This is a genomic window from Methylotenera versatilis 79 (assembly GCF_000384375.1).
Classification (GTDB): domain Bacteria; phylum Pseudomonadota; class Gammaproteobacteria; order Burkholderiales; family Methylophilaceae; genus Methylotenera_A; species Methylotenera_A versatilis_B.
In genome coordinates this window covers 1,497,295-1,554,965 of sequence record NZ_ARVX01000001.1, presented here as the reverse complement: position 1 = coordinate 1,554,965, position 57,671 = coordinate 1,497,295, and the positions used below count along the sequence as shown (strand labels likewise).

Below are 57,671 nucleotides of genomic sequence, written 5' to 3'. Positions count from 1 at the left end.
GCGTTATAGTCTTTACATACGGTTCTCGAATTTCTGTCGAAATTCGAGATAAAAGGGAATCCGGTGCGAAGTTTGTAGAGCGAATTATTAGCTTGCAGACTTTAATTCCGGGGCTGCCCCCGCAGCTGTAATCAGCGAGTCATTTTGTATCTCTTTTGCCACTAAGTTTGGATGTAAAAATCCGCTCGGGAAGGCTAGCAAAATGATGAAGACCTGAAAGCCAGAAGACCTGCCGTGTGCATTTTTTGCGTCAAATCTAGGGTTAACTTAACAAATTCAGCGTTAACTTAACCATCAAAAATGATGCAAAACTATTTTTTTATAACGTTTGAGGCGGGGTGTCCTCGGCAGATGGAAAGTCATTCTTTTTGATTTTCTGCCATGCTGTTTTTAGTTACATATTTTTTGATTAAAAAAATGTGTTAAGTAAAGCGAACCTGCCCTTTATTAAAAAGGGAAAACCAAAATGGATGACGTAAGACCATCACAAAACGCTGATTCAGCACAATCCACATTATTACCAACGCTGCAAGTAATCCGCCGAAATGGCGCAGCAGTTGCCTTCACTCTCGATAAAATCTCTATTGCCATCACCAAAGCTTTTTTAGCAGTCGAAGGCAATCAAAGTGCGGCTTCGCAACGTGTGCGCGACCAAGTCGTCACATTGAGCCAATTGGTGAATAACGCGCTAATCCGCCGTTTACCTGCTGGCGGTTCTATTCACATTGAAGATATTCAAGACCAAGTAGAATTGGCGTTGATGCGCAATGGCAACCACGATGTAGCGCGCGCATACGTGCTTTACCGTGAAAAACGCAATGAAGAACGCGCCGCTGAAAAAGCCAGCCAAGTAAACACAGAACCTGAACACGCACTTAACGTGAATATCAATGGCAAATTAACGCCGTTAAATATTAAAGAGCTGACTGCGATGGTGAGTGAGGCTTGTCTAAACTTAGGAAACGCTGTTGACGCAAATGTAGTGGTAGAGCAAGCAGTGCGCGATTTGTACGATGGCATTCCGTTTACTGAAGTGTATAAAGCGCTGATTTTATCGGCACGTAGCTTGATTGAAACGGAACCGGCCTACAATTATGTGACTGCCCGTTTGCAACTGGATTTAGTGCGCGCCGAAGTATTAGGTGGACGTGTCAGCCATGCTGAGATGGATACACATTATGTCGAATATTTCCCACGTTATATCAAAATGGGTATCGATGCAGAATTGCTAGATCAACGTTTAGCGCAGTTTGATTTAACCAAACTTGCTGCTGCACTTAAAAAAGAACGCGATTTTCAATTTGGTTATTTAGGTATTCAAACGCTATATGACCGCTATTTTTTGCATATTGAAGAGCGACGTATCGAGTTGCCACAAATATTCTTTATGCGCGTGGCGATGGGCTTGGCGATTAACGAGATTGACCGCGAAACGCGCGCAATTGAGTTCTACAACGTGTTAAGTACGTTTGATTTTATGAGCTCAACACCGACTTTATTCAATGCCGGTACATTGCATTCACAATTATCCAGCTGCTATTTGACTACCGTAAGCGATGACCTTGAAGGCATCTATCAAGGCATTAAAGAAAATGCATTATTGCAAAAATACGCCGGCGGCTTAGGCAATGACTGGACGCCAGTGCGTTCATTGGGCGCACGAATCAAAGGCACCAATGGCAAAAGCCAAGGCGTGATTCCATTCTTGAAAGTGGTAAATGACACAGCTGTAGCAGTTAACCAAGGCGGCAAACGTAAAGGTGCTGTGTGCGGTTATTTAGAAACATGGCATTTAGATATTGAAGAATTTTTAGACTTACGCAAAAACACTGGCGATGACCGCCGCCGTACACATGACATGAATACTGCACATTGGATTCCCGATCTATTTATGCGTCGCGTGACTGAAGCGGGCGATTGGACATTGTTTTCGCCATCTGACGTACCCGATTTGCACGATAAATATGGCAAAGCGTTTGAAACTGCTTACGTGGAATATGAGCGTCGTGCTGAAAATGGCGAAATCAAGCTATTCAAGAAAATCCCCGCCTTGCAAATGTGGCGCAAGATGCTTTCTATGTTGTTTGAAACGGGCCATCCTTGGATTACCTTTAAAGACCCATGCAATATTCGCTCACCACAGCAACACGTGGGGGTTGTACATAGCTCAAACCTTTGTACTGAAATTACGCTGAATACTTCTGACACGGAAATCGCCGTTTGCAATTTAGGCTCTGTGAACTTATTACAGCATTTAACCGAAGTTAACGGCAATTTAGTGCTAGATAACGACAAGTTACAGGCAACCATTAAAGTTGGTATGCGCATGTTGGATAACGTAGTCGATATTAATTTCTACCCCGTAGGCAAAGCACGCAACGCCAATACACGCCATCGCCCTGTCGGCATGGGCATTATGGGATTCCAAAACTGCCTGCACGCTATGCGTATTCCTTACGCAAGTATGGAAGCGGTGAAGTTTGCTGACCGCGCCATGGAAGCGGTTTGCTATAACGCTTATTACGCATCTACGGTGTTAGCAGAAGAGCGCGGCGCATACTCTAGCTTCAAAGGCAGCTTGTGGGATCAAGGTATTTTGCCATTAGATACATTAGATTTATTGCTAGCTGAACGCGGCGGCAATGTTGAAGTCGACAGAAGCAAAACGTTGGATTGGGATGCGCTGAGAACACGTATTCAAAAAGTCGGTATGCGCAATTCTAATTGCGTAGCGATTGCACCGACGGCGACGATTTCTAATATTGTCGGCGTATCTGCCAGTATTGAGCCTGAATACCAAAACCTGTATGTTAAATCAAATCTATCTGGCGAATTCACGATTGTGAATGAGCAATTAGTTAACGATTTAAAAGCCCGTGGATTGTGGGATACGGTGATGGTATCTGACTTGAAATATTTTGATGGCTCACTGCAAAAAATTGAACGCGTACCTGCGGATTTAAAGCAACTGTATGCCACCGCATTTGATGTTGACCCAACTTGGTTAATTGAAGCGGCAGCGCGGCGCCAAAAATGGATAGATCAAGCGCAATCGCTGAATCTTTACTTTGCGGTACCGTCTGGCAAAAAACTGAACGATACCTATCTATTGGCTTGGCAACGTGGATTAAAAACCACTTATTACTTGCGCTCATTGGGTGCAACGGCAGCAGAGAAATCTACTGGCTCGGGCGGTGAATTGAACGCAGTTTCTTCAGGCAGCAATGCACCAGAAGAAGCACCGAAAATGTGTTCAATAGACAATCCAGAATGCGAATCTTGCCAATAAAAAACTAAAATTTCGTCGCGAAACGGCGTTGTATCAAAAAATTTATCGCTGACATACTTAATGTATGCTGCGCTCAAAATTTTTCTCACGCCTTGTTTCGCTTAGAACTTTTAATTTTCTGAAGTTAAGTAATTAAAGAATAAGGAAAAATATGCTTTCATTTGAAGATGAAGTTTACGTAGAGCCAGTAGCGCAAAAATTAGAAACAGTGCCTACATTAATAGCAAATACTGTGGCACCAGTCGCCGCAAATCAACCATCCATCTCAGGCCGTGTGAATGCCTCAGATAAACGGATGATTAACGGTCAAACTGACGTGAATCAACTGGTACCTTTTAAATACCATTGGGCCTGGGATAAATACTTAGCCGGTTGCGCCAACCATTGGATGCCGCAAGAAGTGTCGATGAGCCGCGATATTGCGCAGTGGAAAGATAGCACTGCGCTAACGGATGATGAACGCTTGATCGTTAAGCGCAATCTAGGATTTTTCACCACCGCTGATTCGCTGGCTGCCAATAATATCGTGCTAGGCACTTATCGCCATATTACCGCGCCAGAATGCCGCCAATATTTGCTGCGCCAAGGTTTTGAAGAGGCTATTCACACGCATGCTTACCAATACATTGTGGAAAGTTTGGGCTTGGATGAATCCGAAGTTTTCAATGCTTACCAAGAAGTGGCGAGCATTAAAGACAAAGATGATTTTTTGATTCCATTTATCAATATCTTGACTGACCCAGAATTTAAAACCGGCACGCCTGAAGCAGATCAACAGTTATTGCGTTCATTAATCGTATTTGCTTGCATTATGGAAGGCTTATTTTTCTACGTTGGATTTGTGCAGATTTTAGCGCTTGGTCGCCAAAACAAGATGCAAGGTGCGGCAGAGCAATATCAATATATTCTGCGTGATGAATCGATGCACTGCAATTTTGGTATCGACGTAATCAATACTATCAAACTAGAGAATCCACATTTATGGACAGCCGAATTCCGTGAAGAAATAAAAGGTTTGATGCAACACGGTGTTGAGCTTGAATATAAGTATGCAGAAGCGACAATGCCACGCGGCGTATTGGGATTGAATGCAACAATGTTTAAAGAGTATCTGCGTTTTATTGCTAACCGCCGTTGTCAGCAAATCGGTCTGGATGTGCTGTATCCAGGTGCAACGAATCCATTTCCGTGGATGAGTGAAATGATGGATTTGAAGAAAGAGAAAAACTTTTTTGAAACCCGCGTAACAGAATATCAAACGGGTGGCGCTTTAAGTTGGGATTAGAAAACCAGCTTAAATAAATAAGCATTGCCGAGATTTTCAGACTTAACACACAATTAAGCAGTAAAATTAAACACTAAAAATCGTCTTAATTTATAGATTGGACAAGTAAATATGGCTTATGTGTTTAAAAATGCTAGCGGCGTTGTGATTGCTGCAAGTGATTCTGAAAATTTTGGCGATGGCTGGGTATTTGTTGAAGATAACAGCAAGGAATATTTAGCATTTCTAGAACAAACATTGGCTAAAAATTCTTCATTTCGTGAAAGCGATATTCAGTTAGCGCGCGTGCTAGAAGACTTAATTAGCCTTTTGATTGAAGGCAATGTGATTCGATTTACCGATTTTCCAATTGCGGCGCAAAAACGGCTGAACGAACGCCAAAGCAGGCGTAAAAAAACGCAATTGTCGACATTGGCTGATGAACTTACTGATAATTATTAACCCAAAAATATGGTTAACTAATTCTGACTATTTACTTAATAAACGCTGATTTATAGCGATATTTCGTAAACTGGATTCAAGCAACTTAACTAAGTAAAACTTAAGCCACTGGCATAGTTTGTTTAAAGCTAGGCCGTTTAATCAACACGCTGTAATGTTTGGCTAAATTAGTGAATTTATCTTGCCAATTCAATTGCTTAAAGCGCAAATCAACATAACCCAACATACAGCCAACGGCAATATCTGCCACACTAAAAGTCTCATTCACACACCATTTTTTCTTGGTGATATCCAAATTAAGCACTTCTAAACCGAGCAATACTTTAGCAACTTGCTTATCGATATTAGCTTGAATTTGCTGTTCTGGCGGACGGCGACTTTCCATTGTTGCCGCTACTGCCGCATCACAAATACCATCTGCAAGTGATTCCCAGCGGCGCACCCAAATTTTACTGCTGTGGTCCGTCGGAATTAAATGCGCAAGCGGTGTGCGATTATCTAAATATTCGACAATCACTTTTGAATCATACAAACTATCGCCATCATCCAACACCAACACGGGCACTTTGCCTAAAGGATTATGATTTTTAACAGGACAATCCGGGTCATTCAGCACGACTTCTTGCAGCTCGACATCGATGTGTTTTTCAAGCGCGACGATCCGCACTTTGCGTGCATAAGGACTATTAACTGTGTATAAAAGCTTCATTATGAGTGTACTTTGTTTGACGATGACTGCATTATAATAGAAATTATGTTCACTCCTCTATTTACACAACATTATCCGCGCGGTTCTGGCGCTTTTAATGCGTTGGTTGATTATGATGTCCAGCAGGCAATCGCCGAAGATATCGGTAGTGGCGATTTGACTGCATCGCTGATTCCGGCTGACAAGCAAGCACTAGCCACGATTATCACGCGTGAAGATGCGGTTATTTGCGGTATCGATTGGGTTAACGCCTGTTTTAAGCAAATTGATACCGATATTAAAATCAAATGGCTGGTGAATGAAGGCGAGAAAATTACCGCCAACCAATTATTATGTGAGATTAACGGCAGCGCACGTGGCTTGCTCACAGCTGAACGTTGCGCGCTGAATTTTTTACAGTTACTTTCTGCAGTCGCCACTGAAACGCGCAAATTCGTGATGGCCGTTTCTGGCACTAAAGCACAAATTTTGGACACGCGAAAAACGATTCCTGGCTTACGTTTGGCACAAAAATATGCGGTCACAGTTGGTGGCGGTGCTAATCAGCGGTTGGCACTTTATGACGGCATTTTAATCAAAGAAAATCATATTGCCGCCGCAGGCAGTGTTAATGCAGCTGTAACGCAAGCGATTACACAACATCCAAACATTAGCATTCAAATAGAAGTTGAAAATACTGAGCAACTTAAACAAGCTTTGGATGCAGGTGCTATCAGTATTTTGTTAGATAACTTTGGCTTAAAAGAAATGAAAGAAGCAGTAGAAATAAATAAAGCGACGAATTCTGGTCGCGCCAAATTAGAAGCTTCTGGCGGCGTGGATTTAAGTTCTGCACGCGCGACTGCGCTGACAGGTGTTGATCGCATCTCAATTGGCGGCTTAACTAAAAATATTCGCGCCGTTGATTTATCATTAAGAATAAAATAATGTATGTTGATACGCTACTTAACGCTTTTAAATTAGCAACTTAATTAAGCAAGCCCAATAAGGTAATAATGACTAAATCCCCCAATACAGGCACCCATACAGATCCAAACACGCAACCTGGCTTAAGCCGACACACAGGCCAAGTGATGAGCAAATCTTCTGGCTTAATTAAAGCTGCCGCTAAGGCCAAACTAAGCTTGGGTGATGTGTTGCGTATGCTGGTTAACGATGGCAGATTAGATAAAACGCAAGCCGAAAAACTGTATAAAGATCGCAAGTTAGATAGTTCAAACTTGCATCCAGTCGTTGTAATTGGCGAACAAAAATGGAAAGATTTTAAGTCGCCACATAAACCGATGACAGTGGATTATTTAAGCCGCTGGCTGGCAGCGCAAACAGGCTTGGATTTCTACCATATTGATCCACTTAAACTGGATTTTAGCTCTGCTGCACAAATTGTCTCGAAAGCTTATGCTGAACGCCTGAGAATCATGCCGATTTCGGTGAAAGGCGATGAAGCGACTGTGGCGACTTCTGAGCCTTATCAAGTAGATTGGATACCAGATTTAGAGCGCATTTTAAATATGCGCATCAAATTGGTATTTGCTAACCCGCTAGAAATTAATCGCTATTTACCCGAAATTTACAATCTAGCAACGTCTATTAACCAAGCTAATTTAGCCAAAGCAGGTCAGATTGTTGGCGTACAAAATTTTGAGCAATTGGTTGAGCTAGGTAAAGATAAAAACCTAGACGCTAACGAACAGCACGTAGTAAATATTGTAGATTGGTTGTTTAAATACGCCTTTGAGCAGCGCGCCAGTGACATTCATCTAGAGCCACGCCGCAACATGGGCACGATGCGCTTTCGCATTGATGGCGTTTTACATCAAGTGTATCAATTGCCGTCCAATATCATGAACGCGATTACCAGCCGCATCAAATTGTTGGGTCGTATGGATATGGTAGAAAAGCGCCGCCCACAAGACGGTCGTATTAAAACCGTCAGCAATACAGGCACTGAAATCGAGCTACGTTTATCCACCATGCCAACTGCATTTGGCGAAAAACTGGTGATGCGGATTTTTACACCAGATGTCATTGTGCAAGATTTTATTCAATTAGGTTTTTCTAAAAAACAAGCAGATTTATGGGCACAATGGACCAAAAGTCCTAACGGCATTATCTTGGTCACTGGTCCAACGGGATCAGGCAAAACGACTACTTTATATTCCACACTCAAACAACTAGCCACGCCAGAAGTGAATGTGAGCACGGTTGAAGACCCGATTGAAATGGTGGAACCTGCGTTTAATCAAATGCAAGTGACGACTAATATCGGACTTAATTTTGCCGATGGGATTCGCACATTAATGCGACAAGACCCTGACATTATTATGGTCGGTGAGATTCGGGATATCGAAACCGCTGATATGGCAATTCAAGCGGCATTGACTGGTCACTTGGTCTTATCAACACTGCATACAAACGACGCGCCTTCGGCTGTCACACGTCTGTTAGATTTGGGTGTGGCATCGTACTTAATTCACTCAACTGTTTTAGGCATTATGGCGCAGCGACTTGTGCGCACGCTTTGCTCTGCTTGCAAAGCGCCGCATGAGATCACCAATGAAGAGTGGAGATCCATCACCTACCCTTTCAAAGCCAACAAACCTACTGGTACGATGAAAGCAGTTGGCTGCGTAGAATGCCGCAACACAGGTTTCCGCGGCCGTAGCGGCATTTATGAAATGCTCACCATCACGCCAAAGTTACGCAAATTGATCACACATGATACCGATTTGCCGATGCTCAGAAACATGGCGTATCAAGAAGGCATGCAACCTTTAATGCTGAATGGCGCAGAAAAAGTCGCCGCTGGATTAACTACTATTGAAGAACTATTAAAAGTCGCACCTCCATTAGATTCCTAAATACACTTGTTTAAGTATTTTTTGCACTAAATAAATGGTTAAGTAATGAATACTAATCATTGCATATTACTGCTGCGTTTTCATTTATTACTGATTTATCCCCTAGTGTTTTCAATTGTTTATCCATCACCAAACTTGACCAAATGCGCTCAAACGGTTAAGGTTTAGGGTTCATCATTTAATCGTAAAAAATCAAGGTTTTATGGATTCACAAAATAATAATTCGACACCTGCTAGTAGTGACCAAATCAATGGGAATCCAACCATTACGGGCGCAGAAATTGTCATTCGCTGCTTAAACGAAGAGAAAGTCAAATTTGTATTTGGCTATCCTGGTGGCGCGGTGCTGCACATTTACGATGAAATTTACAAACAAAATGGCTTTAAGCATATTTTGGTGCGCCATGAACAAGCGGCTGTACACGCGGCCGATGCTTACTCACGCGCGACTGGTACCGTTGGCGTTGCCTTAGTAACCAGCGGCCCAGGCGCCACCAATGCGGTAACCGGCATCGCAACCGCTTACATGGATTCAATTCCACTAGTCGTTATCAGCGGCCAAGTAGCCGTTCCAGCCATTGGTTTAGACGCCTTTCAGGAAGTTGACATGGTTGGCATAACGCGCCCATGTGTGAAACATAACTTTCTGGTAAAAGATGTTAAAGACATTGCTGCCACAATGAAAAAAGCGTTTTATATCGCAGCCACAGGCCGTCCAGGCCCAGTTGTTGTGGATATCCCTAAAGATATTACGGCACATTTAGCTGAATATATTTACCCAAAAACGGTGGAATTACGTTCGTATAATCCGGTATTAAAAGGCCACAGCGGGCAAATTAAAAAAGCCATTAAATTATTGCTAGAAGCTAAACGTCCGATGATTTACACGGGCGGCGGCTTAGTATTGGGCGACGGCGCAGCAGAATTAGTTAAATTAGCGCGCGCACTCAATTATCCTGTTACCAGCACATTAATGGGCTTGGGTGGATATCCTGCAAGTGACAAGCAATTTCTTGGCATGCTAGGTATGCATGGAACTTATGAAGCCAATTTGGCGATGCAGAACTGTGATGTGTTGATTGCAGTTGGCGCACGTTTTGATGACCGCGTGATTGGCGATCCTAAAGATTTTTTAAGCAAAAAACGTACGATTATTCATATCGATGTGGATCCATCCAGCATTTCTAAACGCGTAAAAGTTGATGTGCCGATTGTTGGTCACGTTCAGTCTGTATTGGCTGAAATGAACGATGTGTTGACTGCAGAAAAAACAAGCAATGACATCAGCACTTGGTGGAAGCAAATTGATGAATGGCGTGGCGTTAAGTCCATGGTGTACACAAATTCAGACCTTGTGATTAAACCGCAATACGTCATTGAAAAACTGTGGGAAGTCACCAAGGGTGAGGCTTATGTCACATCTGATGTTGGCCAACACCAAATGTGGGCGGCGCAATATTACAAATTCGATCAACCACGTCGCTGGATCAATTCTGGCGGCTTAGGCACGATGGGCGTTGGCTTGCCGTATGCAATGGGCTGTCAATTCGCCGATAAAAATGCGCAAGTAGCCTGTGTAACGGGTGAAGGCAGTATTCAAATGAATATTCAAGAGCTTTCTACCTGTGCGCAATATGGCTTGCCGATTAAGGTCATTATGCTGAATAACCGTTACTTGGGCATGGTGCGTCAGTGGCAAGAGTTTTTCTACGAAAATCGCTACTCAGAATCGTATATGGATAGCTTGCCAGACTTTGTAAAACTGGCTGAATCCTATGGCCATGTTGGGATGAAAATCACCAATCCTGCTGATGTTGAAGGCGCATTAAAAGAAGCATTCGCCAAAAAAGACAAATTTGTGTTTATGGATTTTATTACCGACCAAGACGAAAACGTGTTTCCGATGATTGCGGCGGGTAAAGGCTTATCAGAAATGGTGCTTAAAAAAGACAATAAACATCGGCATGAGGACTAGTAGTTAATGAAACATATTATCTCTCTATTAATGGAAAACGAAGCTGGCGCATTATCTCGCGTTGCCGGCTTATTTTCCGCACGTGGCTACAACATTGAATCGCTTACCGTTGCAGTGACTGAAGACCCTACCCTATCGCGCATGACGATTGTGACAGCCGGTTCTGATGAAGTAATTGAGCAAATCATCAAACAGCTGAATAAACTAGTCGATGTCGTCAAGGTGCTGGATTTAAATGACGGCAAGTACATTGAACGTGAGTTAATGCTGGTTAAAGTGAAAGCAAGTGCTAACTTTAAAGATGAAATGAAGCGCATGTGTGACATTTTTCGTGGCCGAATTATCGATGTTGCTGATAATAGCTACACCATTGAACTCACTGGATCTTGCAGTAAGTTAGATGCGTTTTTAGAAGCAATTGATAAAACTGCTATTTTAGAAACGGTACGCACAGGCGCTTCTGGCATTGGGCGCGGCGATCGAATTTTAAAAATATAAGCGATTGAAAACATTAAGCTTAATATTTAAGAACGAGCATTAAAAGTTAAGTATTAAAACAGGTTAAGTAATTCATTAATAAATAATTGTATTTAAAGGGAAAAGCAATGAAAGTTTATTACGACAAAGACGCTGACTTAAGCATTATCAAAGGCAAAAAAGTAACCATCGTAGGTTACGGTTCGCAAGGTCACGCGCACGCAGCCAATCTTAAGGATAGCGGCGTAACGGTGACAATCGGCCTACGTAAAGAAGGCAGCTCATGGGCTAAAGCGGTTAATTCTGGCCATAACGTATTTGAAATTGCTGAAGCTGTAAAAGACGCTGATGTTGTGATGGTTTTATTACCAGATGAAACAATGGCAGGCATTTACGATGCAGAAGTTGCACCAAACCTTAAAAAAGGTGCAGCACTTGCGTTTGCACACGGCTTCAATATCCATTACAACCAAATCGTGCCACGTGCTGATTTAGACGTAATCATGATTGCACCAAAAGGCCCAGGCCACACTGTGCGTTCAGAGTATTTAAAAGGTGGCGGCGTACCGTCATTAATCGCGGTTTATCAAGATAAATCTGGTAAAGCAAAAGACATCTCACTTTCTTACGCAGCAGCTAATGGCGGCACTAAAGGTGGCGTGATTGAAACTGACTTCCGTGAAGAAACTGAAACCGATTTATTTGGTGAGCAAGCGGTATTATGTGGTGGCGCGGTTGAGTTAGTAAAAGCTGGCTTTGAAACATTGACAGAAGCAGGCTACGCACCAGAAATGGCGTATTTTGAATGTTTGCACGAGCTTAAATTGATTGTGGATTTAATGTACGAAGGCGGCATTGCCAACATGAATTACTCAATCTCAAACAATGCAGAATACGGCGAATATGTAACAGGTCCACGCGTGATTGCTGACCAAGCGCGCGCCGCCATGAAAGAATGTTTAACAAATATTCAAAACGGCAACTATGCAAAACAATTCATTTTAGAAGGCCGTACCAACTACCCAGAAATGGTTGCGCGTCGCCGCTTAAATGCAGCGCACCCAATTGAGCAAGTTGGCAGCCAATTGCGCTCCATGATGCCTTGGATTGCTAAAAACAAACTAGTCGATCAAAGCAAAAACTAGCTTAAATTGAAGGTTAAGTATTAAAGTTTAAGCATCAAAGATTAAGTATTAAAACTTAGTGTTAGAAAAAAGGGCAAGACGCAAATCGTTTTGCCCTTTTTCATTAAAGGATTTCAATTGCCACTTTCCATTATTTTGCAATATCTGCTGCCCAAACAAGCCATTACCATTTTGGCAGGTAAACTTGCCAATTTAAAAGGCGGCAAATTAACCACGGCAGTCATTGCCTGGTTTATCAAACGCTATAAAGTCAACATGGCAGAAGCCGCTAATCCAGACATCAGCAGCTATGCGACTTTTAATGATTTTTTTACGCGCGCACTTAAAAGTGGCGCACGTCCACTTGCAAAAACTAATTTTAGCTGCCCGGTAGATGGCGCAATTAGCCAATTTGGCAATATTGAACAAGACCAGATTTTTCAGGCAAAAAATCACAATTACTCAACGTTAACTTTGCTTGCTGGTAACCAAATATTGGCTAATCAATTTGAAAACGGCTATTTTGCGTGCCTATATTTAAGTCCTAAAGATTATCACCGCATACATATGCCATGTGATGGCGCACTAAAAAGTATGACGTACGTGCCAGGTGATTTATTCTCAGTTAATCCGAATACTGCCGCCAATGTGCCGAATTTATTTGCACGTAACGAACGTGTTGTGTGCGAGTTTGAATCTGAGCAGCATGGCAGTTTTGTGATGGTTTTGGTCGGAGCGACGATTGTTGGCAGCATGGCAACTGTTTGGCATGATAGCCAAAATAAAGTGATTAACCCGCCGCGCAGTCAAAATATCCGCACATGGTCTTACGCAGATAAAAATATATCGCTTAAACAAGGCGATGAAATGGGCAGATTTTTGTTAGGCTCAACCGTTGTAATGTTATTTGAAAAGAATACATTGAAATTTAATGCCGATTGGCGCCCTGCCCGCGCGATTCAATTGGGCGAAGTGATGGGTTAACTAGTTAAAACTATTCATTTTTAGAATTAATTTCAAAATCACTGGTTTTAAAAAGATCAACATTAAAACTACAAACAAAAAAGCCTGCTAAATCAATCAGCAGGCTTTTCTTTTATCTAGTCTAAATTAATCTAGGTTTAAATATGCCTAGCTGGATGTGTCTTTATTTTATGATGCAAATGCGCTGCCAATTCATTTAATGCCGCTTTGTAAACATCGCGTTTAAATTCAATCACATCTTCTAGCGGTACCCAGTAATCACTCCAGCGCCACGCATCAAATTCAGGATGTTCAGAAGCGCGCAACGAAACATCGCTATCGCGTCCAATCATGCGTAACAAATACCAAATTTGTTTTTGGCCTTTATAACTACCGCGCCACTCGCGTTTAATCCAACTGCTAGGCACTTCGTAGCGCAGCCAATCACGCGTACGACCCAAAATCTCTACATGCTTTGCCTCCAAGCCGACTTCTTCCATCAGCTCGCGATACATCGCCTGTTCTGGGCTTTCGCCGTATTTAATACCACCCTGTGGAAACTGCCAAGCGTGCTCACGAATACGCTTGCCCCAAAACACCTGATTTTGAGCGTTACACAGGATTATCCCAACATTGGGACGGAATCCGTCACGATCTAACATATTGCAACTACCTAAAATATTTAGTGCAATTTTTTCATATTTTTGCCACTATTGAAAGCTCGCATTTGCGTATAGCGCTAAATTAATACTTTATTCGCTGGATTAACCCTCAATTCATCTCAATTATGCAAAATATAAATTTTATTACGCGCTTTTTTCTATTACTGTCATTTATAGGCGCATTAACTGCATGCGCGTCGGATAATCATGGCAGCAGCTTTGCCTATATTACCAACCAAGGTGACAACACCGTTTCGGTGGTTGATCTTGCCAAATCTGAAGTAATCAAAACAATTACCGTTGGCAAAGCACCAGTTGGCGTGGCGATATCACCAACATTAAGCCGTGCTTTTATTAGTAATGTAGAAAGCCAAAATATTTCCGTAATTAATACGGATACCAATACAGTGTCTGAAACGATTGCCATTAAAGGCTCGCCTGTTGGCATTGCGATTGCGCCTGATAGCAAAACTTTATACGTGGCAGATTGGTACAGTGACCGTATTTTAGCCATTGATACTGGCAATTTTAATGTGCAGCGCGAATTGATTGTTGCAAATGCACCTGCGGGATTAATCGTCAGTGCAGATAGCAAAACGCTTTATGTTGCGCAACGCGATTCCAATGAGATTGCGGTGATTGACACCAAAACGCTGACCATTGTTAAACAGATTAAAGTGGGCAAGCATCCATTTGGCTTAACACTTAGTCCTGATAACAAGCATTTATATACGGTGAATGTCTATGATAATACTGTTTCGATTATCGACACCGCCACGCTGGCCTTAACTACTTTACCAGTACAAAATACTTTAAAAGTCGGCGAACATCCTTATTGCGCAGTGCTTAATCCAAACAATAAAACACTGTATGTATCCAATACGCAAGATGACACTGTTACGGTGATTGATTTAATCACGCAAAAAAGTATCGCGAGCGTTGATGTCGGCATGACACCCGAAGGCGTTAGCTTTGACGTTGTAAACAATCAGGTTTTAGTCACCAGTTGGGGCGAAAACAAACTCACTGTAATTGATGCCGCCAGTAATAAAATTAAATCACACATTAAAACGGGCGATAAAAGTCGCGCATTTGGACAGTTTGTGTTGTCCAAACCATAAGAGTTACAGTTTGTGCTGACCAATCAAAAATAGGCACAATTTATATTATCCAATTAATTAAAGAAACAGTTTAAATTTAGCGTCAACGCACTACGTAATCTCGCGTTAAAGCTAAACATAGGGTTTAATAGGCTTTGTAAAATAGGCTTATCAGTACAACTCATTTATAATAGTTGCCATCCTAGTTTTAAGTTTATTTATTGTCATTCAACGGAGACCATGCATGAAAAAGTTTTTAACATTATTAGCCTTGGCAACATTGTCATTTAATGCGGCCGCTCACGGCCCATCACCACAAAAAGTAGAAAAAACCATTGTGATTAAAGCTGCTCCAGCAAAAGTTTGGGCATTGGTAAAAGATTTCGGCAACATGCAAAAATGGCATCCTGCAATCGAAAGCGTTAAAACTGAACAAAAGAAAGATGAAAACGGCGAATTAGCAACATTCAGAACGTTAAGCCTAAAAGGCGGTGGCGATATTGTTGAAAAACTACGTAGTGCAGACGACAAAGATATGAAATTAAAATACGAAATTGTAAGCGGCGTGGCGCCAGTAGCTGATTACAACGCATTTATGCAAGTAACTGCAGGCCCAGGCGCTGGCGAAAGCACAGTAACTTGGGTTGGCCGTTTTTACCGCACTTATAAACTAAACCCACCAATTCCAGCAGGTCAAGATGATGAAACAGCGGTTAAATTCATCACTGGTGTATTCGATGGCGGTTTAGCTAATTTGAAAAAGGTACTCGAAAGCTCAAAGTAATTAGCCAGGGATCTGGCGCAACATCAAGTAGCTCGGCAAAAAAACCATGGTGGAAGTTTTGGTAATTAAAGTCAGCCGATTGATTTCAATCAGCTAAACTGAGTAAACCATGCCTAAAAAAGGATTGTAAGTTGAACTTACAATCCTTTTTTATCGCCATTTTTGATTAACATTCAAATGTTGACGTATTTTAGTGGTTAACTTTATTGTCAAACTATTGCCGTCAAACTTAAAAATACCAATTTTCACTATTTAACTACTTAACTACACGGATTAATCGTCAAGTAAACCGCCAATCATGCAACAGTAGCAAGTGACGGAATTGGTAAACATTGACACTTTTTGTCATCCCATACTTTTCAAAATTGCTTTAAATACCCATTTTTAATAGAACTTAACCTATTAAATCACTCAAAAAATAAGAATTTAAAATTATTTACTTATAACTATCAAACAGTTAACAACTAAACATAGTTAGTTGGCATAGCAGTTGCTAATAATATTTCAAGCACTGGTAACAATTACTAATGTGGTGTTTGATTATTATGTGTAAGCACTTAAATTTACTAAAGGGGATTTATATGAACATGAAACAAGTACAAAAAGGTTTTACCTTAATCGAATTAATGATTGTGGTCGCGATTATCGGTATTTTGGCAGCGATTGCTATTCCTTCTTATCAAAACTACACGATTAAATCTGCAAACCGTGCCTGTATGATCGAATCTAAAGCGCTTGCAAACAAAATTCTAATTGAATTCTCTGACGGCGCTACTTCATTACCAGATTTAACCAATGCTGGCGCTTGTACTGGTCCTTTTACTTATACAGGTAATGCGACAACCCTTGGTACACTTACTGGCGTGAAAAAAGCTCCAGGTGACAAAGATACAACTTGCGACCTTACTAAAGGCGCTATATGTGTACAGCCCTAATTAATAGTTAAGTTATAACTTAAAAACCCCTGCATATGCAGGGGTTTTTTGTTAAACCGCTCTATTTTGTCTTAAGAGTTAGTAACATTTACTCAATGTGATGAGACTAATCAAGTTAGCACAAACTATTTAGTCTCATATCTCAGTGGAGTTGATTCATAGTAATAGAGAAGTAATGGCGCAAGCACAAAAATACTTGTGCCTTGATTGACTTAATGATTGTGGTAGCAATTATCGGCATAATGGCAACCATTGCGATTTTTACTTAATTAATTTAGCACCATGTAATATCTTGACGCTACATAATTAGATTCGAAACTACACACCTTTAATCAAGGATTTTGTATCAAGATTTTTGCTAAGCGGAGTTTCTCACTTTATGTCAAAACGGTTTTTTGGTTCCATTGATGCATGTCACTTCAGCCTGATTTTTATTGGTCTCATGTTTTCTCTTCCGTTTGTTAACATGCTCCATGCACAGCCAATGACGTCGTTTTACACAGAATGGATAGCTGGCGCACTGGGCTTGATAGCACTCTTTCCGCTATTATGCTCAACAGCTTGGAGTGCACCTCAACAGTCGTTTGGCCAAACGACATCAATACAATCACCCCTACGAATTCCACGAATTTCACTTATTTTTCTAGGACTTGGCGCAATTTTATGCGTGCAATGGGCACTAGGTATGTTGCACTCGAGCCAATATACATTGACTGTACTTTCATATTTTATTTGGGCATTTTTGCTGATAGTGCTTAGTAGTTATTTGCGAAATAAGCTGGGCTTGGAAAATATGGCAACCACGCTAGCATGGGGTTTGGTCGTTGCTGGCATCATTAATATAGGTATAGTAGTCTTGCAGTTTGTGGTACGCACTGGAGGAGTGGTTGCATTTTTACCCAATTTATCTAGTTTTGGCGCCCTATCACAAACCAATCATTTTGCGGATTTTTGTGCATTAGCGATAACATCATTAATTTACCTATATGCAAAAAGGTGCTTTTCATTCAGTTTTTTTAGTTTAATACTTGTGCTATTTATGATAATGCTGTCATTTTCAGGATCGCGTAGCGCTTGGTTATATTTAATTGCTCTCACTTTTTTAATCGCGGTCATGCATCGCTGCACTATCAAACAAAATAAGGAGTCAGAAAGTACGCGCAGCGCATGGCGAGCAGGTATATTGTTACTACCTATTTTCGTTGTTGTTCAACTTTTTATTTATTTTGTAATACCAAATGAATACATTAACTTACCTACAGAACGTTTATTTGATGGTCTAGCCGCAGATTCTGCTTCGGCACGTTTGCAATTTTGGTACGACAGTCTGCGTATTTTTTTGCAATCGCCTTGGTTAGGAGTTGGTGCAGGAAAACTTATTTCAAATACGTTTTTGTTGATTGATGCACCTACAGTAATGGCATCAAAACGGATTTTTGAGCATGCACATAATTTATTTATGCAGTTGTTGGCAGAAATGGGAATTTTTGCTTTTTTAATCGTTTTTGCTGGATTATTCAGCTGGGCTAAGGCTTTTAAATGGCGTGATTTAAACTTAGAAACATGGTGGCTAATCAGCTTGCTAGCCATTCTTAGTATTCATAGCATGCTTGAATACCCATTATGGTTTACATTTTTTCTAGGAATTGCAGCTGTTTTATTAGGCGCGGGAGATGAAAAATTCATCTCCATAAACATTCCAAAATGTGTGATCAAGTTTTCACGCATTGGCTTGATAATAGTATGGATATTAGGCGCAATTAACATAACTACATTATTGATTTCCAACATTAAACTGGAAAGTTGGATTCAAAAATTCGCATACGAGAATGTAAACGATTTAGTGCAACTTAACTGGGTACAGAAATATTCATTATTATCACCTTACAGCGAACTTATGCATGCTAGGTCAATGATTATTGACCCCAAGCTGATTGATGAACAGTTTTTGCTAAACCAATCCGTGGTGAGTTTTAGACCTATAAGAACAATCGCCTATCAGCATGCTTTGTTATTAGAACTAAAAGGTCGGCATGAAGACGCTGTAAAACAATTGAATCGCACGTTAATAGCGTACCCAAATACGTTTAAAAGTTTTTTAGAAAATCCCTCATTGAAATATAGGCCAGAGTACCTAAATTTATATGCTGAAACGCAAGTAGCTCGTGCAACAAAATAGGACATACAACTAAATTAAATAAAATCACAGAATAAATGTAATTTTTATTCCATCACGGACTACTACGCGTACCGCCCTCTAAAACTTCCACTTGCAGCTCATATTGCGCCAATATAAAAGCCGCAGCGCTACTGCGACGGCCAGTTTGGCAGTAAACGATGTAATGTTTTGTTTTATCTAAGTTCGCTGCAAAGCTGCGCAGTTCGTGTAATGGAGCGTTGATAGAGCCTTCGATATGTTCATGTTTATATTCAGAGGCAAAACGCACGTCTATCCATATCGCGCCTTGGTTAAGCACTTTTTCTTCAGCGTCCTGTTTGCTGATGCTATTCACAATCGGCGCTTTTAATAGCTCTATAAAATCTACTTTATTTAACCGCAGTAATTGCCCGCTGGTTTTCATAGTGACGGTTGCGTTGCGTTTAGTATCAGACGCCAATGCTTCTTCACCAAAACCTGCGCCTGTTGAAATCTCTGCCAGCACCAAGGGCGGCTGGCTAATATCGGTAATGCGGCTTACCTCTGCTGTGCCTTGCTGAATCAAATAGTAATAATCACCGTCTTGCCCTTGAGTGATAATGGTTTGCCCTGCAACGACATCCACGGCTGTCATGCGTTTGAACATGGCCTCGATATTAGCGGGTGGCAGCCTGTTAAATACACCATTGTGCACTTTAAACGCATGGAAACTGGCGGCATCTAGTTGCCAATTATTTTGTGTGGTGTTTGGTTTAGATTTAGCTTGCGCGGGCGGATAACCAGATAGTTGATCCCACGTCATCATAATGTCCAGCAAATCTAAATCAATACGAACTATGTCTATTGGTGTTAATGCGATGGTATCTTTGATTTTCAAACGCTCTGTATCTAGCGGATGTTTAGCAGCATCGGTGCCGGCGCGCAGAATTAATTTATTGCCATTTTCATACCGAATGCCCAAATCACCTTTCAACAAATATAAGGCTTGTGTGCTGGCATTCATGCGCGTGGGATCTAAATCTTTACTCACTTGCTCGATGATACAAAGCGGAGCCAATTCATCTAAACGGTTAGGCGATAATCTTGCGATTGGTTCGAAACGGACTAATGCAGTTTTGCTAATAGCAGATTGGTTAGTTTGCTGATGATCAGTTTGCGTCATATGGTTTAAATCAAATAATCTTAATTAAATAGCTTATAAATCAAATACCTGCTGATGTAACAAGGCTTTACAGTGCTGCGTTTTAGGATTGGCAGCGATTTCTTGCATAATCGTGGCATCTTCACCGGGTTTAAGATGTGTAATATAAACCGCTGGCTGGCTTTGTAAATGCGCCAATTCTATCTCTAAAGTTGCAGGGCATAAATGTTTTGAAAGTCTAGCTAATTCCGCCTCTGCATTGCTAAATGCGGTTTCTATAATCAACACTTTTAAGTTTTCAATTTGATTAACAGCATACCAAAAATCTGCACTCCCAGCGGTATCGCCCGTAAAAACCAGACTATTCATACCGTTATCAACCTGATAACCAACTGCGGGAATTACGTGATTCGCTGGCATTGCAGTAATGGTTTTACTATTAATTTGAATACCATCGCCCACAAAAATTTCGTGATAACGTAAAAAAGGCGAGGCGGGATCAGGAATCAAATTAAAATTGGGCCAAATAAGCCAATTAAAAATGTGCTGTTTTAGAGTGTTAATCACCTCTAATGTGGCGTGCACGGTAATCGGTTCAGCTCGCAACCCCATCACAGTATCCAGCAATAATGGAATCGATACGATATGGTCTAAGTGCGTATGTGTGACAAAAATATGGTCGATTTTTAACAGTGCCTCAAGCGACAAATCGCCCACGCCAGTGCCAGCATCGATCAACACATCATCATCTACTAACAGCGAAGTCGTGCGCATATCGCCACCGATTCCGCCGCTACATCCTAATATTTTCATTTGCATAAGTTTATCTTTAAAGATCAATACGTCTTTTTTAAGGTTTAAATTCAAGTATCACATTCAAAATGACTTATTTCAGCGGTGCGCCCCAAAAACCATAATCGCCGCTTCTATATTTATCAATTGAGCCGCGATTGTTATGTATGATTTGCGTCAAAGGTGTCAAAAAATCATTCATTATTTGGGTTAACTGCGTTGGGTTTAAACCATCATCTCACGGCTCTCGTCCACCAAGTTAATCAATACCACTGCCAACAATACACCCGCAGAAATCAAGATTGCTTTCAGTGGATTCAGCATTGGCAAAGTAAACTACAGCAATAACCTTGCCAATGAAAACTCCAAGCACGCGGTACCGTAATTGCCAGCGCAGCGTCATATTATTTTATGGCCTTTATAAACCCTTTTGTAAGCACTAGCATAGCGGATAAAATGTAGCCTGAACAGGCGATTTATTATCATTAACAAATGTTGAAAATGCCATATTTTGCCGAGTGGATAAAGCAGATAATTAACCCTTAAATTAGCATCATAATTAACACTAAAACTAACCCCAAAAGTAATGAAAAATTAAAATGACTGAACAACCAATAGAAATAGCAACAAGTGAACCGATTAATGCCAGCGTGATTTGGATGCATGGCTTAGGCGCGGATGGCAATGATTTTGTGCCGGTCGTTAAAATGCTCAATTTGCCGCATGTGCGCTTTATTTTGCCGCACGCGCCCTACCGAAATATCACGCGCAATAACGGTTATGAAATGCGCGCTTGGTATGATGTTTATGGCTTAACGCCCATTAGTCGTGAAGATGATATTGGTATTGGCGAAAGCCAATTACAAATTGAACAACTGATTGCGCAGGAAATCAGTCGCGGCATACCTGCAAACCGTATCGTATTGGCAGGTTTTTCACAAGGTGGCGCAATTGCCTTGCATACTGCGCTACGTTATACACAGCCGCTGGCTGGTGTATTGGCGCTATCGACTTATTTACCTTTAAGAGCTAATTTAGCCGCAGAAAAAACTGAAGCAAATCAACAAACACCAATTTTCATGGCGCATGGTCGCGACGATGCAGTGATTACGTTAGAAACCTGCCAGGTTTCCTTAAGCTTATTACTAGCTGAAGATTACGCCGTAGATTGGCACGAATACGCCATGGAACATTCTGTTTGCGCGCAAGAGATTGAGGATATTAAGCAATTTTTGTTAACGGTTTTAAAAGTCTAATTTTTAAGCTAATTAACAGGTTAACTTGAATAATAATCGTCAAATTGCGTTTTTAATTCCGCAACAATCATTAGTTTTGTTAAAATCGATATTATCGAATCTAGCACAATAGAATCATCGTTTAATCCGCCATTTCTACGGCTTTAAAGTGACAAAAAACTTTGAACTGCAAAGTTTTGGATTGTAAAGTTCAGATTCAACCAATGATTATAATTAAAAATGAAACCATCAAAATCCACAAGCGCACCTAAAACCGACATCAGCTTTGAACAAGCAGTTGTTGAGCTTGAGACGATTGTGAATCAAATGGAATTGGGTAATTTAGCGCTGGATGATTCTTTTAACGCGTATAAACGCGGTGCCGAATTATTGCAAATCTGCCAACAATCGTTAAATAATGTTGAGCAACAAGTGCGCCTATTAACTGACGCGCAAAAATTAAGCACATTTCAGCCTAATGATGACTGATGAATCCATGAACATTCATATACAGCAGCATAATCAGCAAGGCGGCCCAAAATTATCATGACCGAACTAAACTCCGAGTTAAAAGATTCAAATCTTAAGGATTTGGATATACAGAATCAGCCTCAAAAAGAGTCTTTTGAAGTTTGGGCGGCTAATCACCAAGCACGCATGGAAAACGTGTTAGACACACACATGCCATCTGCGGAAACATTGCCAACAACATTGCATGAAGCGATGCGTTACTCAGTTTTAGGTGGCGGAAAACGCGTGCGTGCACTCCTGGCTTACGCTGCGGGCGAATTCTGTGGTGCAAAATTAGCCACTATCGATTTACCAGCCGCATCTGTCGAATTAATTCACGCGTTTTCATTAGTGCATGACGATATGCCATGCATGGATGATGATGAATTACGCCGCGGCAAATTGTCCACGCACAAAAAATATGGCGATGCGATTGCATTGTTAGTTGGCGATGCATTACAAAGTTTGGCTTTTCAATTGATCTCACAAAATAAATTACTAGAAAATGCCACGCAAAAACTGCAAATGTTGCATCTATTGGCATTAGCCAGCGGCTCACGCGGTATGGCGGGCGGGCAAGCGATTGATTTGGAAAGTATCGGTATTCCGCTAACACGCGAAGAGTTAGAGCAAATGCACATTCATAAAACCGGCGCACTGATTCGCGCTGCAGCTTTATTAGGCGCTTACAGCAGCACTGAAGAAGATGAAGATAAATTAAAAGCGATTGACCATTTTGCCAAAGCGATTGGTTTAGCCTTTCAAGTGGTCGATGATATTTTAGATGCCGAAGCAGACACGCAAACTTTGGGCAAAACAGCGGGTAAAGATGCACAACATAATAAATCGACTTACGTGACGATTTTAGGCTTATCTGCCGCCAAACAATTGGCCAGTGAATTACACGCAAATGCCATGGCTGCATTGTCTTATTATGGTCGCGAGGCTGATTTATTAAGGCAACTAGCGACTTTTATTACTCATCGTAGTTTTTAACTACTGTTCGTTTTTACCAAATTAACTATGTCTAATCTCTTAGATTCTATTCAATCGCCAGAAGATTTACGCAAACTAAAACGCGATGAATTAGCTATTTTAGCAGCTGAATTACGCACGTTTTTAGTAGAAAGCGTTGCCAAAACAGGCGGCCATTTAGCTTCTAATTTGGGCGTGGTAGAACTGACGATTGCGCTGCATTATGTCTTTAACACACCAGATGATCGCTTAGTTTGGGATGTCGGTCATCAAACATATCCGCATAAAATACTCACTGGCCGCCGTGAAGCGATGGCGAGTTTGCGTAAGCCAAATGGCATTGCTGGCTTTCCACGCCGCAGCGAAAGCCCTTACGATACTTTTGGTACTGGCCACTCCAGCACTTCTATTTCTGCGGCTCTAGGCATGGCAATCGCGGCTAGGCAAGCGGGATTAGATCGCCGTAGCGTGGCGATTATTGGTGATGGCGCGATGACAGCGGGCATGGCGTTTGAAGCGCTGAACAACGCTGGCGATATAGATGCCAATTTGTTGGTTATTCTTAACGATAACGACATGAGCATTTCCAACAATGTGGGCGCCTTAAACAACTATTTAGCGCGATTATTATCGGGTCGGTTTTACGATAATGTGCGCAAAGGCGGCAAAAAAGTATTAGGTGTGATGCCGCCGCCAGTAAAAGAATTCGCCAAACGTGCCGAAGAACACGCTAAAGGCATGGTAACGCCAGGCACGCTATTTGAAGAATTTGGTTTTAATTACATTGGCCCGATTGATGGCCATGATTTGCCAGTGTTGCTTGATACACTTGCCAACATTCGCGAACTTAAAGGCATGCAGTTTTTGCATGTTGTGACGCAAAAAGGCAAAGGTTTTGAGCCTGCGGAAGACAACCCAAACAAATATCATGGCGTGAGTAAGTTTGACCCTTGCAATGGCATTTCTGCTAGTACATCGCAATCAAAAACCTATACGCAAGTTTTTGCGGATTGGTTAGTGGATATGGCAGACACAGATAGCAAATTAGTCGCCATTACGCCAGCGATGTGTGATGGTAGCGGGCTAAATGCTTTCGCGGAAAAATATCCAAAACGATATTTTGATGTAGGTATTGCAGAACAGCATGCGCTGACTTTTGCCGCAGGCTTGGCTTGTGATGGACTAAAACCTGTGGTGGCGATTTACAGCACATTTTTGCAACGCGCTTATGATCAGCTGATTCACGACATTGCCATCCAAGATCTAAACGTATTGCTTGCGATTGATCGCGCTGGCTTGGTTGGGGCAGATGGCCCAACACATGCAGGTACGTTTGATTTAAGCTTTTTACGCTGTATTCCCAATATTGTCATTATGGCGCCAAGTAATGAAAATGAATGTCGCCAAATGCTCACCACAGGCTATCAATATAATGGCGTAGCCGCTGTGCGCTACCCGCGCGGCGCAGGGCCTAGCACAACTATAGATAACGCATTGAGTACTTTACCGATTGGTAAAGCTGAGATTGTGCGTGAATCTACTATTAAACAATCTAATGCCAAATCGGCTGTTAAACCTCATCAAAAAGTCGCCATTTTAAGCTTCGGCAGTATGTTAACTGCTAGCTTACAGGCCGCAGATATATTGGATGCAACTGTTGCCAATATGCGCTTTGTAAAACCACTGGATACTGCGTTAATTCAACAATTAGCCAACACACATGATTTGATTGTGACAATAGAAGAAAATGCATTGATGGGTGGCGCAGGCGCAGCAGTATTAGAAGCGATGCAAACCATGCATTTGTATAATCCAACACTGTCTTTGGGCTTGCCAGATACGTTTATTGAACATGGCGTACATGAAGCCATGCTGGCACAATGTGGCTTGGATGCAACTGGCATTGTTAGTGCAATCCAACTGAAACTAAATCACATCAATTTAAATCATAGTAATTAAGCCTTAGATGCATTAAGGCTATTGATTTAATTGTTTTCATCTCAATATCAGCCATATACTAAATGAATTAAAATAGTTTACTCATTTGCGTAAGCGAGTAAACTTAATGTTAAATTTACGCTCAATATGAGGCATTAAGTTAACCTAATTTTTACGTTAACTTTTTGACATTAACACTCAGTTGAATCTAACATTTGCGCCAATATGGAGTGACCACATTACAATGAATTTACCTTTACCAGACGTTGCTGGCACCATCATCGAAGACACGCAAAACATGCCTGATGCGCGCCACTTAGATATCAACAAAGTGGGCATTAAATCCATTCGTCACCCAGTTGTTGTGAAAGATAAAACTGGCGGCGAGCAAAGTACTGTTGCTGTTTTTGATATGTATGTGCATCTGCCGCATAACTTCAAAGGCACGCACATGTCGCGCTTTGTGGAGATTTTAAACACCAACGAACGCGCGATTTCAGTGGAATCGTTTGAAAGTATTCTGCGCGAAATGGTGAAACGGCTTGAAGCGAATTCTGGCTATGTGGAAATGCGCTTTCCATATTTTGTAAACAAAGCTGCGCCAGTTTCTGGTGTAAAAAGTTTGCTGGATTACGATGTGACATTTATTGGCGAAATCAAAGATGGTCAGTTTGATATCACGGTCAAAGTATTAGTGCCAGTCACCAGCCTTTGCCCTTGCAGCAAAAAAATATCCGATTACGGCGCGCATAATCAACGTAGCCATGTGACGGTAACTGCGCTGGTGAACGATTTTATTTGGATAGAAGATATTATCAGCATGGTCGAAAAACAAGCCTCATGCGAGTTATACGGCTTACTTAAACGTCCAGATGAAAAGTATGTGACTGAGCGCGCTTATGATAATCCGAAATTTGTTGAGGATATGGTGCGCGATGTTGCCACACAATTAAACAACGAAAAACGTATTGATAAATATACTGTGGAGTCCGAAAATTTTGAGAGTATCCATAATCACAGTGCGTATGCGTTGATTGAAAATGACAAACGCAATAAATAGACTTTAAAACTTCAATTAAGTAGCAGTAAATAAAAAAACGGGCAATTAAGCCCGTTTTCTTATTTGAATGGTTTATCTTAATATTTTTTAGTTAAAGTCATAATCGAATTATCACGTTTCATTTCCACGCGATTCAACGCGGACATTCCCAATAAAACATAAGGTGGCGAACCGCCTTCATGTATGACTGCATCGACATTATTTAACACAATTGTGCCAATTTTTAAGGTATTCAATTTAACCAAATATGCGCCTACCTCGCCATTGGCAGTAGAAAGCATGACTTTCTCACCTTTTTCGTAATCGATTTTAGCGAATTTCGCATCGCCACTATTCATGGCAACAGAAGTTGCACCCGTATCGACCACATACTTAAGCGATGCGCCGTTAATATTCAAATTGCCATAAAAATGCCCGTTACTATCGGCATACAAACTCACTGGCGAATTGACTTCTGATCCGCCACTTGCGGCAACAGATGCCGCTTGACCCATTTTAAGCACTTGGCGTTTGCCTTCAATCATAAAAGTAGCTGATTCGCTGTCTGCAGAAATCAACTTAACTCCACTTTTAGTTTGGCCTGCGCTTAAGCTTTGTGGCGTTCCGCCGTTTATCGTCACAACAGCTTTATTGCTGAACAGACCAACTACGTTGACTTGTGTATTGGCGAATACACTTGTACAGAAGGCGCTTATAAAAAAGATAGCTGGAGTTAAAACTAGTAACGCTTTCATTCTCAATATAGGCGATATCAATACAGTTAAGTTAACCATTATATTTCCTTAGTTTTCTATCCAAACATGCCCGCACGTGCATGCGTTTGCGCTAGTTTCAATCCCAATGCTATCACGATAAAGCCCGCCAGCGGAAACATCGCCGCTAATAAGAACGTATTCTCACCGCCCAGAAATTGCAGTGCATAACCGCCAGCAAGTCCGCCAATCGTGCCGCCCACACCATAGGCGACGCTGTTATAAAGTGCTTGGCCTTTTGCTTGATGTCGCCCATTAAAAAACTGGGTAATCACCTCGACCGATGCCGCATGAAAGCTACCGAAAGTGGCCGCATGCAAGCTTTGTGCAATCAATAGTAATGCCAAGTTATCTACAGCAACGCCTATCAGGCTGAATCGGATTACTGCCAACACAAGGCTGGTGAGCAGAATGTTTTTTAAGCTAAAACGCTGCATTAATTTCGGCATCAGCATAAAAATCATAATCTCAAACACCACGCCCACTGCCCACAGCAACCCAATCATGCCTTTGCTATAACCATGTTCTGCCAAGTAAATAGAATAAAAATTGTACAGAACACCGTGCGCAGTCACCATCATGGAGCAACCGACCAATAAAGCGATCACAGGCGGTTGTTTGATAATCTGCCAGATAGAAAAGTTATCGTGCGCATGCGGTTTGATAATCGCTTCGGGCAATCTAAATGTGAGCAAAAATAAAGTGATTTGCACGCTTAACAAAAACCACAACAAACTTTTAATGCCGTAAGTGTCAATTAAAAATCCCAATATCACCGCCGCGACAATAAAACCCAGCGAACCCCACATGCGAATGCGACTGTAATGTCCATTTGTGGTCGCCAAATGCGCTAAAGTTAACGACTCAGAAAGCGGCAAAGTGGAGCTGGTAAACAAACTCAGCGATGCCATCACGAAAAATAACCAGAAAAAACTATGCGCCCAAAATACTGCTACGAAACCGCATAAGCCTAAAAATGCAGTGAGCTTTATCCAGGTCACGCGTTTGCCGGTGTGGTCTGCCAGCCACCCCCAAAAATTAGGAGCAAAGATACGACTGATTTGAAACAGTGACATTAGGATGCCAATATCAGCCGCTGAGAATTGTTCTGACTGCAAATACAAGCCCCAATAAGGCACAAATGCGCCCACGAAGAAATAGTAAATGAAGTAGAAACGGGAAAGATTAACGTGTAATGCGCGGCTCAAATCTCAGTCCAGTCGTTAATCTAATGATTATTTAAGTGAGGAGTGAAACTCAACAATGAATGAATACGAACTTAAATTTCAGATTCATTCATTGCTGAACTTATTAAATTTCGGGTTCACTAAATTTTGGGCACAGATGAAACCACATCCGCATTTTGTGCGCGATGACGCAGCGCATGATCCATCAAAACAAGCGCCAGCATTGCTTCGGCAATCGGTGTCGCGCGTACGCCCACGCATGGATCATGGCGACCTGTGGTTTGCATAGTGACTGCATTGCCATTTTTATCAATAGAACGACGCTCTTGTGGAATGCTGGAAGTCGGTTTTAGCGCAATGCTGACGCGAATCTCTTGGCCTGTCGAAATACCGCCTAAAACTCCACCGGCATGATTGGTCACAAAACCTTGCGGCGTCATTTCATCGCTGTGCACGCTGCCGCGCTGGCTGATTGATTCAAAACCCGCGCCAATTTCGATGCCTTTTACCGCGTTAATACTCATCATCGCGTGTGCGATATCCGCATCTAATCGGTCAAATACCGGCTCGCCCCATCCGACTGGCACACCTTCTGCGACTACTGTAATGCGCGCGCCGACTGAATCGCGTTCTGCGCGAATTTTGTCTAAATAGGCTTCTAAAGTAGGCAAAATATTCTGGTTAGGCGAAAAGAATGGATTGTCATTCACGCCATCCCAACTTTCAAATGGAATATCGATTTCGCCCATTTGACTCATATAGCCGCGCACCGTTACACCAAAACGTTCGGATAACCATTTTTTTGCAATCGCGCCAGCCGCCACGCGCACAGCAGTTTCACGTGCGCTGCTACGTCCACCACCACGATAATCGCGTACGCCGTATTTTTGGCTGTAGGTATAATCGGCATGCCCTGGACGGAAAGTATCCATGATTTTGCTGTAATCTTGACTGCGCTGATCGGTATTGCGAATCAATAAACCAATTGGCGCGCCAGTAGTTTTACCTTCAAATACACCAGATAATATTTCTACTGCATCGGCTTCTTGGCGTTGCGTCACGTGACGCGAAGTACCCGGCTTGCGACGGTCCAAATCTAATTGTAAATCTTCTGCGCACAAACTTAAGCCGGGCGGACAGCCATCGACCACGCCGCCAATCGCCGCGCCATGCGATTCGCCAAAGCTAGTTAAGGTAAAAAGAGTGCCAAATGTGTTGCCAGACATAATGAATTCATCTAAATTGAATGTAACGATTATTTTAACATGTTTAACTATGTCTACTAACAGCGCCAATAAACAGCCACATTCGTTCTATTCACCCTTATTGATTCGCCTTCTATTAGCATTTAATTTTTAAACACAAGTTAACACCGTTTTAAGACTAATTTAGCTGCAAACCTTTAATCCATTGCGTGTACAACTGATTTGCCACTTTATTTAGAAAGAAACAATGTAAAGGCACATTCTGCAGCATGACGTCAGCTTGCTGCACGGCTGGGCTAGATTGCGCTTCAGCCAACTCATCCACGCCTTCATCACACCATTTTTGCACCATTTCAGCTGTCATCTCAATATGGCACTGCAGTGCCAAATGCTGGCCAATCGCATACGCCTGATTTGTGCAATATGGGCTGGAAAGTAAGTGTGTAGCGCCTTGTGGCAAACTAAACGTTTCGCCATGCCAATGAAAACTATTAAAGCTTTCAATCTCGCCAAACCATTGTTTTGCCTCATCACTCGCAATAACCGTCACTTCGCCCCAACCAATTTCTTTTACAGGATTTTTGCTAACTATTGCGCCTAAAGCCTTGCTGATTAGCTGCCCACCTAAACAATGCCCGAGCAATGGCATCGCACTTTTATCCGCCTCGCGGATTAAATCGAGAAGCGGAGGAATCCAAGGTAAATCATCGTTTACGCTCATCGGGCCGCCCATCAATACCACGCCACTGTAAGCCAATATGGATGCTGGCAATGAATCACCCTCATTCACTTTAACTAATTGCCATTCAATGGCTTGCGTGTCTAAAAATTCGGCCAGATAACCAGGCCCTTCGTGCGCAATAAATTGAAAAATAATGATTGGTTTCATAAAATTTCTTTCAAGTACTTAATACTTAACTTTCATGCACTTAATATTTAAATCAGAATGCGTTAATCACTGCTACTTAACACTTTAAATTGGCCAATTTCTATATCTTCAATTGTATATTTTCCTATTGCATAACGAATTAATCGCAACGTTGGAAAACCCATTTTTGCTGTCATACGGCGCACTTGGCGATTTTTGCCTTCAGATATTTTAATTTCTAGCCAACTTGTTGGAATCGCTTTGCGCTCACGGATGGGAGGATTCCGTGACCATAAATTATCTGGCTCTTCAATCAGGCGTATGTCAGCTGGTTTTGTCACAAAATCACCCAAATCGATACCTAATCTGAGTGTTTGCAGGTCAGATTCTTGTGGCAAACCTTCCACTTGTGCCCAATAAGTTTTGATTTCTTTGTGTTTTGGATGACTTAATTGGTGTTGTAATGCGCCATCATCGGTTAAAATAAGTAAACCTTCAGAATCGGTATCTAATCGCCCAGCAGCGTACACTTTGGGAATATCGATGAAGTCTTTTAACGTGGGATGACCCGCTTTTCCATCAGGTAATTCATGTGGACTAAATTGGCATACCACGTTAAATGGCTTATTAAATAATATAAGCATGCGTAGAGTTATCTTAAATTAGGAAATTTCATGGCTTCAAAAATAGTTGACTCAAAAATAATCGTTCCTGCGGGCGATAAAATCACGGTAAATGCCGATAACTCACTTAACGTGCCCAACAATCCTATTATCCCATTTATTGAGGGTGATGGTATAGGTGTAGACATCACGCCGCCAATGCAAAAAGTAGTAGATGCCGCAGTAAATAAGGCTTACAAAGGCACACGAAAAATTGCTTGGATGGAAGTTTATGCAGGCGAAAAAGCCGTTAAAACTTACAGTAAAGATAAAGAAGGCAAAGATAATTGGTTGCCAGCAGAAACCTTGCAAACTGTGCGTGACTATGTGATTTCAATTAAAGGTCCGCTAACGACACCTGTGGGCGGCGGTATTCGCTCACTCAATGTGACTTTGCGCCAAGAACTGGATTTATACGTTTGCTTGCGCCCAGTGCAATATTTCACTGGCGTACCTAGCCCGGTTAAACATCCTGAAAAAACCGATATGGTGATTTTCCGCGAAAATACTGAAGATATTTATGCGGGTATTGAGTGGGCTGCAGGTTCTGATGAGGTTGCAAAAGTCATTCAATTTTTAAGTGATATGGGTATGCGTAAAAAAATTCGCTTCCCAGAAAACTCCGCTATAGGTATTAAACCTGTTTCAATTGACGGCAGCAAACGATTGATTCGTAAAGCGATTCAATACGCTATTGATAATAATCGCAAATCAGTAACCATTACCCACAAAGGTAACATCATGAAATTTACTGAAGGCGGTTTCAGAGATTGGGGTTACGAATTAGCTAAACAAGAATTCGGCGCAGTAGAAATTGATGGCGGCCCATGGTTAAAATTACCTAATGGCATCGTGATTAAAGACTGTATCGCCGACGCTTTCTTGCAAGAGATTTTATTGCACCCAAGCGAATACGATGTAGTTACTGCAACGAATTTAAATGGCGATTACATGAGTGACGCATTGGCGGCGCAAGTCGGCGGTATTGGCATTGCGCCAGGTGCAAATTTAAGTGATACCGTTGCGATGTTTGAAGCAACACATGGCACAGCGCCTAAAATCGCAGGTAAAAATCTAGCGAATCCTAGCTCACTCATATTGTCAGCAGAAATGATGCTGCGCCATATGGGTTGGACAGAAGCGGCTGATTTGATATTGGAAGGCGTAGGAAAAGCCATTCAAGCTAAACGCGTGACTGGTGATTTTTCAAGCCAAATGGAAGATGCAACACAAGTGGGCAGCGCTGAATTTGGCGATGAAATCATTGCGCATATGTAAGCGAATATTGATGCAAAAAATAGGTTAACACTAATTCTACATCAATAAAATCAGCTCAAAATTGATTATTTAATGATGTCAGAATAAAAAAATGGCTCGCGATTTGCGAGCCATTTCAATTTAAACTTTAGCGCTAAATATTCTTAATATCTAAAACAGTCTTAGTTTAAAACTAAGCCTTTTGAATATTTGAAGCTTGTTTACCTTTTGGTCCATCTGTTACATCGAAGCTCACGCGTTCGCTTTCTTTAAGACTTTTATAGCCAGAATCAACAATTGCCGAGAAGTGCGCGAATAAATCGTCACCACCATCATCTGGCGTAATAAAGCCGAAGCCTTTAGAATCGTTAAACCATTTTACGGTACCTAGTGCCATTTCTACATCCTTACATAATACAAGGGGGGCGCCCCAAAAAGCTTGTACTGAGATTAAATACCAAAGTAACGTGTATTCGTAATAAATACAGTTACAGCAGGCATGCAAACTGAATACAAACACCTTCGCGCTTTATATGTTACAAATTGTAAAAAGTCAAGCATAATGCATACGTGCCATGTTGAATAATGGCTTTATATGTTGCAAATTGATTGAATTTCTCTAAAAATTAAGTATATCTACGATGCATTAACTTTACAAAAAAAAAGTAAAAGTGCATTATTGTGGACATTAAAATATTGTTTAACTACAATAGTTTAAATAGTACAAATTAAAAACTAGATTAAATATTCAATTCAAAATTTAACGCAAGTGAGTAACAATTAATGGCAGCATCTGCAACAACAATCAAGTTAAGTGGTTTGGCGCGTATGTTAGTGCAAGAAAAGTTGCTTTCTGAAACAGAGGCCACTTTAGCGCAAACACATGCGAATACCCAACGTGTGCCATTTATTACTCAAATTATTGCCAGCAAAAAAATATCCGCCGAAAAAATTGCCGAAGTTTCATCGCGTGCATTTGGATTTCCTTATTTCAATATTGATGCTTTTAACCCCGATTATTTACCGGTTAAATCGATTGATATAAAACTGATGCAGACCAATCGTGTGATTGCACTGCAAAATCGCAACAATGTGTTGTTTGTCGGCATCTCTGATCCAACCAATCTGCACTCTTTAGACAGTGTGCAATTCCAAATGGGCATGACGTTATCACCCGTGGTGGTTGAAGATGACAAATTAGGCCGTTGGATAGAAAAAATCGTCGAATCAAAAGATACCAGCATGAAGTCGCTGGATATGGATGGCGATTTTGATTTGGACATGGGCGGTGAAGATTTAGAGCAAGAAGCTGAAAACACGCAAGAAGTAGACGATGCGCCAGTTGTTAAATTCTTAAATAAAATGCTGATTGATGCGATTAATATGGGCGCATCGGATTTACATTTTGAACCGTACGAAAAATTTTACCGCGTACGCTATCGTGTCGACGGCATTTTAAAAGATATTACGCAGCCGCCTTTAGCCATTAAAGATAAGCTGGCTTCCCGCATTAAAGTCATTTCCAGCATGGATATTTCTGAAAAACGTATTCCGCAAGATGGTCGCATGAAATTGGTACTATCTAAAACGCGTACCATTGATTTTCGCGTCAGTACTTTGCCATTGATTCATGGTGAAAAAATCGTGATGCGTATTTTAGATCCGTCCAGCGCCACGCTTGGCATTGAGGCATTGGGTTATGAACCGATTCAAAAAGAGCAGCTTTTAAGCGCGGTCAGTCGGCCTTATGGCTTGGTTTTGGTGACAGGTCCTACTGGTTCAGGTAAAACGGTTTCACTATATACCTGCTTAAATATCTTAAATAACCCCAGTGTTAATATCGCCACTGCTGAAGACCCATGTGAGATTCCACTTGCTGGCATTAACCAAGTCAACGTGAATGATAAGCAAGGCTTAACTTTTGCCGCCGCGCTTAAATCCTTCTTGCGGCAAGATCCTGACATCATCATGATTGGTGAGATTCGCGATTTGGAAACGGCAGATATGGCCATTAAAGCGGCATCAACTGGCCACATGGTGCTTTCCACTTTACACACGAACGATGCGCCATCTACACTAACACGGCTATTAAATATGGGCGTTGCGCCGTTTAATATTGCCTCTGCAGTATCGCTGATTACCGCACAGCGTTTGGCGCGTCGCTTATGCAAAAACTGTAAAGTACCGATTGAAGTACCAAAAGAAGCATTGCTAGATGTTGGCTTTATTGAAGAAGACTTCAAGGAAAAATGGCAACTTTACGCCCCAAAAGAAGGTGGCTGTGAAATGTGTAATGATGGCTACAAAGGCCGTGTGGGCATCTATCAAGTGATGCCGGTGACGGATGCGATTAGTCGTATCATCATGAAGCATGGCACTGCGCATGACATTGCAGATCAAGCCAGATTAGAAGGTGTCAATGATTTGCGCCGCTCTGGCATATTAAAAGTGATGCAAGGATTAACTTCAGTAGCTGAAGTTGAAGCTTGTACCAATGAATAAATATATAAAAGAATTAATTAATTCAATAAAACGATCAATAAAATCATTTTTTAAAATCCACATTTAAAAAAAATTGCAGAATCTAATAAGGATGCCATATGGCCGTAACTGCGAGTAAGCAAAACACCTACCTTTGGGAAGGCAAAGATAAAAAAGGTAAGATAATAAAAGGCGAAATACGTGCCGCAGGCGAATCATTTGTGAATGCGACTTTGCGCCGTCAAGGCATTACAGTGACGAAAGTGAAAAAGCAAAGCGCTTTTGCCAGCAAAGGTAAAATCACTGACAAAGACATCACACTGTTTACCCGTCAACTAGCCACCATGATGAAAGCTGGGGTTCCATTACTGCAATCATTTGATATCGTGGGAAAAGGTCATAGCAATCCGGCCGTATCAAAATTATTGGGTGATATCAAAGCCGACGTTGAGACTGGTAGTAGCTTAAGTGCATCTTTCCGTAAATATCCACTTTATTTTGATAATTTATTCTGTAATTTGATTGGTGCTGGCGAGCAGGCAGGTATTTTAGATACGCTGCTTGATCGTTTGGCAACTTATAAAGAAAAAATTCAGGCGATTAAAGGTAAGATTAAATCTGCGTTAACTTACCCTATCTCAATTTTAGTGGTTGCATTTATTATTACCTCCATCATTATGATTTTCGTCATCCCAGCTTTTAAAGAGTTATTCAGTGGTTTTGGTGCCGATTTACCTGGACCGACTTTGGTTGTGATGGCAATCTCCGATATTTTCGTTGAATGGTGGTGGGCGATTTTTGGTTCGATAGGCTTTGCCATATGGTTCTTTTTCTACACCTGGAAACGCTCAGAAAAAATGCAGGCGACGATGGATAGATTACTATTAAAAGCGCCAATTTTTGGTGAACTTATCCGCAAAGCGACTATTGCCCGTTTCGCACGCACGCTTTCGACGATGTTTTCTGCGGGCGTTCCCTTGGTCGAAGCTTTGGACTCAGTGGCTGGTGCGGCGGGAAATCGTGTTTATTATGACGCCACTAAAAGAATTCAAAGTGAAATTAGTACCGGTACTAGCTTAACGGTTGCGATGCAAAACGCACAGGTATTTCCCAATATGGTGCTACAAATGACCGCTATTGGTGAAGAATCTGGCGCGCTAGATGCGATGTTGAGTAAAGTAGCTGACTTTTACGAAGGCGAAGTGGATGATGCTGTTGCTTCGATTTCCAGCTTAATGGAACCAGTCATTATGGTGGTTCTTGGTACGTTGATTGGCGGTTTAGTAATTGCGATGTATATGCCAATATTCAAAATGGGCGAAGTGGTTGGTTAAACGTTAACTACTTAATCCACAAAATAAAAAAAGCCACTTTTACGTGGCTTTTTTATTCATGACTGTTAAATTTATTACCGCTCAGTTCAAGCTAGTAATTTCAAGCCATTATTTCTTTGCTATAGAAGCTGCATCTAGATACTTTTCAATTTCCTTGTAAGGTTGCGCGCCCAAAACACGTTTACCATCTGCAAAGAATAATGTTGGCGTACTTACTACGCCCACTTTTCGCGCTAACTCGCCCACACGCTCAAGCGGCACTTCGCAAGCGCCTGTTGTAGTGGGTAACTTATTATTTAAAATCCAGTCATTCCAAGCTTTAACGCGATTTGGCGAGCACCAAATAGTTTTGGATTTAGCCGCTGCATCTGGGTGTAATTGTTCTATCGGATACAAGAATGTGTAAATCGTCACATCGGTAATATTGGTTAACTCTTTACGTTCTAACTGCTTGCAATAAGGGCAGTCTACATCAGAAAATACCACCAATTTACGACTACCATTACCTTTAACCACTTTAATTGCTTGCTCTAATGGCAAACTATTGAAATCCACTTTTGTTAATTCTTCTAAACGCTCGCCCGTCACATCTTTTTTGGTTTTAGGGTCGACCAAACGACCTTCTGCGATTAAGAAAGTCAGTTTTTCATCGGTGTAAATAATTTGCCCACCCATAAAAATTTCATACAAACCAGCATAAGGCGTTTTAATGATGCTTTCTACTTTAAATTTTGGATAAGCCGCTTCAATCGCCTTTTTAAGGCTAGCTTCATCTGCTAACACGAATTGACTAAAAGCCAAGCTTGATAGCGCAAGTGCTGATAAAGCAAGCAACTGCTTAATTTTTGGTTGTTTAAATTGCATTAACTTTAACTTCATAGAATCTTTCAAAAAATGACTAAATTTTTACTGTTAACTAAATCATCAGCACTAACTCACGGCATGATGTATTAACCGTTTTTTTATGCTGGATTGCTGATTAATCTGTTTTAAACCAAACTTGGTTAACTTGTTTAACAAAGCTTGTTCACTGGCAAATAAATAATCTAAGCCTGTGGTTAAATAATTCATTGCTAGAATATCTGCTTTTCTAGCACGTTCATACTGGCGCAAAAAACCTGTATCGCCAATATCTTGCATGGCGTGTAGTTTAGTCGACAATTCGGTCAGTTTCATTACATCTCTAAAACCTAAATTCACACCTTGCCCCGCCATCGGATGTATTTGATGCGCAGCATCACCCACAAAAACCGTACGCTCTGCTATTAATTGTGCAGCAGTTTGCTGATGCAACTCAACACTTTTAATTTGACCAACTAACGTTAATTGGCCAAATAAATTTTTTGACTGCGCTTGAACACTATTACTTAATTCACCAGCAGGCAATGATAGCAATTGTTCTGCTTGTTGGGTTGGTAATGACCAAACCATCGACACATGCTGATTAGGTAACGGCAATAAAGCCAACGTATCATGCTTTTCAAACCATTGCCTTGCTACTTGATTATGTGGCTTTTCAGCTAAAAAGTTAGCAACGATGGCAGTTTGCTGATAATTTTTCTGCTCGATGCCAATATTCAATTGTTGTCTTACCCAAGAGTGCGTTCCATCTGCCGCTACAATTAATTTAGCAACAAGTTTGGTCAAACTTTTGTCCAATTTATTTTCTAGATATAAAACAGCATCTGTCGACGTATATTCTATGTTGATGCATTCCGCGTCTGTGATAACAGTCACACCAAGCGCATCGATTTTTTGCCACAAAGCAGACGTTAAGTTTTGATTTTCAATAATCAAACCTAATTTGACCAAATTAGCCTCTTCGGCTTTCAATAGTAATTCGCTATCTGCGCCCCAAACCTGCATCGCATCAATATTACTCACACGCGTTTTATCTACATTGTCCCAAACGCCCAGTCCTGTTAACCAATTTTCGGTAGCAGGCGTTAGCGCATAAACTCGCTCATCCCAAGTGTTAAGTTCTGCTTTAGCTTGCGTAGCTGGCTTGTAACTAGACACCAGCACAACATTTTTATCTTGCTTAGTTAACGCAATTGCCGCTGTCAGACCTACCAATCCAGCGCCGATTATGATGACATCCGCATGAACTGTCTCTAAGTTGATTTTCTCAGAGATATTTTGATCAACCGACTTTTTCTTAACCATATTTAGCACTCAATATTGCTATCATTTGCCATAACTCATTTTGCCAACCAGCACATTTTTAACTGGCTGCAACAACTCTAATGCGCCCAAACCCGCGCCGCGTAAGCCTGACAAACCGATCACATCATTAGAGAATAGATTAACCAGCAAATCGGTAAACATAACGCCACCACGCGTGTCACGGTTGCGCAATTTGCTATAATTTTGCAACATTTCTGCATTTCCCCACTGCGCTTGCGGTGTATTAACAATGCTATCTGCCAAAGTTTGTGCATCGCGCAAACCAACATTAAACCCTTGCCCAGCCACAGGATGCATCGTTTGTGCCGCGTTACCAATAATCACTAAATGTGCGTTTGCTGTTGATTTCAATCGACTTAACTTAAGTGGAAAACTCATGCGCTTTTCAATGCTCAAAAACTGTCCAACTCGATCACCAAATGCTTCGTGCAATTGCGCTAAAAAAGTCTCATCATCTAAAGCCAACAACGCATCAATTTTTGCTTTTTCGCCAGTCCAAACCAGAGAAAAATCGCGCTCGCCATTTGGTAATAAAGCCATCGGGCCAGTTGGCGTAAAACGTTCATAAGCAATATTGTCATGTGCCAACTCCGCTTTTACTTTGCTCACTAGCGCATCATGGCCGTATTCTTTGGTTCCTTTTTCGACCCCAGCAATTTCACCAAAATTGCGACCGCCATCCGCCACGACCACTAATGGGCTAGCCAAATGATTGATTTTGCCTGTTTGCGTAAAACTCACTTTAGTTTCATGCGCTGTCGTTTCAATATCACCCGCGATAGCTTCATACAAAATTTCGCTTGTTTGATGAGGTTTTGCTAGTTCGCTACTTAACGCATTATTCAATGCAATATCCAACGCTTTTGTCAGTGCGCCGTACGGCAACACATAGCCTAAAGCGGGCATATTGTGGTCAGCAGCATTTAATTTAGTACGCCCAAAACCGCCGCGCTGTGAAATATGAATCGTATTAATAGCTGTCGCTTGTTGCGCAACTGCACCCCAAACATTGAGTTTTTCGAGGATTAATCGGCTGCCATAAGACAAAGCAAGCGCACGCGTGTCGCTATGTGATGCACCTTTTGCACGCGCTTCTAACATGGTAAAAGCCACGCCTTTTTGTTGCAAAGAAAGTGCTAAAACTGCACCGACTGGCCCACCGCCGACGATTAAAATAGAATCTGTTTTCATGATTATTTTGGCATTAATTTCACATTAACGCTGCATTAGCAACTCAATATCCGCCACAGTTTTAATGGCTTTATGTGTTAACACTTCATTGCCAGTTGGAGTAATCAGCACATCATCTTCGATACGAATGCCAATATTCCAAAAGTGTTCTGGCACATTTTCCGCCGGGCGCACATAGCAGCCAGGCTCAACGGTTAGCGTATTCCCTGCTTCTAATATCGCCCAATCACCGTTTTTATCTTTATATTCGCCCGCATCATGCACATCTAAACCTAGCCAATGGCCAGTACGGTGCATATAAAATTGGCGATAACTGCCATTTTCCAGCACCTCTTCAACGCTGCCTTTACACAATTTAAAATCAATAAAACCCTGCACCAAAACGTTTAAAGCCGCTTCATGTGGCGCGTTCCAATGATTGCCGGGTTTAGCAACGGCAATCGCTGCCAATTGCGCATTTAAAACTAGTTCATATAAATCGCGCTGTGGCGCACTAAATTTCCCATTCACAGGAAACGTACGCGTGATATCGCTGGCATAACCATCCAACTCACAACCCGCATCAATTAACAATAAATCGCCATTTTTCAAAGCCGCATTATTGGCGTTGTAATGCAATGTGCAGGCATTGGCACCACCCGCAACAATACTGGTGTAAGCAGGCGATTGCGCGCCGTAACGATAGAATTCATGCAGAAATTCTGCCTCAACTGCATATTCCATTAAAGAAGATTTTGCTGAATTATCTGCTACAAAACTCATAGCGCGATTATGTGCAGACGCCGCAATATCCGCACTGCGACGCATTAAGTCAATTTCAAACGGCGTTTTGATTAGGCGTTGCACATCTATTAATTGGCGTACATCTGAAATGGATTGTGGCGCGCTGATTCCCATGCGCGCTTTGTTTTTGACGATATTCAACCAGTTAGTGACGCGTGCATCCCAATGATTATCTGTGCCTAAGCTGTAAAATAATTGTGACTGATTACTGATTAAGTCTGGCATTAACGCATCGAGTTGTTGAATCGTGTGCGCTTCATCAAAACCAAATTGCGTTTGCGCAGCTTCTGGGCCGTATCTAAAACCATCCCAGATTTCGCGCTCAATATCTTTATCGCGACAAAATAGAATGGATATTGGTGGCTCAGCTTTAGCAGCATTGCCAGCAATCAAAATCAATACCGATTGTGGTTCGGTAAAACCGGTTAAGTAATAGAAGTAACTATCAAATCGATATGGATAATGGCTATCGCGATTGCGAGTCGCCTCAGCTGCGGTGGGGATAATCGCAATGCCATCGCCCATTTGCTTCAAGAGAAGTGCACGGCGTTGCTGAAATTCTTTTAAATTAACCATATTTATTTTAAATATTTTTTATATTAAATGTTTATTGCGTTAATAACGCTTCATTAAGAGCATTTAATCGCTCAGGCGTTCCAATATCGTGCCAAACGCCTTGATAATATTCAGCACTCGCTTTATTTTCTGCAATTGCTTGGCGCAACAACGGCGCTAATTTAGCGGCTTGATTGCGCTGTATACCCGCAAATAAACTGGGCTGATAAACGCCGACACCTGAAAAAGTGACCATCGGCAAACCTATGTTAACTAATAAACCATTTTCAATCGCAAAATCACCATTTGGATGTTGCGGTGGGTTATCAATTAACACCAAATGTGCCAGCATATTTTGCGCTAGGCTTAGCTTTGAAAAATCAATCTCGGTAAAAATATCGCCATTAACCACTAAAAATGGCGCATTTTTAGTGCCGTTTTCGGTTAATAAAGGTAGCGCATTAGCTATGCCACCAGCTGTTTCCAGCGCAACCGCCTCTGGGCTATATTGAATATGCAAATTCCACTGGCTGCCATCGCCGAGTGCTGCTTCAATTTGGCTACCCAAATGCGCATGATTAATCACAATTTCTTTAAAGCCAGCTTTGGCTAAGTTTTCTAAATGCCAAACAATCAAAGCTTTTCCACCCACTTGTAATAAGGGTTTAGGCGTGTGATCAGTGAGTGGGCGCATCCGTTCACCACGACCTGCAGCTAAAATCATCGCTTTCATCAAGCTATCTTTCTTTAAGTAAGGTGCTGTCTTCTTTAAAACGTAAAACCTTCTTGCGGCTTTACATTTTCTAATTGATTCAACAAACGTAGCATCGGGCGTAACTCCACGTAGCGTTCACAGACTTTACGCAAATATCGCATCACCAGCGGCATATCTTTTAAATAACCATCTTTGCCATCACGATGACTTAACCGCGCAAATATGCCCAAAACTTTAATGTGTCGTTGCACGCCCATCCACTCGAAATCGCGGTAGAACTCGCTAAAATCCTCTGACACTGGCAAACCTGCTTTTTTCGCCGGTTGCCAATAACGCACAGCCCAATCGATGATTTGTTCTTCATCCCATTCGATATAAGCATCTTTTAATAGTGAAACTAAATCATAAGTGACTGCGCCATACACCGCATCCTGAAAATCCAGCACGCCAGGATTATTCGCGTCAGTCACCATTAAGTTACGCGAATGATAATCGCGATGCACAATGACTTTGCCCTGCGCCAATATATTTTGATTCAGCACATTAAATGTGTTATTTAAAACCGCTTGTTGCTCGGCATTGAGCGTTACGCCCAAATGTTTAGATATATACCAATCAGGAAACAGCTGCATTTCACGTGTTAACAACGCTTCATCGTAAGCAGGCAATACATCGGTTTGGCTGGCCAGTTGCATTTTAACCAGCGCATTAGTCGCATCACTATAGAGCTTTTGCGCATGACTTATATTTTCGCGCTGTGCGTTTAGTTGTGATAAATAAGTCGTATCGCCCAAATCACTTAACAGTAAAAATCCGTTAATTAAATCTTGCTCTAAAATTTTCGGCGCATTCAACCCAGCATCCAGCAGCAATTGCGCTATTTTCACAAATGGTGCGCAATCTTCTTGTGGCGGTGGCGCATCCATGGCGATTAATGTTTGATGACCTAAATGCGGATTCACCAAATGCACTCTGAAATAACGCCTAAAACTAGCATCGGCTGATGCGGTTGTTAACGTAAAAGTTTGTTTAAGCGTCGCATTAAGCCAAGCGGTTAATTGTAATTGTCTATCCAAAGCAAAGCCTTTTTTCATCAATCTGTGAATGGTTTTTAATGGTTGCCAACAGTGGGTATATATGCAAAATAATGACACTGTACAAATAACGTTTTGATGTATTAAATACGCTATTTAAAAACAAGTATTTGTAAAAATGTGCTTTTACATACACTACATGAAACCAGTTATATACGATTTTATCATTCATCTGTAAAATAATAGGCTCAAGTTTAATTTAAACCATATTTGTCCATTAACAGGCCTATTTTCTTAGAAACCACCTTTGCATTACTCACCTTCAACTATTCACCACGCAAAGCATTTATCTGCGCTATTGGTCACATTGTTAATGTCGGGCTTCAGCGTTGTGGCGTCTGCAGAAAATTTAGATAGCGACAATCTAAGCAAAGAAAATCCAGCCCAAGAGAATATAAGTACTGAAAATTCAAGCACTGAAAGTATAAGTGCTCCGAATATAACCACTGAAAACTTAAGCAAAGAATTATCATTAGTGCCAGAAACGGCATCGTCGGAGGCTTTGCCCGGTGCAATTGAAATCGAAGGTGATAAATTAGACCTGTATTTAGATCGCACGATGCGCGCCAGCGGTAACGCAGTGATTAGCAAGGGCACACAGAAAATCTATGGTGATAGCATTGAATATAACGTTCAAAATGATGAGTTAAAAGCAGATGGAAATGTACGAATTGAACTGGGTGATGGTTTAATAAAAGGCCCAGCACTTAGAATGCAGTTGAATGAAAGCATCGGTGAAATGAAAGATGCATCCATTACACTCAATAAAGATTTAAGCAGCATCAATTCGCAGCCCTCGTCCCACAATAATCCCAGCGTTTATACCCAATCCAAATTACTTAACTCTCAAAGCAGTATCACTGACGACCCAAGATATTATCGTGATAACTATCGTGAAACACCTAAGCCGATCGGTGAAGCATCGATTGACCCCAAATTCACTTCTTCGCGCGGTGATGCTAAAGCGGTGCTTTTTGAAGGCCAAGATAAAAAACGCCTATTAAGTGCGCGTTATACCACTTGTGAAGCTGGCGTAGATGACTGGTACATTAAGTCCAAAGAAATTGAGTTGGATGATTACACGCAATCAGGTAAAGCTAAAAATGCTTACGTAGAATTTAAAGGTGTGCCGATACTTTATTCGCCTTATTTGAGCTTCTCATTTAATAACGAACGTAAATCTGGCCTTTTAGCCCCCACTGTTGGCACCACCAGCCGCAGTGGTTTTGAAACATTGATCCCTTATTACATCAATATTGCGCCTGATATGGATGCAACCATCGCCACGCGTTATTTAAGTAAGCGCGGCATGCAATTGCAAGGCGAGTTCCGATACATGAATGAAAAATATTCGGGCATAGATAGCCTTGAATATTTAGATAACGATAGCTTGAGTGGAAATCGTCGTTACTATGCTAATTTTGCCCACACACAACAGTTCACTGATCGATGGTCAGCTGGATACAATATTGAAAAAGTATCTGACAACGAATATTTTTCAGAGATGTCCACACGTATCGTTAGTACCAGCCGGGTTAACTTGCCACAACAAGGTCGTGTAGATTATATAGGTGACGTTTGGCGCTTCAACGGTTTAGTACAAAAATATCAAACATTAGATCAAATTAACTACCCGTATCAACGTTTGCCACAGTTAACACTGACTGCAGACAAGGAGTGGAAATATTTCGACACCAACTTTTACAGTGAATATACTTATTTTGATCGCAACAATAACGCGCCGGTCGCTGCTACGGGCAGTCGCTTAACGCTTTATCCAAGCATCAGCATGCCATTTACACAGTCCTATGGATTTATCACACCTAAAGTTGGCATTCATTCCACCAGTTATCGCTTGAATGACAATGATTTCAACATCAATGGCAATACGGTCAGTAATAATTCTGCAACCCGTACCTTGCCTATTGTCAGTTTAGACAGCGGCTTGTATTTTGAACGCGACACGAAAGTGGTTAAAAACAATTACACGCAAACGTTAGAACCACGCATGTTTTATGTGTACATTCCAAATAAGGATCAAGATTTACTACCAGTATTCGATTCCGCGCTTGCAGATTTAAACATCACCAGTTTATTTACTGAAAATCAATTTACCGGCAACGATAGGGTTAATAATGCCAACCAATTGAGTTTAGCCGTCACCACGCGCATGATTGATAAAGACACGGGTATCGAACGCTTCGCCGCCACTATTGGGCAACGTTATTATTTTGATAAGCAAAGAGTCGTGTTGCCCAACACGATTCAACCGACCAATAACTCCTCTGACATTATTGCCGCAATGACGGCAAGATTATCCAATAAATGGAATTTAGATGCGTTCTGGCAATACAACACGGACGATGCAGGCATCGTCCGCTCTAACCTACTTGCTAGATACAATCCAGAACCGGGAAAACTATTGAATGTTGGCTATCGCTATACGCAACAATTTTTAGAGCAAATCAACGTTTCTGGACAATGGCCAATCGCCAGCGGCTGGTATGGCGTTGGTCGATTTAATTACTCCATACGCGAAAAAGCCTTGATTGAAAGCTTGGCTGGCATTGAATATGATGCTGGCTGTTGGCAGGCGCGTACGGTTATTCAACGTGTAGAAACTGCAACTGCTGACGCCAACTATGGTCTATTCTTTCAGCTTGAACTAGGCGGCTTAGCTTCGATTGGTTCAAATCCACTTAACTTACTGCGCCGCGATATTCCCGGCTATTTAAGCTCAAGTGAACTCCCTAATACTTACAGGCAACAAAATTACAACCGATGAAATTAATCAACAAAATGACTACTGTTTTTAACTTATTGTTTTTAATGCTATTTTTATTGCCGTCTGTCACGTTGGCTGCCACAAATAGTGTTGCGCCGGTTAAGATGGATCGCATCATCGCCATTGTGGATCAAGGCGTGATCACCGAACAAGAGTTGGACAATCGCATTAAATCCGTTTCAGCCCAATTAGAAAAACAAGGCACACCCTTGCCGCCGCAAGAAGTGTTAGAAAAACAAATTTTAGAGCGTTTGATTGTCGATAGCTTGCAATTGCAACTGGCAGCACAAACGGGGCTAAAAGTGGACGACACCATGTTAGATAAAACCATTGAACGTATCGCCACGCAAAATAAAATGGATGTGCCAGAATTTAAAGATGCACTAGAAAAAGATGGTATTACCATGCGGCAATTTCGTGAAGATATTCGTAACGAGATTACCATTTCTCGCTTACGCGAACGCGATGTAGATAATAAGTTAACCGTTTCTGATGGCGAAATTGATAATTATTTAACCACTCAGGCGAATCGCGGCGACGATCAAGATGAGTTTGAAATATCGCATATTTTGGTGCGCACACCAGAAGACAGTACGCCGGAGGATTTAAATAAAGCCCGTGCTAAAACAGATGAGATTTTAAAAGAACTGGCTGATGGAAAAGATTTTGCACAAGTTTCTGCCAGTTTTTCAGATACGCCAAATGCGCTAGAAGGCGGCCAAATGGGCTGGAAAAGCGGAACGCAACTGCCTGCGTTATTTTTAGAAGTGCTAAAACCGATGCAAGTGGGTGAAGTTTCAAAACCTATTCGTAGCGGCAATGGGTTTCACATTTTAAAACTGACTAATCGTCGTGGCGGCGCTTCGTCTTTGGTGATCGATCAAACGCATGCGCGACATATCTTAATCAAATTAACCGAAGTGGTTTCTGAAAAAGACGGCAAGCAAAAGATGGATACGATTAAAGAACGTTTAGATAATGGCGTTAAATTTGAAGAGATGGCACGCCAATATTCTGAAGATGGCAGCGCGAATAATGGTGGTGATTTAGGTTGGGTAAACCCTGGTGACACCGTGCCACAATTTGAAAAAACCATGAATGAGCTTGGCATTGGCGAAATCAGTGAACCAATACGTTCACCGTTTGGCTGGCATATTATTCAAGTGCTAGAGCGTCGCAAACAAGATATGAGTAAAGAAGCTGCTAGATTAAAAGCACGCCAAGAAATCCGTGCGCGTAAATCAGAGGAAGCGTACCAAGATTGGGTAAGAGAATTGCGTGACCGTGCATTTGTTGAGTTGCATTTAGAAGATAAATTCTAACAAGCCAGATTCACGGTAAAGTAATTAAAAGTATTTGATTTTTTTGCCTCTTTGTAAACCCAGACTGGGTATCTTTAAAACATTCAAATTGCTAGTCAGGCAAGGCGCGAACAAAAAATTGTGACGCCGTATATATGCGATAGGTAAGGAGAAATTTTTTCGTGAGTAACGCCGCATGACGCCGCAAGTTGAATGTTTAATACCACGCATCGCAATCACTTCTGGCGAACCTGCTGGTATCGGCCCCGATATTTGCGTATTGTTGTCGCAATTGGGCATTGCGGCGGATATCACGATTATTGGTGATATGGATGTGTTAAAAGATCGCGCACAACAACTCAATATCAGCATGGATATTGAGCCATACGAATTAACGCAAACGGCACGACTTCATCACAAACAATCATTAAAAATATTGCATATTCCCACCGCAACAACCGTTAACGCTGGCACTTTAAATCCGCTTAACAGCCAATATGTGCTGAATACACTAACCTGCGCTTTAGATGGCACATTAAGCGGTGCGTTTGATGCGATTGTTACCGCGCCAGTGCATAAAGGCGTGATTAATGATGCGGGTATTGCGTTCACTGGCCATACGGAATTTTTGGCGGATTACACCAAAACTCCGCAAGTGGTGATGATGTTAGTGGGTGGCGGTTTGAAAGTTGCACTGGCGACTATTCATTTGGCGTTAAAAGATGTGCCTGCCGCGATTACCAAAAAAAGTTTAGAAGCAACGATTCGTATTCTGCATCACGATTTAGTGACTAAATTTCGGTTAACTCAACCACGTATTTTAGTGGCGGGACTTAATCCACACGCGGGTGAAGATGGTTATTTAGGACGCGAAGAAATCGATATTATCAACCCAGTATTAAATCAATTACGCGGTGAAGGCATGCAGTTAATCGGCGCATTACCGGCTGACACTTTGTTCGCCAAACACCATTTGAGCAAAGCAGACGCCGTACTAGCCATGTACCACGATCAAGGTTTGCCTGTTCTAAAACACGCCAGTTTTGGCGAAGGCGTTAATGTGACGCTTGGGCTTCCAATCATCCGCACCTCAGTCGACCACGGAACGGCGCTAGACTTGGCAGGCACAGGCAATATTGATACTGGCAGCATGTTAAGTGCGATTAAATTAGCCATTGAATTAGTGAGTAATCAACATAAATGAAACACGTTGCAAAAAAAAGATTCGGTCAAAATTTTTTAACCGACCAAGGCATTATTACCAGCTTGATTGAAGCGATTAACCCACAAGATAATCAAATCATCGTAGAAATTGGGCCAGGACTTGGCGCATTAACCAAACCACTTTTAGCAAAAATCCAGCACTTACATGTAGTTGAAATCGACCGCGATATTGTGTCCTGGATGCAGGCAGAATATGCGAAACCTGCTTACGCAAAAAACACGCTGACCGTTCATAATGTGGATGCGCTTAAATTCGATTTTTCAAGTTTGGGTAGCAATCTGAGAGTGACAGGAAACCTGCCTTACAACATTTCCACCCCCATTTTGTTTCACTTGCTTGATAATGTTAGCCATATCATCGACATGCACTTTATGCTGCAAAAAGAAGTGGTCGAGCGCATGGTGGCGCAACCTTCTACATCAGCATACGGGCGGCTTTCAGTCATGTTGCAATATTATCTGGCAATGGAGTATTTAATCACCGTACCGCCAGAAGCGTTTGAGCCAGCGCCAAAAGTGGAGTCGGCTTTTGTACGTTGCGTGCCGCATGCCACATTGCCTTTTGTGGCCAACAATACCAAACTGTTTTACAAAGTTGTATTGGCAGCTTTTGGCCAGCGCCGCAAAACTTTGCGCAATACGTTGAAAGGGTTGTTGGATGACGCAGGCTTTGCTGCGCTCAACATTAACCCACAATTACGTGCAGAAAATCTGAGCGTTGCCGAATTTGTCACTATTAGCAACTATCTTGGCAGCAACTTCTAGACAATTGTCTTGTTTGATATAATCTTAACCATTCAAAACGGCTTAAATGATCAAAATTCACACGCTTCAATTTTAAAATCCTTAATTTTTTAAAACTCAATCAATCCCTTCAATACACATTTTAAATAAAGACCAATATCATGCGAATCATCTTACTTGGCGCACCAGGCGCAGGCAAAGGCACACAAGCCACCCACTTACGCGAAAAATTCAATATTCCGCAAATATCTACCGGTGACATGTTGCGCGCTGCGGTGAAAGCGGGCACGCCACTAGGCTTGGAAGCCAAAGCGTTTATGGATAGCGGCGGTTTAGTGCCAGATGCTGTGATTATCGGCTTAGTCAGTGAGCGCATCAAAGAAGCCGACTGTGCAAACGGTTTTTTATTCGACGGCTTTCCACGCACGATTCCGCAAGCCGAAGCCATGAAAGAAGCAGGCGTTGGCATTGATTACGTGGTTGAAATCGACGTGCCAGATGAAGCAATCGTAGAGCGCATGAGTGGCCGCCGCAGCCACCCTGCTTCTGGCCGTACTTACCATGTTAAATTTAACGCACCCAAAGTGGCGGGCAAAGATGACGTTACAGGTGAAGACTTAGTGCAGCGCGATGATGACAAAGAAGAGGTGGTCAAGAATCGTTTAAACGTGTATCACAGCCAAACCAAACCATTGGTTAAATACTATGTCGATTGGGCAAACAGCGGCTTACAAGGCGCACCGAAGCATGTATTTGTGAATGGTATTGGTGAGATGGAAACGATTAAGAATAATATTTTTTCTGCTCTCAAGTAGGTTAAGTCAAGTGCGTTTATAAAGCAGATTATTAAAAAAATAGGCATATTAAAAATTCACAACCAATTGAATAAAAAATGATTGATGGTGAAGTGATTTTCTTATCAACAGGCCTCAATAAAAGATTAAGTTCTTTTTTGGGGTCTGCTTTACGTTAGGCGTTACAACACTCATCTCCATTACACTGTCACAATGATTATTCGAAAAGCAATTTCACTGGATGCACAAGCAGTTTTTGATATCCGCAATGTTTCCATTCAGGTTTTATGCAAAGGATTCTATCCAGATGATTTGCTAGCCGCATGGACAGACGGTGACTCGCCAACCGAAGGCTTCACAAATTTTGTTGAGCAGTACATTTATGTTGTTGAAATTGATGGTGCTATTGTCGCCTGCGGAGCACTAGATACCACGAATAATCAAATTGATGCAATTTTCGTTGACCCGCAACATAAGAATAAGGGACTTGGTACAGCGATAGTTAAGCATTTAGAGGCAATTGCCTTAACAGAAGGTGCGGATGTTCCTCTCTATCTTGAGGCTACGCTAAATGCCGCACCTTTCTATCGCAAATTAGGATTTGTTGGTGAAACAGTTTCTCAATATCACTCACCACGAGGCTTTTCGCTCGATTGTATCAAAATGAAAAAGGCACTGTTACATAGTAACGCAAACGGCTAATCTTTCAGTCAACCCGATCGCCCAAAGCTGTGTAGGAAAAAAGGGACAGATCACAATTTAAATTTGTCCTATTACAAACTCAATCAACAGTAAATTATTTCACATCCACCTAACTCCAATAAAGATATAGTCTTTTAGAGTTTATTTAAGAATCATCTATATGACACCTACCACCCGCAGAGTCGTTCAAGCCCTACTTTATGAACTTGGTGCAATCGCACTAATAAGCCCAATAATCGGTTTTGCATTCGATGCGTCAGCTTCCTCTGCACTCACTTTAGCGGCTATTATGTCGACAATTGCATTGGCATGGAATTACGTTTTCAATGCGATTTTCGAGCGCTGGGAATCGCGCCAAATCATTAAAGGCCGCTCCGTCTGGCGGCGCTTGGCGCATGGTATTGGTTTTGAGGGCGGATTAGTGACAATGTTGGTGCCACTGATGGCTTATTGGCTAAACATTTCGCTGCTCAATGCTTTTTACGCCGAAATGGGCATATTGCTGGTGTTCTTTATCTATGCAATCACGTTCACGTGGGCGTTCGATAAAATATTCGGCCTTCCAGAGTCTGCTATTTCACATCCAGATAAAGTCTAATCAGTAGATGACCAATATCACAAAAGTGATTAAAGCCATTTTTTAGTCTAAAAATAAGGTTAACTATCGCTACGTGCAATGTTAATTAATATGAATTACACAACCATTTTTGCGCTTTTTGAACTAAACTTTAGAAACTTAACAATTAGTTAATAGCTAAAATCTAGCAATAAAACTCGTTTCAGTCTCTTATTCAAATCAAAAAGGACACAAAATGAAAGTTCGTGCATTAATCTTACTCGGCGTTTTAGGCTTGTTTTTAGTATTTATGGTACTTAATTGGCCCACTATTATGGCGCCAACAACACTTAATTTAGGCATTACCGAAGTCAACGCGCCGCTTGGTTTGGTGATGTTGGGCATGATTGCTTTGCTGACTGCACTTTTTCTTATTTTTATCGTTTATCTGCAAACGTCGGTTTTGTTTGAAGCACGCAGACATGCCAAAGAATTACAAACCAACCGCGAATTAGCCGATAAGGCAGAAGCGTCACGTTTTACCGAGTTACGTCAATTTATGGATGCTGAAATTCAAAAACAAGCGGTCATTCAAGCAGAGTCTAAATCTGATTTGTTAACCAAATTAGATGGTTTAAGCGTGGATATTCACCATGCAATTGACGTATCTGGCAACTCGCTTTCCGCTTATATCGGCGAGTTAGAGGATCGCCTTGAATCTAAATTTCCAGCAATTAAATAATTCCACTTTAAATAAACTCGCCTATTAGCATGTATTAATGGGCGAGTGATTTAAAAATTCCACTCACTTAATCAAAATACCCACACAGATTCTCTGTCAATTTAGTCGTTAACTATTGCAATAACGCAACTTGGCGACTCTCTGCCCTTTGTCCGCAATACAGGCAATGCTAAAGCCTATGCCTTCAAGTATAATTTCGGTATTCCTATTTAAGACAAATCCGCCATGCAACAGCAGTACCCTTTTAAAGAAATCGAACAAGCCGCCCAAATTTATTGGGAACTGAATCAATCATTTGCTGCGTCTGAAATCAGTGATAAGCCAAAATATTACTGCTTATCCATGTTTCCCTATCCGAGTGGTCGTTTGCACATGGGCCATGTACGCAATTACACCATTGGTGATGTTTTAAGCCGTTTTCATAAAATGAAAGGCTTTAACGTCATGCAGCCAATGGGCTGGGATGCGTTTGGTTTACCTGCGGAAAATGCGGCAATTAAAAACAATACGGCGCCGGCAAAATGGACGTATGAAAATATCGAGCACATGAAAACGCAACTTAAACAATTGGGTTTAGGTGTGGATTGGAACCGCGAGATTGCGACTTGCAAACCCGAATATTACAAATGGGAACAATGGCTTTTTACGGAGTTATTCAAAAAGGGACTCATCTACAAAAAAACCTCAACGGTAAACTGGGATCCCGTTGACGGCACAGTGCTTGCCAACGAACAAGTGATTGACGGCCGCGGCTGGCGTAGCGGCGCGTTGGTAGAAAAGCGCGATATTCCACAGTATTTTATGAAAATCACTGCGTACGCAGAAGAATTGCTAAACGATTTGGATAAGTTGGATGGTTGGCCTGAACAAGTCAAAACTATGCAACGCAACTGGATTGGTAAAAGCTATGGTTGCGAAGTGGAGTTTCCGATTGTTGGTCAAGAAGGTACGTTAAAAGTTTACACCACTCGCCCAGACACGTTGATGGGCGCGACCTATGTTGCAGTGGCGGCTGAACATGCATTAGCGACTTTAGCAGCGCAAACCAACCCTAAATTGGCCGAATTTATCACCGAATGTAAACGCGGCAGCGTGGCAGAAGCAGATGTAGCGACTGCCGAGAAAAAAGGCATGGATACGGGTTTATTTGTGACGCATCCATTGAATGGCGAACAACTGCCAGTTTGGGTAGCTAACTATGTGCTGGCAAGTTACGGCGAAGGCGCTGTAATGGCTGTGCCTGCGCATGATGAGCGTGATTTTGAATTTGCTAAGAAATATAAATTGCCGATTAAAGTTGCTATTGCACCAAGCGACTGGCCAATAAATGATATAGACGCTTCATCGGTTGTAGGCCACTCGGATGACGGAAGTGGTGAGTTAAAATTTCCAGTAATTTTCATTAAAGGCCAAGAAAATGACCGTGCTAAAAATATATCATGGTGGTCATGGCGTGCTGAACATGCTTTACATGGTCAATGTATTAATAGCGGCGAATTTGATGGCTTAGATTTTGAGGCATCTTCAGATGCTATTTCATCCGCACTTAACACTAAAAATCTAGGCAAAAAACGCACGCAATTCCGCTTACGCGATTGGGGTATTTCACGCCAACGTTATTGGGGCTGTCCGATTCCAATCGTTCACTGCGAAAAGTGTGGTGAAGTGCCAGTGCCCGCCGACCAATTACCAGTTGTGTTACCAGAAGATGTGGTGATGGACGGTGTTGGCTCGCCGATTAAAAAAGACCCTAATTTCTACGAAACCACCTGCCCTACTTGTGGCGGAAAAGCCACGCGCGAGACCGATACGCTAGATACATTCTTTGAATCATCCTGGTATTTTGCGCGCTATGCCAGCTTTGATAGCAACACGGCAATGGTCGATGAGCGGGCGAATTATTGGTTGCCAGTTGACCAATATGTGGGCGGAATTGAGCATGCAATTTTGCATTTACTCTACGCACGATTTTTTAATAAATTGATGCGCGATGTTGGCTTGATTAAAAATGACGAGCCATTTACCAATTTGCTCACGCAAGGCATGGTATTAAAAGATGGTACCAAGATGAGCAAATCCAAAGGCAATACGGTGGATCCACAAGCATTGATTGACACTTACGGTGCCGATACAGCACGCTTATTTATGATGTTTGCGGCGCCGCCTGAGCAAAGTCTAGAATGGGCTGATAGCGGCGTTGAGGGTGCAAATCGCTTTTTACGCAGATTGTGGAAAGCCGTGTATGACCATGTTAACTTAGGTGAAATTAGCGCTTACACAGCGGGCGAATTAACTGCTGAACTCAAAAATATCCGCTTACAATTACACTTAACCATTGAAAAAGTAGCGGATGATTATGGCCGTCGCCATAGTTTCAATACCGCTATTTCATCGGTGATGGAGTTGATGAATGCGCTAGCCAAAATTGAGGCAACTGATGCGTTAACTAGAAGCGTGCGCCAAGAAGTGTTGCAAAATGTGGCGCTATTATTATCCCCAATCGTGCCGCATATTTGCCAAGCTTTGTGGACAGAGCTTAAGCCTAGTAGCCATATTTTAGAAGCTGGCTGGCCGATTGCTGACAAAACCGCCATGGTGCAAGATGAAGTGGAGTTGGTATTGCAAGTGAACGGAAAATTGCGCGGCAGCATGGTTGTTTCCAAACAATTGGCAAAAGAAGCGATTGAGCAAATGGCGATTACACAAGCTTGCATCACAAAGTTTTTGATGGATGGTCAAACTGTGCGTAAAATCATTGTTGTGCCGAATAAGCTAGTCAACGTAGTGATTGGATAAAACTTGAATATATTTACACCTTACAAAACCTTGCGCACGCTATTTTGCTTGTGTTTAGTGACTAGCCTTGTCGCTTGCGGCTTTCAGCTTCGTGGTTCTGCGAGCATGGCTTTTAGCAGTATTTTTATTCAAGGTAGCACATTAATTATCTCAAAAAAACTGGTTAAGTCACTGAATACTAATGATATTAAAATATTGAATTCTGCTGAAAATGCTGACCTTTTACTTGAATTAGTGGGTGAAGAAAACGAAAAACGTATTTTGTCATTGAGTGGACGAGGTCTGGTCAACGAATTTGAATTGTTTTACCGTGTGCACTATCGCACAAAACTAGCAGGTGCCGAACTGTGGAGCCAAGTGCAAACCATTGAAGCACGTCGCGATTACTCTTATAGTGATGCAGAGTTGCTAGCCAAGCAAGGTGAAGAAAAACGCCTGAATGAAAACATGCAGGCGGATGTGTTAAGTAACTTAATACGCCGATTATCTGCGCTTAAAAAATAGTAATTAAGTTTATATAAACCGAAATCTATTCTTTAAATCAAATATATTTAAATCAATACAAAAGTGCAGTTAGATTCAAATCAGCTTAAACAACATTTACTTAAAACACTGGCGCCATTGTATGTATTAGTCGGTGACGAGCCGCTGGCATTAAGTGAATGTTTAGACGGCATACGTGGCGCGGCGCGCAAAGCAGGCGCTGATGAGCGCAATAGTTATATAGTAGAACGCAATTTCAATTGGCAGCAAATCAACCAGTTTGCACAGGCTTTATCTCTATTTTCTGCACTGCGTATTTTAGAAGTTCACATTCCAAACGGCAAACCTGGCGTAGAAGGCGGCAAAGCGCTGACTGAATTAAGCGCTAACTTAATACCTGACACGACCACGATTATCATATTGCCAACATTAGAACGCGATGCGAAAAATAGCGCGTGGTTTGGTGCATTGCAAAAAGCTGGCGTGGTCATTGATCTAAAAGAAATTTCACCCGCACAATTGCCAAACTGGCTTGCTGCCAGATTAGCACTACAGAATCAATCGACTGATGCCATTTCACTGGCTTTTATTGCACATCAGGTAGAAGGCAATTTATTAGCGGCACATCAAGAAATCCAAAAACTGGCGTTGCTATATCCTGCTGGCGAAATCAGTCATGAGGCTGTGCGTGAAGCAGTGTTAAACGTGTCGCGTTTTGATGCTTTTCAATTAGGTGATGCTGTATTAGCAGGAGATGCGGCACGTGTGACTGCTATTCTGCAAGGCTTGCAAGATGAAGGTGAGCAAGTAGTGGCTGTGATGAATCCACTGATGTGGGTGCTGCGGCCATTAGTGCGCATCAAACAAGCTGAAGCGCGTAATGAAAACATCATGAGCGCCATGACAAGTGCGCGCATTTACGGCGACAGACAAAATTTAGTCAAACGCGCATTGAGTCGATTAAGCTTGCGTCAGCTAGAAGCCGCACTACAAAAACTTTGCGATATTGATAAAACCGCTAAAGGCATGATGCAAGGTGATGCCTGGTTAGAGCTTTCTAGATTATGTTTTGGTCTTGCCAAAGTGCGTGGCCGTTAATCCTTCACTAGTTAGATCGGCTATAAAGGGGCTAGCTAGTCTACCGCCTAGCAAAAACGTATAATGCCTAATTATGGACATTAAAAACTACATGCAAACAGTCGGTATTAACGCGCGAGCCGCATCGCGCCTGATGGCAGCGGCTGATACTAATACCAAAAACCAGGCCCTTTTACACATTGCCAGTGCCATTTTGCGTGAAAAATCTGCATTAATCACAGCAAATGAACAAGATTTAGCGGCTGCGCGCGCCAATGGATTATATGACGCAATGTTGGATAGACTGACATTATCTGAAAAATCTATCTTAACAATGGCAGAAGGCTTACAACAAATTGCTAATTTAACTGACCCAATTGGCGAGATGAGCAATTTTAAATACCGTCCGAGTGGCATACAAATTGGCCAAATGCGTGTGCCATTGGGCGTGATTGGTATTATTTATGAAGCGCGCCCAAATGTGACGATAGATGCTGCTGGGCTTTGCATCAAATCTGGCAATGCCTGCATTTTGCGTGGTGGTTCAGAGGCGATTCATTGCAATCAAGCACTGGCGAAATTAGTACATGAAGGCCTAGATAAAGCCGGCTTACCAAAATCAGCCGTGCAAGTCATTGAAACGACGGATCGTGCGGCTGTAGGCGAGCTAATCACCATGAAACAATATGTGGATGTGATTGTGCCACGTGGCGGCAAAGGCCTAATTGAGCGCATTTCGAATGATGCTCGCATACCGGTTATCAAGCATTTGGATGGCAACTGCCATATATACATTGATGATGAGGCTGATTTGGCTAAAGCATTGCCAATTTTAGAAAATAGTAAGACACAGCGATTAGGCACTTGCAACACGGCTGAATCATTACTGATTGCGCGTAGCGTTGCTGCAAGCATGTTACCAAAATTAGCCGCTATGTTAACGGAAAAAGGCATCGAGATTCGTGGTTGTGCTGAAACACTTGCGTTAGTTCCACAAGCAAAACTAGCTACTGAAGAGGACTTTTATACAGAGTATTTAGCTGCAATTATTTCCTGCAAAGTAGTTGGCGGCTTAGACGAAGCCATTATGCATATTAACCAACATTCCAGCCAGCATACTGAAGCGATTGTGACAGAGAATTACACCAAAGCCAGAAGATTTCTGCGCGAAGTGGACTCTAGTTCTGTGATGGTTAACGCTTCCACTAGATTTGCAGATGGTTTTGAATATGGCTTAGGCGCGGAAATTGGCATTTCAACCGACAAACTACATGCGCGCGGACCTGTTGGTTTAGAAGGCTTAACATCGCTTAAATATATTGTTTTAGGCGACGGCCAAATACGCGCTTAACCAGCGATTCTCAATTAGCCATTAACCAATAAAATATAGCCATTTAATCAATCATATGCGACTTATTGGCGTTCTGGGTGGCACGTTTAACCCTATCCACTTCGGCCATTTGCGCATGGCGCAAGAAATCGCAGACGCACTTGAGTTAAGTGAAGTGCGTTTCATTCCTGCCGCAAACCCACCACATAAAGAGCTACCTAAAGTTTCTGCTGCAAGTCGCGCGGAAATGGTGCAACTTGCCATTGCAGATAATCACTTATTTAAACTGGATGACCGAGAATTAAATCGTGTTGGAGCTTCTTATACTATTGATACATTAATCTCACTGCGAGCTGAAATTGATGATAGCGTTGCGCTGTGTTTGATCATGGGAAGCGACGCATTCGCAAAACTCAACACTTGGCATCGTTGGCAAGAAATATTGGGCTATT

General features: G+C 41.8%; 51 protein-coding genes and 1 riboswitch (1 of these 52 running past the window's edge). Of the genes, 34 read left to right on the top strand and 17 right to left on the bottom strand.

What is annotated here, in order from left to right; translation table 11 throughout:
• The first annotated feature begins 2 nt into the window (after positions 1 to 2).
• Positions 3 to 251: riboswitch (cobalamin riboswitch) on the top strand.
• A 215-nt stretch (positions 252 to 466) separates the two neighbouring features.
• The 3 genes from METVE_RS0107665 (at position 467) to METVE_RS0107655 (ending at position 5,015) form a co-directional block, all read left to right on the top strand.
• The gene (locus METVE_RS0107665; RefSeq protein ID WP_020167881.1) at positions 467 to 3,289 is read left to right on the top strand and encodes a ribonucleoside-diphosphate reductase subunit alpha; all 2,823 of its coding nucleotides are present in this window, start codon (positions 467 to 469) and stop codon (positions 3,287 to 3,289) included.
• Positions 3,290 to 3,440: 151 nt separating this feature from the next.
• Complete coding sequence (locus METVE_RS0107660) at positions 3,441 to 4,574, top strand: ribonucleotide-diphosphate reductase subunit beta (protein ID WP_020167880.1); 1,134 nt, start codon at positions 3,441 to 3,443, stop codon at positions 4,572 to 4,574.
• A gap of 111 nt (positions 4,575 to 4,685) precedes the next feature.
• The gene (locus tag METVE_RS0107655; protein ID WP_020167879.1) at positions 4,686 to 5,015 is read left to right on the top strand and encodes a hypothetical protein; all 330 of its coding nucleotides are present in this window, start codon (positions 4,686 to 4,688) and stop codon (positions 5,013 to 5,015) included.
• A gap of 100 nt (positions 5,016 to 5,115) precedes the next feature.
• On the opposite strand, the gene METVE_RS0107650 is transcribed toward METVE_RS0107655, so the two are convergent.
• Positions 5,116 to 5,724 (bottom strand): glutathione S-transferase family protein, encoded by a 609-nt coding sequence (locus tag METVE_RS0107650; RefSeq protein WP_020167878.1) that lies wholly within the window; start codon positions 5,722 to 5,724, stop codon positions 5,116 to 5,118.
• A 45-nt stretch (positions 5,725 to 5,769) separates the two neighbouring features.
• Between METVE_RS0107650 and nadC the strand changes: the two genes are divergently transcribed.
• The 6 genes from nadC (at position 5,770) to asd (ending at position 13,145) form a co-directional block, all read left to right on the top strand.
• A complete protein-coding gene (nadC, locus tag METVE_RS0107645) occupies positions 5,770 to 6,651 on the top strand; it encodes a carboxylating nicotinate-nucleotide diphosphorylase (protein ID WP_020167877.1) in 882 nt (293 codons plus the stop codon).
• 146 nt (positions 6,652 to 6,797) lie between these two features.
• Complete coding sequence (locus tag METVE_RS0107640; protein ID WP_026362063.1) at positions 6,798 to 8,585, top strand: GspE/PulE family protein; 1,788 nt, start codon at positions 6,798 to 6,800, stop codon at positions 8,583 to 8,585.
• 202 nt (positions 8,586 to 8,787) lie between these two features.
• The gene (ilvB, locus tag METVE_RS0107635; protein WP_020167875.1) at positions 8,788 to 10,560 is read left to right on the top strand and encodes a biosynthetic-type acetolactate synthase large subunit; all 1,773 of its coding nucleotides are present in this window, start codon (positions 8,788 to 8,790) and stop codon (positions 10,558 to 10,560) included.
• 6 nt (positions 10,561 to 10,566) lie between these two features.
• Entirely contained in the window at positions 10,567 to 11,058 is a 492-nt protein-coding gene (gene ilvN, locus METVE_RS0107630) for an acetolactate synthase small subunit (protein ID WP_020167874.1), read from the top strand.
• 107 nt (positions 11,059 to 11,165) lie between these two features.
• The gene (ilvC, locus tag METVE_RS0107625) at positions 11,166 to 12,182 is read left to right on the top strand and encodes a ketol-acid reductoisomerase (protein ID WP_020167873.1); all 1,017 of its coding nucleotides are present in this window, start codon (positions 11,166 to 11,168) and stop codon (positions 12,180 to 12,182) included.
• Between the two features lie 117 nt (positions 12,183 to 12,299).
• The gene (gene asd / locus METVE_RS0107620; protein ID WP_020167872.1) at positions 12,300 to 13,145 is read left to right on the top strand and encodes an archaetidylserine decarboxylase; all 846 of its coding nucleotides are present in this window, start codon (positions 12,300 to 12,302) and stop codon (positions 13,143 to 13,145) included.
• 137 nt (positions 13,146 to 13,282) lie between these two features.
• Here asd and METVE_RS0107615 read toward each other — a convergent pair whose 3' ends face one another.
• Positions 13,283 to 13,786, bottom strand: coding sequence for an RNA pyrophosphohydrolase (locus tag METVE_RS0107615; protein ID WP_020167871.1), 504 nt, complete (start codon positions 13,784 to 13,786; stop codon positions 13,283 to 13,285).
• 125 nt (positions 13,787 to 13,911) lie between these two features.
• On the opposite strand from METVE_RS0107615, the gene METVE_RS0107610 reads away from it, so the two are divergent.
• From METVE_RS0107610 to METVE_RS0107595, 4 genes are all read left to right on the top strand, one after another.
• A complete protein-coding gene (locus METVE_RS0107610) occupies positions 13,912 to 14,907 on the top strand; it encodes a beta-propeller fold lactonase family protein (protein WP_020167870.1) in 996 nt (331 codons plus the stop codon).
• 223 nt (positions 14,908 to 15,130) lie between these two features.
• Positions 15,131 to 15,670, top strand: a complete 540-nt coding sequence (locus METVE_RS0107605; protein ID WP_020167869.1) for an SRPBCC family protein — start codon at positions 15,131 to 15,133, stop codon at positions 15,668 to 15,670.
• 581 nt (positions 15,671 to 16,251) lie between these two features.
• Positions 16,252 to 16,605, top strand: coding sequence for a type IV pilin protein (locus tag METVE_RS12900; RefSeq protein WP_369751042.1), 354 nt, complete (start codon positions 16,252 to 16,254; stop codon positions 16,603 to 16,605).
• Between the two features lie 379 nt (positions 16,606 to 16,984).
• Positions 16,985 to 18,784, top strand: a complete 1,800-nt coding sequence (locus METVE_RS0107595; protein WP_232415434.1) for a PglL family O-oligosaccharyltransferase — start codon at positions 16,985 to 16,987, stop codon at positions 18,782 to 18,784.
• Positions 18,785 to 18,836: 52 nt separating this feature from the next.
• Here the strand turns inward: METVE_RS0107595 and METVE_RS0107590 are convergent, their stop codons facing one another.
• The 3 genes from METVE_RS0107590 to METVE_RS12800 all read right to left on the bottom strand — a co-directional run bounded on the left by METVE_RS0107590 (position 18,837) and on the right by METVE_RS12800 (position 21,099).
• Positions 18,837 to 19,925, bottom strand: a complete 1,089-nt coding sequence (locus METVE_RS0107590) for a rhodanese-like domain-containing protein (protein WP_020167866.1) — start codon at positions 19,923 to 19,925, stop codon at positions 18,837 to 18,839.
• Positions 19,926 to 19,958: 33 nt separating this feature from the next.
• Entirely contained in the window at positions 19,959 to 20,723 is a 765-nt protein-coding gene (locus METVE_RS0107585) for an MBL fold metallo-hydrolase (RefSeq protein WP_026362062.1), read from the bottom strand.
• 232 nt (positions 20,724 to 20,955) lie between these two features.
• Positions 20,956 to 21,099, bottom strand: coding sequence for a hypothetical protein (locus tag METVE_RS12800; protein WP_198290306.1), 144 nt, complete (start codon positions 21,097 to 21,099; stop codon positions 20,956 to 20,958).
• A 196-nt stretch (positions 21,100 to 21,295) separates the two neighbouring features.
• Between METVE_RS12800 and METVE_RS0107570 the strand changes: the two genes are divergently transcribed.
• The 5 genes from METVE_RS0107570 (at position 21,296) to folE2 (ending at position 26,414) form a co-directional block, all read left to right on the top strand.
• Complete coding sequence (locus METVE_RS0107570; RefSeq protein ID WP_020167862.1) at positions 21,296 to 21,952, top strand: alpha/beta hydrolase; 657 nt, start codon at positions 21,296 to 21,298, stop codon at positions 21,950 to 21,952.
• A 219-nt stretch (positions 21,953 to 22,171) separates the two neighbouring features.
• On the top strand, positions 22,172 to 22,420 hold the full coding sequence (locus METVE_RS0107565) for an exodeoxyribonuclease VII small subunit (protein ID WP_020167861.1): 249 nt from the start codon (positions 22,172 to 22,174) through the stop codon (positions 22,418 to 22,420).
• 57 nt (positions 22,421 to 22,477) lie between these two features.
• Positions 22,478 to 23,437, top strand: coding sequence for a polyprenyl synthetase family protein (locus tag METVE_RS0107560; RefSeq protein WP_020167860.1), 960 nt, complete (start codon positions 22,478 to 22,480; stop codon positions 23,435 to 23,437).
• Between the two features lie 27 nt (positions 23,438 to 23,464).
• The gene (gene dxs / locus METVE_RS0107555; protein ID WP_020167859.1) at positions 23,465 to 25,375 is read left to right on the top strand and encodes a 1-deoxy-D-xylulose-5-phosphate synthase; all 1,911 of its coding nucleotides are present in this window, start codon (positions 23,465 to 23,467) and stop codon (positions 25,373 to 25,375) included.
• A gap of 223 nt (positions 25,376 to 25,598) precedes the next feature.
• Positions 25,599 to 26,414, top strand: a complete 816-nt coding sequence (folE2, locus tag METVE_RS0107550) for a GTP cyclohydrolase FolE2 (protein ID WP_020167858.1) — start codon at positions 25,599 to 25,601, stop codon at positions 26,412 to 26,414.
• Between the two features lie 77 nt (positions 26,415 to 26,491).
• On the opposite strand, the gene METVE_RS0107545 is transcribed toward folE2, so the two are convergent.
• The 5 genes from METVE_RS0107545 to METVE_RS0107525 all read right to left on the bottom strand — a co-directional run bounded on the left by METVE_RS0107545 (position 26,492) and on the right by METVE_RS0107525 (position 31,070).
• Complete coding sequence (locus METVE_RS0107545; RefSeq protein ID WP_020167857.1) at positions 26,492 to 27,148, bottom strand: retropepsin-like aspartic protease family protein; 657 nt, start codon at positions 27,146 to 27,148, stop codon at positions 26,492 to 26,494.
• Positions 27,149 to 27,204: 56 nt separating this feature from the next.
• On the bottom strand, positions 27,205 to 28,374 hold the full coding sequence (locus tag METVE_RS0107540) for an MFS transporter (protein ID WP_020167856.1): 1,170 nt from the start codon (positions 28,372 to 28,374) through the stop codon (positions 27,205 to 27,207).
• 119 nt (positions 28,375 to 28,493) lie between these two features.
• Positions 28,494 to 29,579, bottom strand: a complete 1,086-nt coding sequence (gene aroC / locus METVE_RS0107535; protein ID WP_020167855.1) for a chorismate synthase — start codon at positions 29,577 to 29,579, stop codon at positions 28,494 to 28,496.
• Positions 29,580 to 29,736: 157 nt separating this feature from the next.
• Positions 29,737 to 30,447, bottom strand: coding sequence for a type 1 glutamine amidotransferase (locus tag METVE_RS0107530; RefSeq protein WP_020167854.1), 711 nt, complete (start codon positions 30,445 to 30,447; stop codon positions 29,737 to 29,739).
• A 62-nt stretch (positions 30,448 to 30,509) separates the two neighbouring features.
• Positions 30,510 to 31,070: a pseudouridine synthase gene (locus tag METVE_RS0107525; protein WP_020167853.1), complete on the bottom strand. Its 561-nt coding sequence runs from the start codon at positions 31,068 to 31,070 to the stop codon at positions 30,510 to 30,512.
• Positions 31,071 to 31,100: 30 nt separating this feature from the next.
• Here METVE_RS0107525 and icd point away from each other — a divergent pair, with 30 nt between their 5' ends.
• Entirely contained in the window at positions 31,101 to 32,366 is a 1,266-nt protein-coding gene (gene icd / locus METVE_RS0107520) for an NADP-dependent isocitrate dehydrogenase (protein WP_020167852.1), read from the top strand.
• Between the two features lie 172 nt (positions 32,367 to 32,538).
• Here icd and METVE_RS0107515 read toward each other — a convergent pair whose 3' ends face one another.
• A complete protein-coding gene (locus METVE_RS0107515; protein WP_020167851.1) occupies positions 32,539 to 32,742 on the bottom strand; it encodes a cold-shock protein in 204 nt (67 codons plus the stop codon).
• Positions 32,743 to 33,128: 386 nt separating this feature from the next.
• Between METVE_RS0107515 and pilB the strand changes: the two genes are divergently transcribed.
• Both pilB and METVE_RS0107505 read left to right on the top strand, forming a co-directional pair.
• Positions 33,129 to 34,847, top strand: coding sequence for a type IV-A pilus assembly ATPase PilB (gene pilB, locus METVE_RS0107510; RefSeq protein WP_020167850.1), 1,719 nt, complete (start codon positions 33,129 to 33,131; stop codon positions 34,845 to 34,847).
• Positions 34,848 to 34,945: 98 nt separating this feature from the next.
• Positions 34,946 to 36,160 (top strand): type II secretion system F family protein, encoded by a 1,215-nt coding sequence (locus METVE_RS0107505; RefSeq protein WP_020167849.1) that lies wholly within the window; start codon positions 34,946 to 34,948, stop codon positions 36,158 to 36,160.
• Between the two features lie 108 nt (positions 36,161 to 36,268).
• Here METVE_RS0107505 and METVE_RS0107500 read toward each other — a convergent pair whose 3' ends face one another.
• From METVE_RS0107500 to METVE_RS0107475, 6 genes are all read right to left on the bottom strand, one after another.
• Complete coding sequence (locus tag METVE_RS0107500; RefSeq protein WP_232415432.1) at positions 36,269 to 37,024, bottom strand: DsbC family protein; 756 nt, start codon at positions 37,022 to 37,024, stop codon at positions 36,269 to 36,271.
• 66 nt (positions 37,025 to 37,090) lie between these two features.
• Positions 37,091 to 38,326, bottom strand: a complete 1,236-nt coding sequence (locus METVE_RS0107495; RefSeq protein ID WP_020167847.1) for an FAD-dependent monooxygenase — start codon at positions 38,324 to 38,326, stop codon at positions 37,091 to 37,093.
• 21 nt (positions 38,327 to 38,347) lie between these two features.
• Positions 38,348 to 39,538, bottom strand: a complete 1,191-nt coding sequence (locus METVE_RS0107490) for an FAD-dependent monooxygenase (RefSeq protein WP_020167846.1) — start codon at positions 39,536 to 39,538, stop codon at positions 38,348 to 38,350.
• A gap of 24 nt (positions 39,539 to 39,562) precedes the next feature.
• Positions 39,563 to 40,897 carry an aminopeptidase P N-terminal domain-containing protein gene (locus METVE_RS0107485; protein ID WP_020167845.1) on the bottom strand — a complete coding sequence of 445 codons (1,335 nt, stop codon included), beginning with the start codon at positions 40,895 to 40,897 and terminating at the stop codon, positions 39,563 to 39,565.
• 31 nt (positions 40,898 to 40,928) lie between these two features.
• Positions 40,929 to 41,609: an N-acetylmuramate alpha-1-phosphate uridylyltransferase MurU gene (gene murU, locus METVE_RS0107480; RefSeq protein ID WP_020167844.1), complete on the bottom strand. Its 681-nt coding sequence runs from the start codon at positions 41,607 to 41,609 to the stop codon at positions 40,929 to 40,931.
• A 35-nt stretch (positions 41,610 to 41,644) separates the two neighbouring features.
• Positions 41,645 to 42,685, bottom strand: coding sequence for an aminoglycoside phosphotransferase family protein (locus tag METVE_RS0107475; RefSeq protein ID WP_020167843.1), 1,041 nt, complete (start codon positions 42,683 to 42,685; stop codon positions 41,645 to 41,647).
• A gap of 247 nt (positions 42,686 to 42,932) precedes the next feature.
• On the opposite strand from METVE_RS0107475, the gene METVE_RS0107465 reads away from it, so the two are divergent.
• The 13 genes from METVE_RS0107465 to nadD all read left to right on the top strand — a co-directional run.
• Positions 42,933 to 45,470: an LPS-assembly protein LptD gene (locus tag METVE_RS0107465; RefSeq protein WP_020167841.1), complete on the top strand. Its 2,538-nt coding sequence runs from the start codon at positions 42,933 to 42,935 to the stop codon at positions 45,468 to 45,470.
• Between the two features lie 14 nt (positions 45,471 to 45,484).
• On the top strand, positions 45,485 to 46,792 hold the full coding sequence (locus tag METVE_RS0107460; protein ID WP_020184218.1) for a peptidylprolyl isomerase: 1,308 nt from the start codon (positions 45,485 to 45,487) through the stop codon (positions 46,790 to 46,792).
• A 175-nt stretch (positions 46,793 to 46,967) separates the two neighbouring features.
• Entirely contained in the window at positions 46,968 to 47,975 is a 1,008-nt protein-coding gene (gene pdxA / locus METVE_RS0107455) for a 4-hydroxythreonine-4-phosphate dehydrogenase PdxA (RefSeq protein WP_020167839.1), read from the top strand.
• Positions 47,972 to 48,760, top strand: a complete 789-nt coding sequence (gene rsmA / locus METVE_RS0107450) for a 16S rRNA (adenine(1518)-N(6)/adenine(1519)-N(6))-dimethyltransferase RsmA (protein ID WP_020167838.1) — start codon at positions 47,972 to 47,974, stop codon at positions 48,758 to 48,760. The genes pdxA and rsmA overlap by 4 nt, the downstream gene beginning before the upstream one ends.
• A 140-nt stretch (positions 48,761 to 48,900) precedes the next feature.
• The gene (gene adk / locus METVE_RS0107445; protein WP_020167837.1) at positions 48,901 to 49,554 is read left to right on the top strand and encodes an adenylate kinase; all 654 of its coding nucleotides are present in this window, start codon (positions 48,901 to 48,903) and stop codon (positions 49,552 to 49,554) included.
• A 192-nt stretch (positions 49,555 to 49,746) separates the two neighbouring features.
• Positions 49,747 to 50,235 (top strand): GNAT family N-acetyltransferase, encoded by a 489-nt coding sequence (locus tag METVE_RS0107440; protein WP_020167836.1) that lies wholly within the window; start codon positions 49,747 to 49,749, stop codon positions 50,233 to 50,235.
• Positions 50,236 to 50,395: 160 nt separating this feature from the next.
• Positions 50,396 to 50,833 carry a PACE efflux transporter gene (locus METVE_RS0107435; RefSeq protein ID WP_020167835.1) on the top strand — a complete coding sequence of 146 codons (438 nt, stop codon included), beginning with the start codon at positions 50,396 to 50,398 and terminating at the stop codon, positions 50,831 to 50,833.
• 214 nt (positions 50,834 to 51,047) lie between these two features.
• Positions 51,048 to 51,533, top strand: coding sequence for a LapA family protein (locus tag METVE_RS0107430; RefSeq protein ID WP_020167834.1), 486 nt, complete (start codon positions 51,048 to 51,050; stop codon positions 51,531 to 51,533).
• Positions 51,534 to 51,758: 225 nt separating this feature from the next.
• Positions 51,759 to 54,329 carry a leucine--tRNA ligase gene (gene leuS / locus METVE_RS0107425; protein WP_020167833.1) on the top strand — a complete coding sequence of 857 codons (2,571 nt, stop codon included), beginning with the start codon at positions 51,759 to 51,761 and terminating at the stop codon, positions 54,327 to 54,329.
• Between the two features lie 3 nt (positions 54,330 to 54,332).
• A complete protein-coding gene (locus tag METVE_RS0107420) occupies positions 54,333 to 54,833 on the top strand; it encodes an LPS-assembly lipoprotein LptE (RefSeq protein ID WP_036297747.1) in 501 nt (166 codons plus the stop codon).
• Between the two features lie 63 nt (positions 54,834 to 54,896).
• Entirely contained in the window at positions 54,897 to 55,910 is a 1,014-nt protein-coding gene (holA, locus tag METVE_RS0107415) for a DNA polymerase III subunit delta (protein WP_020167831.1), read from the top strand.
• A gap of 73 nt (positions 55,911 to 55,983) precedes the next feature.
• On the top strand, positions 55,984 to 57,240 hold the full coding sequence (locus METVE_RS0107410; protein WP_020167830.1) for a glutamate-5-semialdehyde dehydrogenase: 1,257 nt from the start codon (positions 55,984 to 55,986) through the stop codon (positions 57,238 to 57,240).
• A gap of 55 nt (positions 57,241 to 57,295) precedes the next feature.
• Positions 57,296 to 57,671, top strand: the 5' portion of a protein-coding gene (gene nadD / locus METVE_RS0107405; RefSeq protein ID WP_020167829.1) for a nicotinate-nucleotide adenylyltransferase. 269 nt of this gene lie beyond the right edge of the window; 376 of the gene's 645 nt are visible here — the first part of the coding sequence; it begins with the start codon at positions 57,296 to 57,298; the stop codon falls past the right edge of the window.

Bases quoted from the DNA above. Each gene is read 5' to 3' on its own strand.
- METVE_RS0107665 (WP_020167881.1), top strand. From the start codon at position 467: ATGGATGACGTAAGACCATCACAAAACGCTGATTCAGCACAATCCACA.
- METVE_RS0107660 (WP_020167880.1), top strand. From the start codon at position 3,441: ATGCTTTCATTTGAAGATGAAGTTTACGTAGAGCCAGTAGCGCAAAAA.
- METVE_RS0107655 (WP_020167879.1), top strand. From the start codon at position 4,686: ATGGCTTATGTGTTTAAAAATGCTAGCGGCGTTGTGATTGCTGCAAGT.
- METVE_RS0107650 (WP_020167878.1), bottom strand. From the start codon at position 5,724: ATGAAGCTTTTATACACAGTTAATAGTCCTTATGCACGCAAAGTGCGG.
- nadC (WP_020167877.1), top strand. From the start codon at position 5,770: ATGTTCACTCCTCTATTTACACAACATTATCCGCGCGGTTCTGGCGCT.
- METVE_RS0107640 (WP_026362063.1), top strand. From the start codon at position 6,798: ATGAGCAAATCTTCTGGCTTAATTAAAGCTGCCGCTAAGGCCAAACTA.
- ilvB (WP_020167875.1), top strand. From the start codon at position 8,788: ATGGATTCACAAAATAATAATTCGACACCTGCTAGTAGTGACCAAATC.
- ilvN (WP_020167874.1), top strand. From the start codon at position 10,567: ATGAAACATATTATCTCTCTATTAATGGAAAACGAAGCTGGCGCATTA.
- ilvC (WP_020167873.1), top strand. From the start codon at position 11,166: ATGAAAGTTTATTACGACAAAGACGCTGACTTAAGCATTATCAAAGGC.
- METVE_RS0107615 (WP_020167871.1), bottom strand. From the start codon at position 13,786: ATGTTAGATCGTGACGGATTCCGTCCCAATGTTGGGATAATCCTGTGT.
- METVE_RS0107610 (WP_020167870.1), top strand. From the start codon at position 13,912: ATGCAAAATATAAATTTTATTACGCGCTTTTTTCTATTACTGTCATTT.
- METVE_RS0107605 (WP_020167869.1), top strand. From the start codon at position 15,131: ATGAAAAAGTTTTTAACATTATTAGCCTTGGCAACATTGTCATTTAAT.
- METVE_RS12900 (WP_369751042.1), top strand. From the start codon at position 16,252: ATGAACATGAAACAAGTACAAAAAGGTTTTACCTTAATCGAATTAATG.
- METVE_RS0107595 (WP_232415434.1), top strand. From the start codon at position 16,985: ATGTCAAAACGGTTTTTTGGTTCCATTGATGCATGTCACTTCAGCCTG.
- METVE_RS0107590 (WP_020167866.1), bottom strand. From the start codon at position 19,925: ATGACGCAAACTGATCATCAGCAAACTAACCAATCTGCTATTAGCAAA.
- METVE_RS0107585 (WP_026362062.1), bottom strand. From the start codon at position 20,723: ATGCAAATGAAAATATTAGGATGTAGCGGCGGAATCGGTGGCGATATG.
- METVE_RS12800 (WP_198290306.1), bottom strand. From the start codon at position 21,099: ATGACGCTGCGCTGGCAATTACGGTACCGCGTGCTTGGAGTTTTCATT.
- METVE_RS0107570 (WP_020167862.1), top strand. From the start codon at position 21,296: ATGACTGAACAACCAATAGAAATAGCAACAAGTGAACCGATTAATGCC.
- METVE_RS0107565 (WP_020167861.1), top strand. From the start codon at position 22,172: ATGAAACCATCAAAATCCACAAGCGCACCTAAAACCGACATCAGCTTT.
- METVE_RS0107560 (WP_020167860.1), top strand. From the start codon at position 22,478: ATGACCGAACTAAACTCCGAGTTAAAAGATTCAAATCTTAAGGATTTG.
- dxs (WP_020167859.1), top strand. From the start codon at position 23,465: ATGTCTAATCTCTTAGATTCTATTCAATCGCCAGAAGATTTACGCAAA.
- folE2 (WP_020167858.1), top strand. From the start codon at position 25,599: ATGAATTTACCTTTACCAGACGTTGCTGGCACCATCATCGAAGACACG.
- METVE_RS0107545 (WP_020167857.1), bottom strand. From the start codon at position 27,148: ATGAAAGCGTTACTAGTTTTAACTCCAGCTATCTTTTTTATAAGCGCC.
- aroC (WP_020167855.1), bottom strand. From the start codon at position 29,579: ATGTCTGGCAACACATTTGGCACTCTTTTTACCTTAACTAGCTTTGGC.
- METVE_RS0107530 (WP_020167854.1), bottom strand. From the start codon at position 30,447: ATGAAACCAATCATTATTTTTCAATTTATTGCGCACGAAGGGCCTGGT.
- METVE_RS0107525 (WP_020167853.1), bottom strand. From the start codon at position 31,070: ATGCTTATATTATTTAATAAGCCATTTAACGTGGTATGCCAATTTAGT.
- icd (WP_020167852.1), top strand. From the start codon at position 31,101: ATGGCTTCAAAAATAGTTGACTCAAAAATAATCGTTCCTGCGGGCGAT.
- METVE_RS0107515 (WP_020167851.1), bottom strand. From the start codon at position 32,742: ATGGCACTAGGTACCGTAAAATGGTTTAACGATTCTAAAGGCTTCGGC.
- pilB (WP_020167850.1), top strand. From the start codon at position 33,129: ATGGCAGCATCTGCAACAACAATCAAGTTAAGTGGTTTGGCGCGTATG.
- METVE_RS0107505 (WP_020167849.1), top strand. From the start codon at position 34,946: ATGGCCGTAACTGCGAGTAAGCAAAACACCTACCTTTGGGAAGGCAAA.
- METVE_RS0107500 (WP_232415432.1), bottom strand. From the start codon at position 37,024: ATGCAATTTAAACAACCAAAAATTAAGCAGTTGCTTGCTTTATCAGCA.
- METVE_RS0107495 (WP_020167847.1), bottom strand. From the start codon at position 38,326: ATGGTTAAGAAAAAGTCGGTTGATCAAAATATCTCTGAGAAAATCAAC.
- METVE_RS0107490 (WP_020167846.1), bottom strand. From the start codon at position 39,538: ATGAAAACAGATTCTATTTTAATCGTCGGCGGTGGGCCAGTCGGTGCA.
- METVE_RS0107485 (WP_020167845.1), bottom strand. From the start codon at position 40,897: ATGGTTAATTTAAAAGAATTTCAGCAACGCCGTGCACTTCTCTTGAAG.
- murU (WP_020167844.1), bottom strand. From the start codon at position 41,609: ATGAAAGCGATGATTTTAGCTGCAGGTCGTGGTGAACGGATGCGCCCA.
- METVE_RS0107475 (WP_020167843.1), bottom strand. From the start codon at position 42,685: ATGAAAAAAGGCTTTGCTTTGGATAGACAATTACAATTAACCGCTTGG.
- METVE_RS0107460 (WP_020184218.1), top strand. From the start codon at position 45,485: ATGACTACTGTTTTTAACTTATTGTTTTTAATGCTATTTTTATTGCCG.
- pdxA (WP_020167839.1), top strand. From the start codon at position 46,968: ATGACGCCGCAAGTTGAATGTTTAATACCACGCATCGCAATCACTTCT.
- rsmA (WP_020167838.1), top strand. From the start codon at position 47,972: ATGAAACACGTTGCAAAAAAAAGATTCGGTCAAAATTTTTTAACCGAC.
- adk (WP_020167837.1), top strand. From the start codon at position 48,901: ATGCGAATCATCTTACTTGGCGCACCAGGCGCAGGCAAAGGCACACAA.
- METVE_RS0107440 (WP_020167836.1), top strand. From the start codon at position 49,747: ATGATTATTCGAAAAGCAATTTCACTGGATGCACAAGCAGTTTTTGAT.
- METVE_RS0107435 (WP_020167835.1), top strand. From the start codon at position 50,396: ATGACACCTACCACCCGCAGAGTCGTTCAAGCCCTACTTTATGAACTT.
- METVE_RS0107430 (WP_020167834.1), top strand. From the start codon at position 51,048: ATGAAAGTTCGTGCATTAATCTTACTCGGCGTTTTAGGCTTGTTTTTA.
- leuS (WP_020167833.1), top strand. From the start codon at position 51,759: ATGCAACAGCAGTACCCTTTTAAAGAAATCGAACAAGCCGCCCAAATT.
- METVE_RS0107410 (WP_020167830.1), top strand. From the start codon at position 55,984: ATGGACATTAAAAACTACATGCAAACAGTCGGTATTAACGCGCGAGCC.